Origin of the sequence: Pseudomonas sp. NFACC13-1 (genome assembly GCF_900104425.1) — a bacterium.
Lineage (GTDB): Bacteria > Pseudomonadota > Gammaproteobacteria > Pseudomonadales > Pseudomonadaceae > Aquipseudomonas > Aquipseudomonas fluorescens_AA.
The window spans coordinates 1-55297 of record NZ_FMXV01000033.1 but is presented as its reverse complement, the minus strand read 5'-3'; the positions used below and the strand labels follow the sequence as shown (position 1 = coordinate 55297).

The following is a 55297-nucleotide window of genomic DNA, read 5'->3' as shown; positions in this document are numbered from 1 at the left end:
TGCGCCATCGGGGTGCAGGTCGGCGGCCGAGCGGTTGAGCACATCCACCACCAACTCCACGCCACGGGCCTCGACCCGGTAGCGGATGACGTTGCCCAGCAGGCTGTGGCTGCGGATCAGCGCATCGGCCTGGCCGCTGCGGCTCAGCTCGATGGCCTCCGGGCGGATGGCGATGCGACTGTTCACCGGCCGCTGCAGCAGTTTGCTCGCGCTGTCGGCGTCCAGCAGGTTGTAGTTGCCGATGAAGCCGGCGGCAAAGACATCGACTGGCGCAGTGTAAAGGGTTTCGGCATCGCCGCTTTGTACGATCTTTCCCTGGTTCATCAGGAAAATCCGGTCAGACATGGTCAGGGCTTCTTCCTGGTCGTGTGTGACGAAGATCGTGGTCAGGCCCAACTCACGCTGGATCTGTCGGATCTGTTCACGCAAGTGCTTGCGAATCCGCGCATCCAGGGCTGACAGCGGTTCGTCCAGCAACAACAGGCGCGGCCGCGTGACCAGGGAGCGGGCGAGGGCGACACGCTGGCATTGGCCGCCGGAGAGTTGATGGGGATAGCGGGCGGCGAAATCGTGCAGCTCCACCAGGCGCAGGATCTCCAGCACGCGCTGGCGACTGTCCGAGGCGTCGACCTTTTGCATGCGCAGGCCGAAGGCGACGTTTTGCTCCACGGTCATGTTCGGGAACAGGGCGTAGCTCTGGAAGACCATGCCGATGCCGCGTTTCTGAGGACTCAGCGGGACGATGTCCTGTCCGTCGAGGATGATCTGGCCGGCATCCACCGCGGTCAGGCCGGCAATGCAGCGCAACAGCGTGGATTTGCCGCAACCGGAAGGGCCGAGCAGGGTGACGAATTCGCCCTTGGCGATCTCGCAGTTGATGTCGCTGAATACCGGGGTGCCGGCATAGCTTTTTTGCAGGTGTTGGACGCTGACGTAGCTCATTGGCTTTTGTCCTTGTTCAAGATATTGGCCGCCCAGGTCAGGACCAGTACGAAGAAGAAATAGGAGATCACCAGCGCACTGGTGAAGTGGCCGCTGCTGTTGCGCATGTTGTTCAGGTAAACCTGCAGGGTTTCATAGCGGGTGCCGACCAGGATGTTGGCAAACACGAATTCGCCGAACAGGAACGAGAAGGACAGCAGCAGCGCCACCATCAGCCCCTTGCGCAGGTTCGGCAGCACCACCAGGAATGCGGCCTGGAAGGTGCTGGCGCCAAGCAGTTGGGCGGCGTCCATCAGGTCGCGCAGGTTGATGGCTTGCAGGTTGTTGGTGATCGCCCGGTACATGAACGGCAGGGCGACAGTGAAGTAACAACCGATCAGGATCCAGGGTGTACCGACCATCGCCAGCGGCCCGGAGCCATAGAGTTGCAACAGCCCCACCGACGACACCACGGGCGGCACCGCGAACGGCAGCAGGATGAGGATGTTCATCAGCGCGTCGAGTTTGGGGAAGTGGTAGTGGACCACGAACAGCAACGGCAGGATCAACACCACCGAGAGCACCAGCGCCCCGACACAGACCAGCAACGATTGACCGAAGGCATGGAGAAAGCGCGGATCGCTCCACAACTGCACATACCATTTGAAAGTGAAGCCGCTGGGCAGCACGGTGGCCGACCAACTGCTGGCAATGGAGTAGACCAGCGTGCCGGCCAGGGGCAGCAGCAGGATGGCGAAGAGCAGGTACACCACTGTCCGATGATAGAGCCCGGCGGAGCCCGGTTCAGCGCGAGACATGGTAGCTCCTCCTGAGCAGCAACTGGTGGACGATGGTCACGATGGTCATCAACGCCACCAGCACCACGGCCAGGGCACTGGCCAGGTTCGGGTCGAGGGAAATATCGCCGGAGACCATGGCGGCGATGCGGATCGGCAGCACGTTGAAGTTACCGGTGGTCAACGCGTAGACCGTGGCATAGGCGCCGAGGGCATTGGCCAGCAGGATCACGAAGGTGCCCAGCAGCGCCGGGGTCAGCACCGGCAAGCCGATGTGCCGCCAGAACTGCCAGCCGCTGGCGCCGAGCAACTCGGCGGATTCGCGCCAGTCTTCGCGCAGGGCGTCGAAGGCCGGATAGAGCAGCAGCACGCCCAGGGGAATCTGGAAGTAGGTGTAGAGAATGATCAGCCCGGTTTTCGAATACAGGTTGAAATCCTCGATGATCCCCGCTTGCTTGAGCATGATCGTGATGCTGCCGTTGAACCCCAGCAAAATGATGAAGGCGAAGGCCAGGGGCACGCCGGCGAAGTTGCTGGTCATGTTGGCGAAGGCATTGACGAAGTTGCGCAGCCGCGAATCCACACGGCGCAATGAGTAGCTGCCGAGCACGGCGATGACGATGCCGAACACACTGGACCAGAAGCTGATTTCCAGGCTGTGCTGGATGGCTTGCAGGTAGAACTTGGAACTGAAGATCTTGCTGAAGTTGGCCAGGCCCCAGCCGAACTCTTCCGATTCCAGGCTGTTGACCAGCACCCAGAGCAGCGGGGCGATCTGGAACACGATGAAGAAAATCGCGAAGGGCACCAGGCACAACGCTGCCAGCCATTTGCCGCGCGTCATGGCGTTCACTTGAGTAACTCCTGGCAATAAGGTTTGTCGTGGTCGACGCCAAGCAATTGGCAAATGGTGCCGCACAGCTCGGTCTGCCTCGGCGTGGCAGCGGGATCGAAACTGAAGCTGTCCCCCAGGACGAACAACGGCACTTCCCGTTCTTCGGCCAGCAGGCCGTTGTGGGAGCGGTCGTTGTTCATGCCGTGGTCGGAGGTCACCAGCACCTGGTAACCGGCGTCGAGCCAGGCTTGCAGGTAGACCGCCAGGTTGATGTCGGCCGAGCGGGCACTGTTGCGGTATTGCGGGGTGTCGAGGCCGTGCTTGTGGCCGGCATCGTCGATGTTCATCGGGTGCACCAGCAGGAAGTTCGGCAAGTAGCGCTGGCGCAGGTGTTCGGCGTCGGCGAACAGATGGGAATCGGGGTAGTGGTCATTCCAGTAGAAATGCCCGTATTGAATCGGCAGGTCGGGGTTGTCGGTATGACGGTCGCGACCGGCCACGAAGGGCGAAGCGTTGTAGAGCTCGCTGACCCAGTGGTACGCCGCAGCCGCTGTGCTCAGGCCGGCCTGGGTGGCGTAGTGGAAAATGCTGCGCTGGTTCGACAGGCGCGTGACGTTGTTGTGCACGATCCCGCTGTCGATGGGCACGACGCCGGTGAGGATGCATTCGTAGAGTGGGCGGGACAGGGCGGGCAACTCACATTCCAATGTGTAGAGGGCCGCGCGTCCTGCGCCGACGTAAGCCTGCAAATGCCCCATGGCATGCCGGGCGACCTCATGGTTGAGGCCGTCGAGCACCACCAGGATGACGTTGTGCTTCATGGATACCAGGACTCCGGATGGACACCAGAAAACTCGGACTCACCGCAGGTCCAATGTGGGAGCGAGCTTCTGTGGGAGCGAGCTTGCTCGCGATGAAGGCGACACGGTTCAACAGCACTACCGTGTCATCGTTTATCGCGAGCAAGCTCGCTCCCACAGGGCCTGCCTCTACAATTGGATTGCCAGTGGATATCCGGGCGGGTGCTAGCGCCTTTACTTCATCTCGACGATGACTTGTTCATTCCACGTCTGCGGCAGTGCCTTGGACGTCTTCTCCCACGCATCCGCATCCTTGATCGGGGTCACGCCTTTGTACTGCTCGTTCGGCAGCAGCTTGGCCTGGACCTCTTCCGGCAGTTTCAGGTGCTCGGCGCGGATCGGACGGGCGTTGCCCTTGGCCAGGTTGATCTGGCCGGCGTCGCTGAAGATGTACTCGCGGGCCAGCTTGGCGGCGTTCGGGTGCTTGGCGTATTTGTTGATGATGGTGGTGTAGCCGGAGATGACCGAGCCGTCGGACGGAATCAGCACGACGTAGTCATCCGGGTTGGCCATCTTGGCCTTGTAGCTCAAGCCGTTGAAGTCCCAGACCACACCGACTTCGACTTCACCTTTTTCCATCGTGGCGATGGTCGGGTTGGCCATGGACAGGCGCCCTTGCTTGGCGATTTCGGCAAACATCAACAGGGCCGGCTGGAGGTTCTTCTCGTCGCCGCCGTTGGCCAGGGCCGCCGCCAGCACGCCGTTGGCGGCCTGGGCCGCGGTGCTCACGTCACCGATGGAGACTTTGTACTTGCCGGTCTTCAGGTCAGCCCATTTGGTCGGCACTTCGGAACCGTGCAGCAGCTTCTTGTTGACGATGAAGGCGATGGTGCCGGTGTAGGCCAATGCCCAGTTGCCGTCCTTGTCCTTGGCCCAGGCGGGCACTTGTTCCCAGGTGCTTGGCTTGTAGGGCTGGACCACGCCCTGCTTGACCGCGATCGGGCCGAACGCCGCCCCGACGTCGCCGATGTCGGCGCTGGCATTGTCTTTTTCGGCGGCGAACTTGGCGATTTCCTGGGCCGAGCTCATGTCGGTGTCGATGTGTTTCAAGCCGTAGACCTTGGCCAGGTCGTCCCAGGTGCCTTTCCAGTTTGCCCAGTCATCGGGCATGCCGACACTGTTGACGGCGCCTTCCGCTTTCGCAGCGGCTTCCAACGTTTTCAGATCGGTGTCAGCGGCCATGGCGGCGGTGCACATGGCAATGGTCGAGCCTAACAGTGATGCCAGGAAAAGCTGTTTCATCCGAAGCTCCTATGGGCGTTTTCAACGCTGCGATTGCGGTTGTGTTGGTCTAGGTCAGCAATACCTGAGCCAATGTAGGCGAGCCCTGTGACATTTTGATGTCGGTATCGGGGCCTCCCGGAAATACCCGGCTCGTGGAGGCTGGCTGCGAATTAAGCGTAGACCATGGTTAAACAGCTGATCTGAAAGGACTTGGCCGTTAATTTGCACACTGGCACAACGACCGTTCGGCGGCTCTGTCATCTGCCAGTCATGTGCAGTGCCTAGGCTTGCTGGACCCAGAAGCGGATCGATGAACCGTCGATCCTGCCCCGAAACAGTGCTGGTCTAGTCCAGATAGGTAACGTTGATGCGCATCGATGCAACCAAAGCGGTGACAGCCATCGGACAGGTCCTGCAAGAGCAGCTCGACCACGGGTTGCTGGCGCCCGGCAGCAAGTTGCCGGCCGAGCGCAAGCTCAGTGAATTGTTCGGGACCACGCGGATTACCGTGCGCGAGGCGTTGTTGCAGCTCGAAGCCCAGGGGCAGATCTATCGGGAGGAGCGCCGGGGCTGGTTCGTCTCGCCGCCGCGCCTGGCCTACAACCTGATGCAACGCAGCCATTTCCACGCCATGGTGGCGGCCCAGGGGCGTGTGCCTTCTACACAAGTGATCTCGGCGCGCCTGCAACCGGCTTCGGCGGCCGTGTGTGCCTGGTTGCAACTGCCGGCGCTGTCCAGCGTGATCCAGATCTGCCGCGTGCGCCGTATCGACCAGCGCCTGGTGCTGTACGTCGAACACTACCTGAACCCGCAGTATTTTCCGGACATCCTCGAGTTCGATCTCAACCAGTCCATCACCGAGTTGTACGCCCGCCATTACGACCTGCACTACGGCCGGGTGAAGTTCGACATCGTGCCCACTTCTTTACAGCCGGAAGCGGCAGCGGCGTTGAGGGTTTCGGTGGGCAGCCCCGGGCTTCGCATCGCACGGGTCAACTATGACCAGCACCAGCGGCTGATCGACTGCGACCTGGAGTTCTGGCGACACGACGCGATCCATGTCGGGGTGGATGTGCCCGAGCAACCGCCCGCTTGAGGTGAACTCAGGCTGACTCGTTGAGCTTGGCCAGGATCCTGAATAACACCGTGGCGAGGATCAGCAACATGCCGATCCACATGGCGAAGACCCCGACGTTCTTGTCACGGAAGTTGAAGCCGATGGCCAGCAGGATCATGCCGGCGATGATGGGGACCAGCATGCTGTTGAACGAAGACATGGAAACCATGGAGACGGCCTTGTCAGGGGGGATAAGGCCAGTCTAGTCGGGGTTTTTCCGGATTGGGATGATGTGTGTCAGCACACCCCTCAATCCCGAGGCGAACGCTGTGTGCGAGCAAGGCTTGCCCGCGATGAAGGCGACTCGATTTCTGGGAAAATCGCATCACCTTCATCGCGGGCAAGCCTTGCTCCCACAGGGTTCATCATGCCTTCGGGGCGGTTATGGCAACTCGCGAGAGGCGTAGAACGCGCTCAGCACCTTCACCAGATGCGCCAAGTCATGGCTGCCGCACAGTTCGCGGATCGAATGCATGGCGAAGGTCGGCAGGCCGATGTCCACGGTGCGCACGCCCAGCTGGCTGGCGGTGATCGGGCCGATGGTCGAGCCGCAGCCCATGTCGCTGCGCACCACGAAGCTCTGCACCGGCACTTCTTCGGCCATGCACAGGTGACGGAAGAACCCGGCGGTTTCGCTGTTGGTGGCGTAGCGCTGGTTGCTGTTGACCTTGATCACCGGACCGGCGTTGAGCTTGGGGCCGTGGTTGGCGTCGTGTTTGTCGGCATAGTTGGGGTGCACGCCGTGGGCGTTGTCCGCCGACACCAGCAGGGATTTCTGAATGGTGCGAACGAACTCTTCACCTTCAGGCAACAGGCGACGCAGGGTTTGTTCCAGCATCGGGCCGTCGGCGCCACAGGCCGAGCACGAGCCAACTTCCTCGTGATCGTTGCACACCAGTACGCACGTTTCTTCGGTATCGGCGTTCAGCAAAGCTTGCAGGCCCGCGTAGCACGACAACAGGTTGTCCAGGCGCGCGCCGGCAATGAAGTCGCCGTGCAGGCCAATGACCGCGGCGCTTTGGGTGTCGTAGAAACTCAACTCGTAATCGAGCACCACGTCGGCATTCAGGCCGTGTTCGCGGGCCAGTTGATCGGTGAGCACGGCACGGAAGTCGACGCGCTCGTCACCGGCGAACTGGGCGAGGATCGGCGGCAGTTCGTTCTGCGGGTTGATGGCCCAGCCCTGGTTGGCTTCGCGATTGAGGTGGATGGCCAGGTTCGGAATTGTGGCGATTGGCGCCTTGAAATCGATCAACTGGCTTTCGACCTTGCCATCGCGGCGGAAGGTCATGCGCCCGGCCAGGGACAGGTCGCGGTCGAACCACGGCGCCAGCAGCGCGCCGCCGTAGACTTCCACGCCCAACTGCCAGAACCCGTGGCGTTGCAGCTCCGGCTGTGGCTTGACCCGCAGGCAAGGGCTGTCGGTGTGGGCGCCGACCAGGCGAATGCCGTCGTGCAGCGGTGAGTTGCGGCCGAGCTTGAAGGCGATGATCGAGGAGTCGTTGCGCGTGACGTAGTAGCGACCGTTGGCCTCGGTGGCCCAGGTCTCGCGTTCGTCAAGACGCTGATAGCCGGCCGCCTCCAGGCGCTGGGCCAGGCTGGCGGTGGCATGGAACGGGGTAGGGGAGGCCTTGAGGAAGTCGATCAGGCCTTGGTTCAACTCTGCGCGCATAAGTCACTCCAGACAGCGATGGGCGGGAGTTTACCCCATCGACCGCCTGCGTTGCAGGCTCAATCCCCGTCGGGGGGTGTCCACGGGCCCGTCATCGATCAGCCCGACGGCCTGGGCCAGCAGCGCCCCGTCTTTGTCAGTCACACCGCATAACCCGCTGTTGTAGCGCTTGAAAGCGTTGTCCGGAGGATGCCGTGGGCGTGCAGGCGCGTGCCCAGCTTGAGGTCGTCCACGCGCTTGCAGACATGGTCCCAGTGGTATTCGAAGCTGTCCATCAGGTACCGTTTTTTCCACGGTTCTAAAACGGTGCCGGGCACTCGAAGCGCAAGCGCTCGCCGCTTTGCGGATGGGTGAAGCTCAACATGCTGGCGTGCAGGCACAGGCGTGGCCAGGCGGCGAGGGCCTGCGGGTGGGCGTAGAGCCCGTCGCCCAGCAGCGGGTGACCGATGGACAGCATGTGTACGCGCAATTGGTGCGAGCGCCCGGTGATCGGCGTCAGCTCGACCCGGCACCAGTCGCCGCAACGTTCCAGTACGCGCCAGAAGGTCAGGGCGTGTTTGCCCTGTTCATGGTCCACCACATGCCGGGGTTTGGTCGGCGGATCGTAGCGCAAGGGCAGGTCGATGCTGCCACTGTCCAGCTCCGGTTGGCCCCAGCACAATGCCGTGTAGGCTTTTTCGGTTTCGCGATCATGAAATTGCCGGGACAGTTCGCGATGGGTGTCCGGGTCACGGGCCAAGAGGATGATGCCGGAGGTTTCCCAGTCCAGTCGGTGCACGATTCGCGCTTCCGGGTAGCCGTTTTCCTGCAGGCGGGTGATCAGGCAATCTTTGTTGTCGTCGGCCCGGCCGGGCACGGAAAGCAACAGGGTCGGCTTGTCGACCACCAGGACAGCGGCGTCCTGATGAATGATGCGGATGTTGGACAGGGGCATTGAAAACAGTCTCGTTACAAACGCCAACGGCGGCTCGGGTCCTTCTCGAACCCAAGGGTGGGAGGAGAAGGACCCGAGCCGCCGTGGCTCCCGCCGGGGCGATCAGCGATCCGGCAGGGTGATATTGAGTTCCAGGATCGAGCAGCTGCCCTGGCTTTCCAGCGCCACATGCACGTCATCGCTACCGATGTTGACGTACTTGCGGATCACTTCCACCAGTTCCTTCTGCAAGGCCGGCAGGTAGTCAGGGGTGCTGCGTTGGCCGCGTTCGTGCGCCACGATGATCTGTAGACGCTCTTTCGCGACCGAGGCGGTACTGGGCTTTTTGTTGGCACGAAAGAAGTCAAAAAGGTTCATTACCTACCTCCAAACAGGCGCTCGAAGAAACCTTTCTTCGTTACATCGAGGAAACGATGCTCCACGGTCTTGCCCAGCAGGCGATCGACGGCATCGCTGTATGCCTGGCCGGCATCGCTCTGGTCGTCGAGAATCACCGGCACGCCGGAGTTGGAAGCCTTGAGTACCGCTTGGGATTCCGGAATGACACCCAGCAGGGTGACCGCGAGGATTTCCTTGACGTCTTCGACGCCCAGCATCTCGCCATCGCTGACCCGTTGCGGGTTGTAGCGAGTCAGCAGCAGGTGTTCCTTGATCGGCTCTTCGCCCTTTTCGGCGCGGCGGGATTTGCTCGCCAGCAGGCCCAGCATGCGGTCGGAGTCACGGACCGACGACACTTCCGGGTTGGTCACGACAATCGCTTCGTCGGCGAAGTACATGGCCAGGTGGGCGCCTTTCTCGATACCGGCCGGGGAGTCGCAGACCACGAACTCGAAGTCTTCCTTGAGTTGCATCAGCACTTTTTCCACGCCTTCCTGGGTCAGCGCGTCTTTGTCGCGGGTCTGGCTGGCGGCCAGCACGTAGAGGTTCTCAAGGCGCTTGTCCTTGATCAGGGCCTGTTGCAGGTTCGCTTCGCCGTTGACCACGTTGACGAAGTCGTAGACCACGCGGCGCTCGCAACCCATGATCAGGTCCAGGTTACGCAAACCGACGTCGAAGTCGACGATGACTGTCTTGTGGCCGCGCAGAGCGAGGCCGGTACCGATAGCGGCGCTGGTGGTGGTCTTACCCACACCACCCTTGCCGGATGTAACCACGAGAATCTTGGCCAAGGTGTTTCACCCCTAAGGAAAAAGGGACTTTGTCAGCCCCTGAAAAACATCTCTGGAAAACCGTTGCAATTGGACAGGCTTGGCTGGAATCGGCTGTCGGGCGGGGTCTACCTCCGGTAAACACTGCCAGATCCTTTTTCCTGCGTCGTTTTAAGCCGTTTTCGCTCGTTTTAGAGATGCTTGGAAAATGCGGCAGTATCCGTTAAAGCCGAATGATGTTCAACACGTCGCCCGACAGGCTGATCTGAACGCCGGCCCCCCACAACGGGTCGCGACGCAAATCCTCGGAGACCTTGTACTGCCCGGCGATGGAAACCAGCTCAGCGCTCAATTGCTGACAGAAGATCCTGGCTTTGGTATCACCCTTGACGCCGGCCAGCGCTCGACCGCGCATCGGGCCGTATACATGGATGTTGCCATCGGCCAGAAGTTCCGCCCCCGGGCTGACCGACGACACGATGACCAGATCGCCACCTTGGGCATAAATCTGTTGCCCGCCGCGCACTGGCGTGGTGATGACCCGCGTCGGCTTGATGGTGGGCTCCGGTGGTTTTTCCGGGGCTTTCTTCGCTTCGGCCGGGCTCAGTTCCAGCACACGTTCCCGGGCGCCGGACGGCGGTAGCACGGGAATGTCCACGGCGATGGCGGCGGCGATGTCTTCGATGCGGCTGGCGCGGATCGCCAGGGTGCGCAGACCGTGCTGGCGGCAAATGCGCATCAGGCCTGGCAGATCCACTGAGCCTTCGCCAGCCGGCAGCTTGTCCAGGGCCAGCACCAGGGGGGCATTGCTGAAGAAGTTCGGGGCCTGGGCGACTTTCGCCGCCAGTTGCCGGTCAAGGCTCTCCAGGTCGTTGCGGGCCAGTTCCAGCACCGTAATGGCGAGCATGCTGCCCTTCAGCTGGAACACGGGATCTTGGTCTAGCGGTTCGGTTTGGCTCATGGTCGGCGTACAACGGCTTGTCACTAAAAGTGCCGAGACTTATAACGAGATCGTCCGCCAGCCGCAACCCGGGTCGAACAATGTAGAATGCGCGGCCCATGTCTTAATGGAAGTTGTAATGGATCGCCCGCGTTTTCGAGCTGCTTTTTTTCATCCGCGTTTCTGGCTGCTGTGGTGTGGCCTGGGGCTGTTGTGGCTGATCGTGCAATTGCCTTATCCGTTATTGCTGCGGGTCGGTCGTGCCTTGGGGGCGCTGATGTACCGAGTGGCCGGCGACCGACGGCGCATTGCCCGTCGCAACCTGGAACTGTGTTTCCCGCAAAAGTCCGCTGCCGAACGCAAGCGTCTGCTCAAGGAGAACTTTGCCTCCACCGGCATCGCCTTTTTCGAAATGGCCATGAGTTGGTGGTGGTCGCGCTCGCGGCTGGCGAAACTGGCCCATGTCGAAGGGTTGGAACATCTCAAGCAGGCCCAGCGCGAGGGCAAGGGCGTGATCCTGATGGCGCTGCATTTCACCACGCTGGAAATCGGCGCGGCCTTGCTCGGCCAGCAGCACACCATCGATGGCATGTACCGCGAGCACAATAACCCGTTGTTCGACTACATTCAGCGTCGGGGCCGCGAGCGGCACAACCTCGATTCCCTGGCGGTGGAGCGTGACGACGTGCGCGGCATGCTCAAGCTGCTGCGGGCCGGGCGGGCGATCTGGTATGCGCCGGACCAGGACTACGGCGCCAAGCAAAGCGTGTTCGTGCCGCTGTTCGGCATCCAGGCCGCGACGGTCACCGCCACCACCAAGTTCGCCCGCCTGGGCAAGGCGCTGGTGGTGCCTTTCACTCAGGAGCGCCTGGCCGATGGCAGCGGTTATCGCCTGGTGATCCAGGCTCCGCTGGCGGATTTCCCGGGGGAGACCGAGGAAGCCGATTGCATCCGCATCAATCAATGGGTCGAGCAGTCGGTGCGCGATTGTCCCGAGCAGTACCTGTGGACCCACCGGCGTTTCAAAAGCCGTCCACCGGGCGAGCCCAAGCTGTACGACAAACGCGGTTGAGTTGTTTGATATCACCTTGAGCACGGAGCATTGCGATGACCCCAGCTGAACCGGTTACAGGTTTGATTCTTTCCGGCGGTGGGGCTCGGGCGGCGTATCAAGTGGGGGTATTGGCGGCGATTGCCGAATTGTTACCCGACGGGGCGGATAACCCGTTTCCGGTGATCGTCGGCACTTCGGCCGGGGCGATCAACGCAGTCAGCCTGGCGAGCGGGGCGATGGACTTCAAGACCGCCATCGAACGGCTGACGGCGTTCTGGCAAGCGGTGCGCAGCCATCAGGTCATGCGCAGCGACTGGCGCGGCGTGCTGGTCCAGGCGACGCGCTTCATCACTCACAGCCTGCTGGGCCTGGGAGCCAAGTTGCCGGTGGCGCTGATCGACAGTTCGCCATTGCGGGAACTGCTCCAGGCCCAGTTCCACGCCTCGGGTATCGAACTGGCCATCGCCGAGCAGCAACTGCGGGCGGTGGCGGTGACGGCATTCGGTTATGAAACCGGCCAGGCCGTCACTTTCTACCAGGGCCGCGGCACCATCGATGCCTGGCTGCGCCACCGGCGTATCGGTGTGCCGACGCTGCTGTCGGTGGAGCATCTGCTGGCCAGCTCGGCGATTCCGCTGTTGTTCGCGCCGGTCAAGATCGGCCCGCAATACTTTGGCGACGGCGCGGTGCGGCAATCGGCGCCCATCAGCCCGGCCTTGCACCTGGGGGCCAATCGCGTGCTGGTGATCGGCGTCAGCGGCAACCCCCGTGGCGCCGGTGGCCAGGATCCTTCCGAGCGCAGCTACACCGGCCTGCAACCGTCCCTGGCGCAGATCGGCGGCCATATGCTCAACAGCACCTTCATCGACAGCCTGGAAAGTGACATCGAGTTGCTTCAACGCTTGAACGGTTTCAGCCACCTGCTGCCCGATGATGTGCCGGCCCATGCCCTGGGCGCGGCGCCAGTGGAGGTATTGGTGATTTCGCCAAGCCAGCCGATCGATGAAATCGCCGCTCGTCATCGTCAGGAACTGCCCCGTGCGTTGCGGGTTTTCTTGCGTGGGCCGGGCGCGACCAAGACCAGTGGCGCGGGGGTGCTGAGCTACCTGTTGTTCGAGGCGGGGTATTGCAGCGAGCTGATCGAGTTGGGACGCCAGGATGCACTGGCGCAGCGCGAGGCGTTGAGCCGGTTTTTGGGGTTGTCCTGACTGATGCAAGCCGGTCCACCGCTATCGCGAGCAAGCTCGCTCCCACAAGGGATTTGCGGTGGGCGCTGAATCCTGGCTTTCACGAAACCAATGTGGGAGCGAGCTTGCTCGCGATGACGGCGGCACATCCAACACCTGTTTAGCCTGACCCACCGCCATCGCGAGCAAGCTCGCTCCCACCTGGGTGGCGCGGTTAGAAGTGATACTTGAGCAAGAAGCTGGTGTTGCTCTGGTTGGTCTTGAACCCTTCGCTGTCTTCGATCCCGTATTTGTTCTTCCAGTAGTCATACTCCACGCCCACATACAGCTGCTTGGCGCCAAGCTTCAAGGCCTTGCCCAGGTCATATTTGATCTGCGGGTTGATGTGCAGGTTGGCGTGGTAGGTGCCCTTGTCGTTGGTGTCGTTGTCCACCACCCAGTCGATGAAGCCGTCGATCAGGATGTCGGAAGAACCCACCGGTATGGTGTAGGCCCAGGCCGGGGTGATCTGCCAGACATTGTCGCCGGCGCGCGGGCCTTCGGTCTGGCGGTTGTAGAAGTTCAGCTGGAAGTAGTCGAAGCCGGGAATGGCCAGGTCGAAGCCCGGGCCGATCAGGTAGGACTCGTTGTCACCTTCCCCGAACTCATAGGTCATGGCCAGCAGCACATCCTTGATCGGGCCCAGTTCCAGCTTCTGGTCGAAGATCTTGCCGAACGACAGGCGCGGGCTGAACTCGCCATAGTAGGTATTCGGGCCGGACTGGCTGTCGTCCTGGCCGTTGTAGAAGATCCGGTCGAGGAAGAAGAAGTTGTCCCCGTATTTCCAGGCATCGGCGTGTTCGAAGGTCACGGTCTGCTGGATACGCGGGTTGACCTGGAAATCCTTGCCATACAGGTAGGTCAGGCTGTTGTTCTGCCATTGGAACAGATCGTCGGCCATCGCCTGGCCTGCGACCAGCAAGGATCCTGCGAGTATCAGGCTGGTGCACGTACGTTTCATTCGGTTTGCTCCCAAAGGTAAGTGGTACTGCTTTTTTCAGTCAGCGCTCTGGTGTGGCGCCTTTTTCCATGGATTAAAAACATCCGTTCGGTCAGCTTTTTGAGCGTGGCGAATGCTGATAGCAAGCGCTGAGCCAAGTCCGGAAAAAACCGGAAATGGCGTGCCTTGCGGTTTTTTGATCAGTCGGAAAAGCTGTTTTCAGAGGCGCGTCATGTCCGCCAACGCCGCAACAAGTTGGCGGTCCGGTCAGGATCGGAAGGGATTTTGTTGTAGGCCTGCTTCAAACGGCCGCGCAGGATACGGGCTTGCCTCGAAGGGCTCAAGTGCCCTGCAACAGCGCATGCGCGGCGAATTTGGGGCGTGATGGCGGGGCTTGGTCATCGGGTGCTTTCCTCTTGTTTTTATTGTTGAGGCGCAGGCAGTCGCTGACGGGGGACCGGTGGTGTGCCGGTCGACCTGTCAGCGGTATGACGATTAACGGTGTTGGCGCGCGTGGCTCAGTTGGCGCGCGCGCCCTGGTTGATCCACGCGCCGATCAGGTCGCGTTCCTGCTGGGTCATCTGAGTGATGTTGCCCAACGGCATGATCTGGCTGGTCACGGCTTGGGCCTGGATGCGCGCGGCCTGTTGCTGGATCTGCTGCGGCGTGTCGAACATCACTCCGCCCGGCGCGGTACTGAACAGCGGGCTGGTGGGCTTGGCCGAGTGGCAGACCGAGCAGCGTTCCTGGATCACGCTGTGGACCTTCTCGAACGAGGGGCCCTGGGCGTTGGCGGCCTGAGCAGGCGCCGAGGCCGGTGCGGCGGGGGCGGTCGCCGGTTTCGCGCCGCCGCCCACTGCCGTTTCCGGCAACGGTTGGTATTCGATCACGTCGGGTGCCTTGGCCACGTCCGGTGCGCTGGGCATGGGTTTGGGGCCGGTGACATAAGCCAGGCAGATCATCGCCAGGGCGCCGACCGGCAGCGTCCAGGCAAATCGGTTGCTGTCATGGCGCGTGTTGAAGTAATGCCGCACCAACACCGCCGCCACGGCGATACCGGCCAGGATCAGCCAGTTGTATGGGCTGCCGTAGGTGCTCGGGAAATGGTTGCTGATCATGATGAACAGCACCGGCAAGGTGAAGTAGTTGTTGTGGCGCGAACGCAACAAGCCCTTGGCCGGCAACGCCGGATCGGGTGTGCGGTTCTCGGCGATCGCCGCCACCAGGGCGCGTTGTGCCGGCATGATGATGCGGAACACGTTGCCCACCATGATCGTGCCGATGACCGCCCCGACATGCAGGTAGGCACCGCGACCGCTGAACACTTTGCTGAACCCGTAGGCCGCGGCGATCAACAGCACGAACAGGATCAGGCCGAGCAAGGCTGGGCGCTTGCCCAGGGCCGAGTCGCACAGGAAGGAATAGACGAACCAGCCGACGAACAGCGAGCCGATACCCAAGGCGACGCCTTCGGGGCCGCTCAGGCCGCTGCCGGGGGCCAGCAGGTAGACGGTCGGGTTCCAATAGAACACCACGCACAGCAGGGCGATACCCGACATCCAGGTGAAATAGGCTTCCCATTTGAACCAGTGCAGGTTGTCCGGCATGGACGGTGGTGCGAGCTTGTATTTTTCCAGGTGGTAGATGCCGCCACCGTGGATGGCCCACAGGTCGCCGGCCAGGCCACTCCTGGGGTTGACGCGGTTGAGGTTGTTTTCCAGCCAGACGAAGTAGAACGACGCGCCGATCCAGGCCACGCCAGTGATCATATGAACCCAGCGCACGCTCAGGTTCAGCCATTCCAGCATATGTGCTTCCACAGTCTTTACCTCTCGCCCGTCACGCTTGTCTGCGCGTGATCGGACCTTCTCTTATTGGTGGGGGGCGAGGACCAAACACTCGTCCTCTTTGAAGAAATGCTCATCGCAGTTATTGCCTGTGCCACTGCGATCAACCACCAGGAAGTCATCCCGCTTTTCGATCGTCAGCACCGGGTGGTGCCAGACGCCGCGATGGTAATTAATGCCCTGCCTGCCGTTGGTGACGAAGGCGCGGACCAAGCCTGATACAGGTGCATCGCCAAGTGGCGCGACCACGATCAGAAAGGGGTTGCCGAGCAGCGGAATGAAGGCCTGGCTGCCCAGCGGATGGCGCTCCAGCATGCGTACGGTCAACGGCATGTCCAGCGCGTCGGCGCGGAAGATGCTGATGATCGCCTGATCGTCCGGCGTGGCGGTTTGCACCGTCGCCAGGCGATGGAAGCGCATGGTCGAACCGTTGTTGATCATGAAGTGATCGCTGCCGTCGGTTTCGATCACGTCACCGAACGGGGCGAAGGCTTCTTTGGTCAACGGTTCGATCTTGAGTGTGCGCATGCTGGTCTTCTTATCCAAAAAAATCTGTGTTGTTGGTTCGATTGCTATCGCGAGCAGGCTCGCTCCCACATTTGACCGCGTACCCCCTGTGGGAGCGAGCCTGCTCGCGATTGGCCTCACCGCTTATTTAGCGACCTTGCCCAAAACCCGCAGACGACTCACGCCACCATCCGGGAATACATTGAGGCGGATGTGGGTGATGGGCCCCAGGGCCTTGATCTGCTCGGCGAAGGTGTGTTCGGCGTGCATCTCCAGCTTCTGGCTCGGCAGCAGTTCGCGCCAGAACAGCGACTGGGTTTCGATTTGGCTGTCGGTGCCGCCCTTGACGAACGCGCCCTGGATCGAGCAGCTGTCGGGGTAGTTGCCCTTGAAGTGCAGGGTGTCGACGATGACTTTCTCCACCTCGCCGGCATGGCCCAGGGCGACGATGACCCAGTCATTGCCCGGGGTACGACGACGGGCGGTTTCCCAGCCATCGCCCATGTTCACGCCACGACCCGGGTTGAGGATATTGCTCATGCGGCCGAAGTGCTCGTCGGAGCAGGCCAGGGCGCGGCCACCGTTGAGGGCGGCGGCCAGGTCGATCTGTTCGTTGTCGCCCACGGCCGACCAGTCGCGGTACGGAATGCCGTAGACCCGCAAGCGGGCCACGCCGCCATCGGGGTAGATGTTGAAACGCAGGTGGCTGAAGGCCTGGTCGTTGCTGATCTCGTGGTAGTGGTGGCTGTTGCCTTGCAACTCCACGGCTGACAGCACTTCAGTCCACTGGGTGTTATCGTCCGGCTCGCCTTCGGTCAGGAAGCAGGCTTCGAGGGAGGCCGACGGTGGGTAGTTGCCGGTGAAGAATGAAGTGTCGATGTCCACGCCCTTGATCGAGCCCGCCACACCCAGGCGGATCACCGCGCTGTCGTAGCCTTCGAAGCGCTTGCGCCGCGATTCCCAGCCGTCCATCCACTTGCCGTTATCATCGAACACGCCCTCCTTCCACACGGCCGGGGTCGGCTGGAACAGGCGGTTGGCGTCGGCGAACCAGTCATCGGTGACCGAGATGATCTTGGTGCCCAGGCGGGCGTCGGCCAGGTTGACGAACTTCTCGAAAGGTACGGCGTAAGCTTTCATTCTTCTTGTCTGCCTTTAAATAAGTTGGCTGGGGATGCTTGCAGGTTCCAGGGTTCAGGACTGCTCGCTAAAGGGTCAGTAATCGGAACAACGCGATCTTGTTGATCTCTGCCAGCGCGCATTTGAATTCGGCGTCTGCCGAGTGATGGATGCGCGTTTCGAATGCCGCGAGGATCTGGTGCCGGTTGCTGCCTTTTACCGCCATGATGAAGGGAAACTTGAACTTGGCCTTGTAGGCGTCGTTCAGCTCGGTGAAGCGTTGAAACTCTTCGGCCGTGCATTGGTGAATACCGGCGCCGGCCTGTTCGTTCGTGCTGGCTTCGGTCAGTTGGCCCTGGACGGCGGCTTTGCCGGCCAGGTCCGGGTGGGCGTTGATCAGCGCCAGTTGGCTGGCGTGATCGGCGCTCAACAGGATGTCGCTCATGCGCTGGTGCAGGGTCTCGATCTCGTCGATCGAGGGATCCTGGCCCAGGTCAAACGCCTTTTCGGCGACCCAGGGCGAATGTTCGTAGATGTCGGCGAAAGCCCGGACGAAGGCTTCGCGGCTCAAGGTGGAAGGCTTGAGGGTCTGGAAGGCGGTCATTTCGAGGCTCCTGGATTCGATGCCCCTTGGTACGGGTGGACCTGCTGCCAGTGGCGGGCGATGTCGACACGACGGCTGAACCAGACGTGTTCATGGCCTTTGACGTATTCGAGGAAGCGCTTGAGGGATGCCAGGCGCGCGGGGCGACCGATCAGCCGGCAATGCAGCCCGATGGACAGCATCTTCGGCGCCTCGGCGCCTTCGGCATACAGCACGTCGAAAGCGTCCTTGAGGTATTGGAAAAAATCGTCACCCTTGTTGAAGCCCTGCACCTGGGTGAAGCGCATGTCGTTGGTGTCGAGGGTGTAGGGAATCACCAGGTGCGGCTTGCCGTTCGGGGTGTTCGGTTCCCAGTAGGGCAGGTCGTCGTCGTAGGTGTCGCTGTCGTAGAGAAAACCGCCTTCTTCCATCACCAGCCGGCGGGTGTTCGGGCCGGTGCGGCCGGTGTACCAGCCCAGCGGACGCTCGCCAGTGATTTCGGTGAGGATGCGGATCGCTTCGAGCATGTGGTCGCGCTCCTGGGCCTCATCCATGTATTGGTAGTCGATCCAGCGATAGCCGTGGCTGCAGATTTCGTGACCGGCGGCGACCATGGCGCGAATCACGTCCGGATGACGCTGGGCGGCCATGGCCACGGCGAAAATGGTCAGTGGGATATCGAACTCCTTGAACAGCTTGAGGACCCGCCAGACACCGGCGCGGCTGCCATACTCGTACAGCGACTCCATGCTCATGTTGCGCTCGCCCTGCAGCGGTTGCGCGGCGACCATCTCCGAAAGGAACGCTTCGGATTCCTTGTCGCCATGCAGGACGTTGCGTTCGCCACCTTCTTCGTAGTTGAGCACGAAGGACAACGCGATGCGGGCATTGCCCGGCCATTGGGGATGGGGAGGGTTATTGCCGTAACCGATCAGGTCGCGTGGGTAGTCAGCGCTCACTGCAGTCTTCCTTCTTGTTCGAACCATGTGGGTGGCGCCCTGATGATGAAATATAGGCTGGCGTCACGACGATGGAGTGATTGTATACAACTTTATGCGCAATTTGTAAGCCTGATTTTTTGCATTTTTCATGGCGGGTCCTGGCGTTTCTCCATTGCAAGAAACGTTGCAAGAAACCTGCCCACTTGGTCAATTAATCCCTGGAGGAATCATGTAGGTGTTGGTTCGGCTCGAATCTTGGGCGGGCGCGCCGTGAAGGATCATATAGGGGAAATTCTTGTTTTTTATTGTGTACAATTTTCTATTAAAGTGTCTTAATTCGCTCATCGCCGTGGCGTTTCGTGCTCCGAAACGGTGCGGTCTGTCTTTCAACTGATCAGGAGGCGTCGTGCCGGGCTGCCCGCAGCGAGGCGCGCACAAGCAATGGGACGTTTGACTACTCACGTTTTGGATGCTGCACATGGCTGCCCGGGCAGCGCGATCAAGATCGAGTTGTACCGTGTGGAGGGCTCGCAATTGCAGCTGGTCGCCAGCGCGCAGACCAACAGCGATGGTCGCTGCGACGCACCGCTGTTGCAAGGGGAGGACTACCGTTCGGGCGTCTATCAGCTGCAATTTCATGCCGGCGATTATTACCGCGCCCGTGGCGTCCAACTGCCCGATCCGGCGTTCCTGGATGTGGTGGTGCTGCGCTTCGGTATTTCGGCCGAGCAGGAGCATTATCACGTGCCCCTGCTGATTTCGCCCTACGCCTATTCCACCTATCGAGGCAGTTGATCCCCCAAGCAGCTGCCTCTCCTGGAAGCGACTGCGCATGGCGCTTCTTTGGTTTTTCGCCCGCTCACACTGCGGGCTTTTTTTTTGCCGCCAGCCTACAGCCTGGCGTTGTCATCCCGAATGATAAAGACAGTGTCCGCGTAACCAGGCCGGATCTGTGAACCGCCCTTTAGCCAGATGATTTTGCCGGCCTGATGGGCGTCCTTGACCGCTTGTGCGGCAGCGTCGCCGACCTGGGTCTCCAGGTTGATGCCGGTGGTGTTGGGATTCATGTGGGTGGGCAGGGAGAGTTTCGGCATGCGAGTGCGATGCAGGCTCATGAAAAATACATATTCATGCCCGGTGCGCCGAAACACCAGCGCCGGAAAGCTATTGAAACTGTTGGGCTCCATGACCGTGTAGCCATTGCGCGTCAGGATGCCGGCCATGAAGCGTTTGAGGTCCATCGGCGAGTAGGTCGACATGAAGAAATTCCACTCTCGCGGGAACCGTAGGGGGTCGAAGTCCAGCCGATCCAGTCTCCCCGTCGAGGTGGAAATGGGCAGGTCTATCGAACGCGAAGCGCTCGTAATCCCTGAAGAGGTCGGGAGCACGGGCAGCATCAGCAAGGGGTCGGTCCATTGCGGATGGGGCGAGGGAACGGCGTTTTTCCAGCTATGGAAAATCTGCCTCAGTGCGGTCAGGCCCGCAGCGTCGGCGATCGAGGAGCTGTTGGCGAGTTCGAACTGCCTTCTGGCGATATTTTCCAGGGTGACGGTGGTGACCTCGGGAAACACTTCCCTGACATAAGCCGTCAGCGGTTTCTCGAAGGGAAGCCTGGCATCGATCTCCCAATGGTTGTCCGGCGGCACGCGGATTACGCTTCGGGGCTGCTCGTCCGGGGTATGCCTGAGGATGGCCTCCAGCAGGTCAAAATCATAGGCGGGATGGCCAGGTTGCTGAATATAGGCAATGGGGTAGTCCCGTGCGTCGACACGTGTCACCCGCTTATAGTGAACGTCGCCGATGGTGATGAAGGCCGGCAGGGTGAGCTTTGGCTCGACCCCCCATTCCTTGCGAAAAACCGGGGTGGTTTCCACTGCGACTTCACTGGAGGGTGGCGCCGTGCGCTGGCGCTTGGGCGCGGGCCCTTCCAGAGGATCATCGTCCGGCACGTTGTAGCGGGTAATGGTGAGCGTGGAGTCGCTGCCGTGGGAAACCTGTCGCCACAGCAGGCTGCCTTCGACTTGTTCCAGGCGGGGGCCGGACGCAACGAGCTCAGCGCTTGAGCGCGCCCGGTAGTTTTGGTCGGCATCGCGCCCCAATAGCACCGTCCCACCTTCGGCAAGTTTGACGTAAGTCCGGGTCCTGAATGTCTGGATCCCGGAGGTCGGGTCCGGGTCCGACAGCATGGGGATCAGCTCGGGGGAAAGGTAATAATTGTCCAGCGATAGCGAGGCGGGCACATGGGCGATGGCGGCTTGGGAGGTGAGTTCCGCTACCTGGACCACCGTGGCCTGGGCGTCAGCGGCTTCGGTTTGTCGCCCAGGCGACGAGCCGGGCGACGAATCGTTGCCATCGACCCTGATAGGGCTCCTGGGCAAGCTTTCGGGGGTGGTATCGCGACTGCCGTGGGGCGTATCGGGAGGCGAAGTTGGAACGTTGGGGCGGGTGTTTTTTCTGGGGCTCATTGACGTTTGCGCTCTTGAATTTGAAAAGTATGGACAATGAATACGTCATCGCCCGTCGTGTGGATTGACGGGCAACGCGCTGGAAGATGTTCTTGGAAAATCAACGGGCGGGTGCAGTACATATGTATTGCGTCTGCAAGAGACGTTCGCAGTCGCTCGTCAGGGCTAGGTCTGTCTGGAGGCGATCTCGCCTGGGGAGAGCAGCCAACGCCAATGAGGAAGTTCCAGGCCAAAAGTCGGGCTCAGCGCGATGGCCTGCGCAAGCATCAGTGACTTGTTCAACGTCGTGCCTTCGGCCCATTTCACGCACTGTTCGCGCAACAAGCGCAGCGCCTCGTCGTCCAGGGGGGGATTCTGGCTGAGCCCTTCGCGAGCCAGGTCCTGATAAAGGCTGAGATGGTGATCGCACAAGTTGGTTTTTCTTAGCCTCGTTGCGGCGATGACCCGGGATTCATCGCTATCGAGGGTCCACTGGCGCGCCTTGAGGTGATAACTCAGTGAGCCAGGCGAGCCATCTTTGAGCGCCACGTTGGAGACTCTCAGTTGTGCCGATGCTAACCGTGACAATTCTGGGGGCAGGGCGGCTTCGGGATCGACCGGGGGCGAAAAATACCGGCCGTCCAGTGCCGTTACATAGACGCGCTCGAACAGGCTGTCGACTGCATGGACGACCCCCTGGGCCGTGATGACGCGTATCTGGTCGACGAGGTCGTCCTCTGCATAGGCGGGTAGATGAAGGATCGTCGTGCCTACCTGCAGCAGGTTATTGGCCAGTTTGATCTCGACCTCTCCGAGGCGGGTGGCGTCGAGTTCCCAGGTGGATGCCTGGGGCAGTCGTGGATTGGCGCCGGCCAGTGCGCCTGGCGTGGTCAGCCGTAGTGTCATGCCCGGGCTCAGGTGGACAAGGTACGTGGAGCCTTGGCCTGTCAGCACTTCGATACCGGTCTGCTCAACGGCTGGCGTGAGCATCGCGCAGGTGGCCTGGCTGCCCATGGGATGGGGCTTCTTATCCAGGGGCTGGAGAAACGCGTAGTGCTTTCTGGTCGGCGTGAGTGAAAGGGGGGCTTGTGCCTTCCATTGCACCGGATCCTTGTCGATGAATCCTTTATCCAGCAACCGCGCGGGGTTGGGGGTGGGGATGGCCAGGCGGTAGGAGGCGCCGTCGCGCATGATCAGGATAAACGTGTGCTGCGAATCCAATGCGGAAAACGCACGTCGCCCGGTGGTCTTTGTCCGTGCGCTGTAGCGCTCGTCGGAACGGGCCAGGTTGTTCAGGACGACACGGCGACTGCCAAAATCCAGGGTGAGACCGCACTCACCATATTTCACCGTGTCCCCTCCGTCCTCCTGGATGACATAGGCGTTGTAGTGAGCTTCGACCCGGGTCAGTTCGCGATGGGCATAGTCCAGGTGAAGCGTGGTGCAATACTCACTTTTCTGTCTCACCTTGAGCGTGGTGAATTCAATCAACCGGGAAACGTAGTAGCTCGTGTCCTTATCGTGGGCCACCCAGCGCTCGCTTCGGTCATTGAGGATGGCCGGGTTCCGGGGGATGCCGTGTTGCACCATGACCGCTTCAATGACGAGGGGGCTGTCGTGCTCCAGCGTCTCCGGCAGGTCTGGCACCCAGTGGAAGCCGTCCTTTGTCGTGAAGGTCAGGCGGTTGTTCTGTAATGCTCTTGGATAGTCCGTATCGGCATAGACATTGTTGAGGGTGACTTTGCGTGACTCCCTGTCGTTGCCATCGAAGCACGACGTGATCACCAGGTTGCCCTGCTCGATCACCCAGCTTTCAATCAGGTCGGCGCGCCAGTCCAGGGAAATGACGCTGCTGCCCATGCCGTCCTCGGTGATCGATACGTGGCCGGGTTTGTGGGCGATGACGTAGGCATCGTCCCCAGGCCCGCCGTCGGCGTTGCGGTTGTTGCCACCGAGAATGAAGATCCGGTCGTCTCCCGCGCCAGCCTCGATGAGATCGTTGCCCCGGGACTTGATGATGTTCGCGTCGGCGCTGCCCTTGATGACATGGGTGCCGCCCTCAAGGATTTCCACATGTTCGATGCCTTCAAGAAGCGCGTGGCGATACTGTCCGCTTTCGCTCCTGGGAACTTCCTGAGTGATGATGGACGCTTGCCCAGCCTCCAGGTCGATGTGATAACCCAGTCGCAGCACCTGGCCATGGCCGGGATTGCCGGCCAGTATCAACGTGTCGTTACCCGAGCCACCGACCAGCCGGTTCGGCGCAGGCACTTCGTCTCCCGGGGTAATGGATGTCGAGCCTTCGAAAACGAATACATCGTCTTTCGCGCCGCCCCTCAGCCGCTTGACGCCTGATCCGTAGTGGAAAACGTTCGGCTTGTTTTCAACCCCGAAAACCGTGTCATTGCCGCCGCCGATGTACCAACGGATGCCTTTGTGCTCCGCCGCCGCTTCGATGACTGCGCCAGGCGTTTCGAGCGTGACGCCTTGGCGGGCATCAATCCAGTCATCGCTGTCCTTGATTTTCGGGCGCGTGTTCGTTGCCTGATACTTTTCGCCGGTCCACCAGTTCCAGGTGTTGTAGGTCACTCGCTCGAGTTCTACGGTGAATCGACCGTTCACGATCGCCTCGGTACTGTCTTTCAACGGGCCCTTGAGCAAGGTCAAGGCGTTGGCCCGCAGTTGCCTGGTGTGTTCGGCGGTCGCCTTGGCGAGGGTGTAGCGCTCCTGGATATCGTCGTCAGGGCTGATTGTCCAGAAGGCGAACCAACCCGTTCGCAGGCGCTCGTGGGCACTGAGGGTTATGTAGTCGTCGATCTCATCGACCTGGCGAATCGCCCCCCAGACCTGTGACCCGACCACCAGGATAAGCCCGGCGGCAAGGCCCACCGGACCGGCTGAACTGAAGCCCGCCAGCGCGGCCAAGCCGATGGTCAGGGTCATGGCGGCGCTGGTGACGCTCAAGGCGGCGCTGACGTAATGATCGGTGGCCGCTTTGCCACTCGCGTTGGCGGCGGCCTTGAAAGCGTCAACCGCGGAGACGATATCGAAAGGCAGGGTCAACACGCTGGCAATCAGCCCACTCCCCCGAGCCAGTCGAGTCGCGAAGGTGGTTTTCGCGAAATCCCCCAGGGAGCGCTGACCGGCCCGGATCATTTGCGTGGCTTGTCGGGTCACCAGCGCTTCGACGCCCAAGGAAGCCACTTCGGCGGCCACGCTGGCGCCGTTGAACAGGGTCTGGTAGTCGTCCTTGTTGCGGATGGCGTCTTGCAGGCCGCGCAGGCCGCTGTAGATTCCGAAGGCCTGGAGTCCCAGGCCGGTGGGGATGAGGATCTGGCTCTTGGTCTTGTTTACCCAGTTCAGTGAAGTCTGGGCAAACTGATGAGGGTCGAGGCCCTGTGCAGACTTCAGGAGTTTTTCCAGGATATTGTGATAACTGCCCGCTTCAGTCTGTACTGCAAGGTTGGCTCTTAATAATGGGCGCGCAGAGCGTGAGCGTTGGCTGGCTATTTCAAAAAGCAATGTCGGCAGGCGGTAGTCGTTTGCATCGGCGGTCAGTTTTATATGAGTTTCGACATCCGCTGCATTGAACTGCAGTGAGTCCAGGAAAAAACGACTGGCGATGCGAAAGAAACTGTTTTCACCGTTTAATACCTGACCGTCAGTGGTTGCACCCAGTGCATTCAGGGCGGAGCGGGTCACGGCTACGGAGCCGATCTGGAGCGGGCCGTAAAGTTTGTCGACGACTTCGAGTTGGGCTTGCCGGTGCTTGTGTTCCGGATTGAGTCGCGATTGATCGGCGACTTTGAAGTCGAGCGTCTCGATCGTATGCTCATTGGCCTGAAAGACAATATCGCTAATGACGACACCCCGGTCGTCAGTAGCGCAAGAGGGCGCTATAAGTTGGGCCATTGTGAACTTCCTTGTTCAACGATGTTTGAATTGGCCCTCTATGTAAGGTGTTTTCCCGAGTGCTGTATATCGATGGGTTGTTGCGATGTTTTGCGAATGCCGCACACAAAGGCATTCGCAAAGCCGAGGGTTCAGTGGGCGGACATTAAGGAGGCTGCACCCGCGCCGCCAAACAGGCCCGCGCTGATGCGATTGAACCAGCTCTGGCCCTTGCCGGTACGCAGATAGCGCGCCGCGCCGTGGGCGCCGAGGCCGTAGGCCAGTTTGCAGAGCAGGTCGAGTACGGTCCAGGTGGCGATCATGATCAGCAGCTGCGGCAGGAAGGGTTGTTCGGCGCTCAGGAACTGCGGCAGGAACGCGGCAAAGAACAGGATGTCCTTCGGATTGCTGGCGCCCAGCACGAACGCCCGGCCGAACAACGCGCGGAAACGTGGCACCGCGGCGGCCTGGGGCACTTCGGCGCCTTGGGCAGGTTGCCGCGATTGTTGCCAGCTCTGCCAGGCCAGGTAGAACAGGTACAGGGCACCGACGATTTTCAGGGCGCTGAACAATTGCTCCGACGCCAGCAGCAACGCACCGAGCCCCAGCGCCGAAGCGCTCAGCAGGCAGATCGACGCGATCACCCCGCCGAGGAATGCCGGGTACGAGCGGCGCAGGCCGTAGTTCAGGCTGTTGCCGATCATCAACAGCGACAGCGGGCCGGGGATGAGGATCACCACCAAGGCGGCGCCACTGAACAACAGCCAGGTTTCCAGATTCATTGCTTTGCTCCTGATGGACAAAAGCCTCACCCAAGGGGTGAGGCGGGGTGGATACGGTATCGCTTACAAGAAGATGAACTTGGCGATGAAGATCGCGCAGAGCACCCACAGGCTGACGGAGATTTCCTTGTGTTTACCGGTGCCGGCCTTGAGCACCACGTAGGTGATGAACCCCAGGGCGATACCGTCGGCGACCGAGAACGTCAGGGGCATCATGATGGCCGTGACGATGGCTGGAATGCTGTCGGTCGGTTCGTCCCATTCGATGTGGGCCATGCCGCCCATCATCAGCATGGCCACGTAGATCAGCGCGCCGGCGGTGGCATAGGCCGGGATCATCCCGGCCAGCGGCGCGAAGAACATGGCGGCAATAAATAGCACACCGACGGTCACGGCGGTAAGCCCCGTGCGGCCACCGGCGGCCACACCGGCGGCACTTTCGACGTAGCTGGTCACCGGCGGCACACCGACCATGGCGCCGAATACGCTGGAGGCGCTGTCGGCTTTCAAGGCGCGGGACAGGTTCTCGATCTTGCCATCGGCTTTCACCAGCCCGGCGCGCTGGGCAACGCCCATCAAGGTGCCGGCGGTGTCGAACATGTGCACGAACAGGAAGGCCAGCACCACGCTGATCATGCTGACGTTGAACACACCGGCCACGTCCATCGCCATCCAGGTCGGGGCCAGGCTGGGTGGGGTCGACATGACGCCGTTGTACTGCACCAACCCCAGCCCCCAACCGGCCAGGGTCACGGCGATGATGCTGATCAGGATCGCCCCGAACACGCGGTGGTAACTGAGCACGGCGATCATCAGGAAGCACACCGCGGCCAACAGCGGACCGGGCTCACGCAACGAACCGAGCTTGATCAGGGTGGCGGGGCTGTCGACGATGATCCCGGCGGTTTTCAGGCCGATCAGCCCGAGGAACAACCCGACCCCCGCGCCCATGGCGAACCGCAGGCTCACGGGAATGCTGTTGAGCAGCCATTCGCGCACCCGTGACAGGGTCAGGATCATGAACAGCACACCGGAAACGAACACCGCGCCCAACGCGGTTTCCCAGTTGTAGCCCATGGTCCCGACCACGGTGTAGGTGAAGAAGGCGTTCAGGCCCATGCCCGGTGCCAGGCCCACCGGCCAGTTGGCGTACAGGCCCATCAACAGGCAGCCCAGGGCGGCGGCGATGCAGGTGGCGACGAACGCGGCACCGTGGTCGATGCCGGCATCGGCCATGATATTGGGGTTGACGAAGATGATGTAGGCCATGGTGATGAAGGTCGTCAGGCCGGCAATCAGTTCGGTCTTCACCGTGGTGCCATGCAAGCTGAGTTTGAAGAGGCGTTCCAGCCAGCCACTGCGCAGTGGCGGCGAGAGGTCCAGCGTCCGGGCTTCGGGTTTGCGGCTTTCCACAGCGAGTACTCCTCAAGAGTCTTATTGTTATTTCCGGCACCGCAAGCGCCCTGGGGAGGCTGCGATGCGCTGAGGCAGGTAAGGCTGGCGAAGTATGTTGACCTTTTGGTCAGGAACTCGCACGAAGCGAATTATGCTTTTGTATACAAATAATGCAAATAATGTTTTCTGTGTTGTCGACGAAATGTCTGGCGATAGGGATATATCGCCCTTGCGGGCGCTATCGCGAGCGAGCTCGCTCCCACAATGGGCTGTGGTGAATGCAAGATTTGTGTCTGGCGACGTCTCCTGTGGGAGCGAGCTTGCTCGCGATAGCGTCGGATCAGACGCCCTCAGTCGCCAGACTTGCCCAGTGCCAGGTTCACCGCCAACCATCCAGTCACCGCCGTCTCCCCAGCCTCGGCAAACACCCGCTCCAGCAATTTCACCTGCTCACGCCGCAACGCCTGTTCGAACCGCTCGCCCTCGGCCGTCAGCTCCAACAGCCGCTTACGCTTGTCGGTCTCGGACGCGACGCTGTTCACCAGGTGCATTTCCATCAACTGCCGCAACGGCATGTTCAGCGCCTGCTTGCTCACCCCGAGCAGGGCCAGCAATTCCTTCACGCTCAAGGACGGGTAGCGGGCGATGAAAAAAACGATGCGCTGGTGGACCCGACTCAACCCACGACGCTCGAGCATTTCATCGGCCTTGGCAGTGAACGCCTGGTAACCGAAGAAAAACGCTTCCATGGCCATTTGTTGGGAGGTCGGGTTTTTAAGGTCAATCATATTGACGTATCCAGAGAGGTCGGAGTAATTTCGGTCAATCAGTTTGACTCATTCTTCCAGCGACCCGCTACAGGTGACCCCCATGGCTTTTTCCGAACGTGTCTCGCGCCTCAAAAGTTCTTTGATTCGAGAAATCCTCGCGGCGGCGCAGCGCCCTGAAGTGATGTCGTTCGCCGGCGGCCTGCCGGCCGAAGCCATGCTGCCGAAGGTGGAATGGACGGCCATGCCGTTGTCCATGGGCCAGTACGGCATGAGCGAAGGCGAACCGGCCCTGCGTGAAGCCCTGGCGGCCCAGGCGCGGGGGCTGGGTTTGGCCTGTGAGGCGAGTCAGGTGTTGGTGGTCAGCGGCTCCCAGCAAACCCTCGACCTGGCGGCCAAGCTGCATATCGACGTGGGCACTGAAGTGATGCTCGAAGCGCCGACCTACCTGGCGGCGTTGCAGATTTTCCAACTGTTCGGCGCCGACTGCATCACCGTGCCCCTGGAGGCCGACGGCCCAGACCTGCACCAGTTGCGGACCCGCCTGGAGCGGCATCGGCCAGCGTTCATTTACCTGATTCCGACGTTCCAGAACCCCTCGGCGGTGCGCTACAGCGAAGCCAAGCGCGATGCCGTGGCGGCGCTGCTGGACGAGTTTGGCGTCACCCTGATCGAGGACGAACCTTATCGCGAGTTGACGTTCGATGGCGGCAGTGCCACGCCGATCGTCAGTCGCTTGAAGAAGGCCAGTTGGATCTACACCGGTACCGTGTCGAAAACCCTGTTGCCGGGGCTACGGGTGGGCTACCTGATCGCCAGTCCGGATTTGTTCCCGCACCTGCTGCGGCTCAAGCAGTCGGCGGACCTGCACACCAACCGCATCGGTCAATGGCAGGCACTGCAATGGATCGGTACCGAGCAGTACCGCGGCCATTTGAGTGAATTGAGGGACTTCTACCGGGACCGTCGCGATCGGTTCCAGGCGGCGTTGCAAAAGCATTTCTCTGATATCGCGGACTGGAACGTGCCCCAGGGCGGGTTGTTTTTCTGGCTGACCCTCAGGCAACCGCTGGACACCCGCACCTTGCTCGCCGCGGCGCTGGCGGCCGACGTCGCGTTCATGCCGGGGGAGCCGTTCTTCCCGGAGCCGGACCAGCATCCGGGGCACTTGCGCTTGAACTTCAGCCACATCGACCCGGCGCGGCTGGATGAAGGGCTCAGGCGGTTGGCGGGGGTGGTGCGGGAGGCGTTGGCGGCTAAAGCGGCTTGATGTCAGGGGCTTTGTGGTGGCTGTCCGGGCCCCATCGCGAGCAAGCTCGACTCCCACAGAGGACCTTGGTGAACGCTGAATTTGTATTCAGCACCTTCCCCTGTGGGAGCCGAGCTTGCTCGCGATGAGGCCAGTAGTCACAGTAGAAAATGGTCAGGCCGCAGAGAACCGCTTATCCAGATACTCAATGATTACCTTGGACTCATACATCCAGGTGGTCTCGCCATTCTCTTCAATACGCAGGCACGGCACTTTGACCTTGCCGCCTTGTTCCAGCAGCGTCTGGCGATCCTGCGCGTTGTTCTTCGCATCGCGCAGCGCCACCGGTACGTTGAGGCGGCGCAAGGTGCGGCGGGTCTTCACGCAGAACGGGCAGGCGTGGAATTGATACAGCGTCAGGCTGCGGGCGGCCTGGTCGACCTGCGCCTGGGCCTCGGCCGGGCGCTGTTTCTTGCTTGGGCGGGTGATGAAGTCGATGAAGATGATGAGCTGGCCCAGGCCAACTCGAAGCGCTTTGACGATCACGGTATTCAGCCTCGCGGCGGGGAAGAAGAGGGCGCGCAGCTTACCTGATTTTTCACCGGCGAAAAAAAACCGGCGATGCAGGCCGGTTTTCTTCTGGCGACGGGTTACTTGATGAGGCTGAGGAATTCGCTGCGAGTGGCGGCGTTTTCCCGGAACTCGCCGAGCATCACCGAAGTGATCATCGAGGAATTCTGCTTTTCCACACCGCGCATCATCATGCACATGTGCTTGGCCTCGATCACCACCGCCACACCCAGGGCGCCGGTCACTTGCTGGACCGCGTCGGCGATCTGGCGGCTGAGGTTTTCCTGGATCTGCAGGCGCCGCGCATACATGTCGACGATGCGCGCGACTTTCGACAACCCCAGCACCTTGCCGCTCGGGATGTAGGCCACGTGGGCCTTGCCGATGAAAGGCAGCAGGTGGTGTTCGCACAACGAGTACAACTCGATGTCCTTGACCAGCACCATCTCGCTGTTATCGGAGCTGAACAAGGCACCGTTGGTGACTTCTTCCAGCGTTTGTTCATAACCGCGGCAGAGGTACTGCATGGCCTTGGCAGCGCGCTTGGGCGTGTCGAGCAGGCCCTCGCGGGAAACGTCCTCGCCCAGTTGGCCGAGAATCGCGGTGTAATTCTGTTCCAGAGACATGAAGCTACCTGTGGGATTTTTCGCAAAGGGCAAGGGTACGGTGGCGGACACGGCGCTGCAAGCTCGGCAAGCGAAGGCTATTCGTCGCGGCCTTCCATCATGGTGCGCTTGAGCATCACGTAGACCGCCCCGGCGCCACCGTGTTTCGCCTGGCAGGAGGTGAAGCCCAGCACTTGCGGGTGCTGGCGCAACCAGGTGTTGACGTGGCTCTTGATCATCGGTCGCTTGCCGTCCAGGCGTACGGCTTTGCCATGGGTGACGCGCACGCAGCGGATTTCGAATCGGGTGGCTTCGGCCAGGAACGCCCAAAGGGTTTCCCGGGCTTTTTCGACGCTCATGCCGTGCAGGTCGAGGCTGCCTTCGAAGGGGATCTGGCCGACCTTCAGCTTGCGCATCTGGCTTTCCTGGACACCGTCGCGGGCCCACATCAGCTCGTCTTCCGGCCCGACGTCGATCACGAACTGATCGGACAAGCCGTCCACGGTCGTGGCGTCGGTGCGCACGGTGGCGGCCTGGCGCAGCTTGGCGATTTGTGCGCGATCGGCCTTGGGCTTGCCGGTCTCGGCACGGTCGTGCTTGATCGGTTTTACGCCCTGGATCGCACTTTTGAACAGGGAAAAGTCGTCGTCTTGCATGTCAGCCTCCGCGAAGCCGACCAGTTTACCCAACTCTGGCGGGATCAGGCGCGACAAAACGTCGGGTGGCGGATCAGTCGTGCTTTTTCATCAGGTGCGGAGCCATGGCCAGCTCCAGGGATTGGCGGGCGCGACGGCGGCAGCGGCGCCAGAGCCAGACGCCCAATAGCAGTACGACAAGACCGGCAGCCAGGATGATCGCCGAACCCAGCGGGGTGGCATTCAACTCGCCCAGTGCGGGTGGACGGCCCAGCAGGCTGGCCGCACCGGCCATGGCCAGCAGGACACCGAGTGTTGCCAGGAGCGCAGCGATCGCCGCGCCAAAACGAAAACGCCAGTTGCTCGGGCCCTTGGGCCGCAAGCGACGTGCGTCAAAACCATCGGATAACTTCATTCCGACCTTCCTCAATGGGTATCGGCCCTTCGACCGGAAGATATTCGGGTTGTTCCTGAAGGTAGGGCAATTGCGGCAAATGAGAGGCTTTTGCGGATGAGCGGCAGGACGGGCCGCTCATCAAGGCGCATCAGGTGAAGTCGCGGGTCAAGGCCAGGGTGGCGAAGTTGTCGGCCATGATCGCCATTTCGGTCTGCTGCACGTGTTCGGCGCTGAGGACACCGCCCTTGTAAGGCAGGTCGCGCGTGGCGCAGGCGTCTTCCACCAGGGTGCAGCGAAAGCCCAGGTTCTTGGCGGCGCGCACGGTGGTGCTGACACTGGAGTGGCTCATGAATCCACACACGATCAGGTCCAGGGGGCCGAAATCTTCCAGGCGCTTTTTCAGCTCGGTGCCGTGGAAGGCGCTGGGTAGCAACTTTTCGACCACGGTTTCGTCGCCCTGGGGTTCGAGGCCGGGAATGAATTCCCCGCGTTCGCCTTGTGGATCGAACAGCCCGCCATGGGTGCCCAGGTGGCGCACATGCACGATCGGGCGACCGGCTGCACGGGCCGCGCCGAGCAGTTGCTTGATGTTCGCGACGGCTGCATCCATGCCGCTCAGGGCCAGGGGCCCTGCGAGGTATTCCTTCTGGGCATCGATGATGATCAAGGTCGCTTGACTCAGATTGGCCGCTGCATAACCACGGCCGCTGAGTTGAAACATCGTTTTTGGAACGGACATTCTGGGGCTCCTTCGAGTGGGGCTTTTGCGACATTGTCCTCTGGCTGAGCGGTTCTGTGAATCGCTTCCATCGCAAGGGCCGCCGTTGCTGGCCTACAGCCTTGTCAAGATGCTCGTCCTGTTCAATAGATGGTGCAAAAAACGGATAAATCCTACGATTGGTCCGGCCCTTTTCGTTCGTCATCATGGCGCGTTTGGGTGGGGCCGCGTTTGGCTGGTAGACTCGCCCGTCGATTTTTCTGGAGTTTGCCGCCGTGATCACTTCCCGTCTCCGTACCCTGCGCGACCATATCCGTTGGGCCGTCAGCCGTTTCCATGGGGAGGATCTGTTTTTCGGCCATGGCACCGACAATGCGTGGGACGAAGCCCGGCAACTGGTGTTGGGCGCGTTGCACCTGCCGTGGGAAATCGCCGATAGCTACCTGGACTGCCGTCTTGAAGACGAAGAGTTGGTCCATGTGCAGCGTCTGCTGCGTCGGCGTATTGCCGAGCGCATCCCGGCGGCTTACCTGTTGGGCGAGGCCTGGTTCTGCGGCATGTCGTTCATCGTCGATGAACGGGTGCTCATTCCACGCTCGCCCATTGGTGAACTGATCGATAAGCGTTTTGAGCCTTGGCTGGGCCAGGCGCCGGCACGGATTCTCGACCTGTGCACCGGTTCCGGCTGCATCGGCATTGCCTGCGCCTATGAATTCCCGGAGGCCGAGGTGGTGCTGGCCGACCTGTCGTTCGAAGCACTGGAAGTGGCCAACCAGAACATCGAGCGCCATGGCGTCGATGAGCGCGTGTTCACCGTCCAGGGCGATGGTTTCGACGGTTTGCCGGGGCAGCGTTTCGACCTGATCGTGTCGAACCCGCCTTACGTCGATGCGCAAGACTTCGCCGACATGCCGCCGGAATACCAGCACGAACCGGAGCTGGGCCTGGCCTGTGGCGATGATGGCTTGAACCTGGTTCGCCGGATGCTGGCCGAGGCGGCCGATCATCTGACCGAGAAGGGATTGTTGATTGTCGAGGTTGGCAACAGCCAGGTGCATGTCGAGGCGCTGTACCCGGAAGTCGATTTCGCCTGGCTCGACTTCGAGCGCGGCGGCCATGGCGTGTTCATGCTCAGCGCCGAGCAGTGCCGCCAGCACCAGGGGTTGTTCGCTTCGCGGGTTTGATCCCCTCTTAGTCCATCCGGATACACCCACTGTGGGAGCGAGCTTGCTCGCGATGGCGTCGGATCAGCCACATTGCAGTTGACTGATCCATCGCTATCGCGAGCAAGCTCGCTCCCACAGGGTTACTCACGCGCTATTGAGTTCAATGGCGCGTCGCAATCCAGATCAGCAATCCCGCCTGGAACATGGCAAAGGCCACCAGGCAGGTGATGGTGAAGCGCAGGCCGGCGTCTTCGCGCTTGAACTTGGTGACCTTATCTTCCTGCTGCTTGAGTTTGACTTCCTGTTCCGCCAGGTTCTGCTCGGCTTGTTGCAGCATCTGCGCGGCTTCAAGGATGGTCACGAACTGCAGCTTCTCGGTGTTCCAGTCCCCGACCAAATCGCCCACCTGGGCCGGCTTGATGCTGCCCTTGAGGTGCTGGGCGTCGGCGTAGGCCACCTCGAAACCCTGGGCCTTGAGAAAGCGGTCGCGGCGCAGGCGAGTGTCTTCGTTCAGGGCGTCCTTGTTATCCAGGTCGGAACCCTCGACCTGGTAGGCCGACCAGCGTTTCTTGGCCCAGGTAATGCCTTGGGCCGCGAGGAAACGGCCGATGCCCCGATTCAACGGCTCGATTTGCAGGTTTTCCGGCGAAAAGAACAGGCGTTTTTCGACGTGGTCGGCCCAGACATCCAGGTGATTCTGTTCCTTGCGCACCCGCTGGTTCGGCAACTGGATGCTCATGCGCAGCAGGCTGCGTTCCTTGCTGTGGCGCTCGACATAGCTGAACTCGACAAACCGCAGCGGCCGCACACCGGTGGCGCGGTCGGTCTTGAGCGGCGCCAGGCGGAGCATTTTGTGATGCTCGGTATGCACATCGGCCCACGGCAGCTCCACCGCAGACGAGGCGGGGGCTTCGGCAGCGGTGTCGGGGGAAGCTTGAGTTTCAGTCATAACGGCAAAATCCTGTCCAGGCCGGCGGGTCGGTAGCCAATGCGCTATCCGACACCGGGTTATCGGCTGTTTTTGCCAGTACTGAAGCTAAATCGACTAAAACCGCCTAACGCGCGGCTAACGAGTCAATAAAACGCAGAATCCGCGTACCCAGTTCGGCCGCCAAGGGCAGGTTGGGGTCCTTGTAGGAGGCCAATTGTCGTTTCACGTCGTTGGGCACGATGCGCATCACGTGGTTCATGCCCTCGATCAGCGCCAGTTCGGCGTCGGGCTTGGCGGCTTTCAACTGCCGGGCATCATCGGCGCCGACCTGGATATCGTTGCTGCCCTGAATGATCAAGGCTGGCATCTTCAGCGCGGCGAAGGCCCGGGCCGGGTCCTGGCGGAACAGCGAGATCAGGTAGGGCTGTACGCTGGGGCGGAAAATGACCTGCAGTTGCGCCGGCACGTTGCTGTCGAGCCGACCGGCCTTGAGACTGTCGAGCAGCTCATTGCTGCGCAGCATCAACGGCGGCGGCAGGCGGTTGCTCAGTTGTTGGCGCAATACCTGATCGATCGGCCGGGCACTGCCGGACAGCGAAATCACCGCTGCCGCGTTGGCCTGGGGCGCGGCGAGGCTGGCGATCAGCGCGCCTTCACTGTGGCCCAGCAGGATCAACGGGCCCAGGCGTGGATCGGCGGCGAGCTTGTGGCTCCAGGCCACGGCATCGGCCACATAGGCCTCGACGCTCAGATTGCGCTCGTCCGGGGTCGCCGCGAGGCTGGCGGCCACGCCTCGTTTGTCATAGCGCACGCTGGCGATGTTGTGCCTGGCCAGCACCCAGGCCAGGCGCTTGAGGCTGTCGTTGCGCCCGCCCTCGGGGTTGTTGCCGTCGCGATCCGTAGGACCGGACCCGGAAATGATCAGGACAACCGGCACCGGCGTGTCGGACTTGGGCAGCAACAACGAGCCGAAAAGCTCACCGCTGCCGGTGTCGAGGCTGATGGGGCGTTGCAGCACCGTGGCCTGTGCCAGGCAGGAAAACAGGCCGGTAAACAAGGTAAGGCTTAGGGCAAGCAGCTTTAACATCATCACGCCATTAGTTGCGAAGGTGCCGGTTGGACTGGTGGCCGCCGATAAGGTTCGAGGATGAACTACGCGGGGAGCCTGCGTATACTGGCGCCCACTACGAATCCAAGGTTGAGTCTCTCAGCGTTTTTCACGGAGCACCCTGCATGTCCGGCAATACCTACGGCAAGCTGTTCACTGTCACCACCGCGGGCGAAAGCCATGGCCCGGCGTTGGTCGCCATTGTCGACGGCTGCCCGCCGGGGCTGGAGATTTCCCTGGACGACCTGCAGCGTGACCTGGACCGTCGCAAGCCCGGTACCAGCCGCCACACCACCCAGCGCCAGGAAGCCGATGAAGTCGAAATCCTCTCCGGGGTATTCGAAGGGCGCACCACCGGCTGCGCCATCGGCCTGCTGATCCGCAACACCGACCAGAAGTCCAAGGATTACTCGGCCATCAAGGACCTGTTCCGCCCGGCCCACGCCGACTACACCTACCACCACAAATACGGCGAGCGCGACTACCGCGGCGGCGGCCGCAGCTCGGCCCGGGAAACCGCCATGCGCGTGGCGGCCGGGGCGATCGCCAAGAAGTACCTGGCCAGCCAGGGCATTGTCATTCGTGGCTACATGAGCCAGTTGGGGCCCATCGAAATCCCGTTCAAGACCTGGGATTCGGTAGAGCAGAACGCTTTCTTCTGCCCCGACCCGGACAAGGTGCCGGAACTCGAGGCCTACATGGACCAACTGCGCCGTGACCAGGATTCGGTCGGTGCGAAGATCACCGTGGTGGCCGAGGGCGTGATGCCGGGCCTGGGCGAGCCGATCTTCGACCGCCTCGACGCCGAGCTGGCCCACGCGCTGATGAGCATCAACGCGGTGAAGGGCGTGGAGATCGGCGCCGGTTTCGCCTGTGTCGCCCAGCGTGGCACCGAGCACCGTGACGAACTGACCCCGGACGGTTTTCTCAGCAACAATGCCGGCGGTATCCTCGGCGGCATTTCCTCGGGGCAGCCAATCGTGGCGCACCTGGCCTTGAAACCGACGTCCAGCATCACCACGCCGGGACGCTCCATCGACATCCATGGCAACCCTGTCGATGTGATCACCAAGGGCCGTCACGACCCGTGCGTCGGCATTCGTGCCACGCCCATCGCTGAAGCCATGATGGCCATCGTGCTGATGGATCACTTGCTGCGTCATCGCGGCCAGAACGCCGACGTCCGCGTCAGCACCCCGGTGCTGGGGCAACTTTGATGGCCGGCCTGCCAGCCGCCGTGGCCTGACGACCATGGTGGCACTGCCGTACTGGCGGCTCTCCAGCTTCTATCTGTTCTATTTCGCCCTGCTCGGTTCGACGGCGCCGTTCCTGGCGCTGTATTTCGATCACCTGGGCTTCAACGCGGCGCGCATCGGCGAGCTGGTGGCGATCCCGATGTTGATGCGCTGCGTGGCGCCGAACATCTGGGGCTGGCTGGGGGATTACACCGGCCGACGCCTGGCGATCGTGCGGTTTGGCGCGATCTGCACGCTGCTGACCTTCTCGCTGATCTTCATCGATAAAAGCTACGCCTGGCTGGCGATGGTCATGGCCTTGCATGCGTTTTTCTGGCACGCGGTGTTGCCGCAGTTCGAAGTCATCACCCTGGCCCACTTGAGCGGGCAGGCCTCGCGCTACAGTCAGGTCCGCCTGTGGGGCTCCATCGGTTTCATCATCACCGTGGTGGTGCTCGGCCGCTTGTTCGAATGGCTGAGCCTGGACATCTACCCGGTGGCGCTGGTGTTGATCATGGCCGGCATCGTCCTTGCCAGCTTCTGGGTGCCCAACGCCCAGCCCTTGCAGGGGCCGCGAGTCGTGGGGGAGGGCTTCCTGCGGCAACTGCGCAACCCCGGCGTGCTGGCGTTCTACACCTGCGTGGGCCTGATGCAGGTGAGCCACGGGCCGTATTACACCTTCCTGACGTTGCACCTCGAACGCCTGGGCTACAGCCGTGGGTTGATCGGGCTGCTCTGGGCGGTCGGTGTGGTGGCGGAAGTCTTGGTCTTCCTGCTGATGAGCCGGATCCTGGCACGGTTTTCCGTGCGTCGGGTACTGCTGGCCAGTTTCCTGTTGGCGGCGTTGCGCTGGCTGTTGCTGGGCTCGCTGGCCGAATTTCTCTGGGTGTTGTTGTTCGCCCAGGTGCTGCATGCGGCGACCTTCGGCAGCTTCCACGCCGCGGCCATCCATTTCGTGCAACGCAGCTTCGGTCCTCGCCAGCAAGGCCAGGGGCAGGCGCTGTATGCCGCGCTGGCCGGTACCGGCGGGGCCTTGGGCGCGTTGTACGCCGGCTACAGCTGGAACGCCCTGGGCGCCAGTTGGACGTTCAGCCTCGCCAGCCTCGCCGCGTTCGCGGCAGCCGTTATCATTGCGACACGCATGCAAGAGGACCGGCCATGAGCCTTCGAACCATTAATTTGCTGGAGCCATTGTCATGAGCAGCCTGTCCGTTTATCACGTCTCGAGCCCTGACCTTCCGAACAAGGTGTTGACTCATTTCGAGGACATTGCCGCGACCCTGGCCGAACAAGGTGTTCGCTTCGATCGCTGGGAAGCGGCGGCGAAAATTCAGCCGGGGGCCAGTGAGGAGGACATCATCGCGGCTTACCAGGCTCAGATCGATGCGTTGATGACTGAGCGGGGTTACGTTGCGGTCGATGTGGTCAGCGTGAGCAGCGATCACACCGAACAGGTGGAGCCGCAGGCTGAGTGGCTTGATGAATATCGCCATGGCCAGGACGAGGTACGATTTTTCGTCAGCGGTCGAGGGTTGTTTAACCTGCACATTGGCGATTATGTCTATGCGGTGCTGTGTGAAAGGAACGATCTGATAACGGTGCCTGCCGGTACGCCGCATTGGTTTGACAGGGGGGAGCGGCCGCATTTTGTTTCGATCCGTTTGTCCGGTGACGCCCAGGGGGTGGTCGCGGAGTTCACAGGCGATGATATCGCTCGCCGGTTTCCTCGCCTGGAAGACTGACCTGCGTTCAAAAGTGAGCGGCCGTTACCGTCGAACGGATAGGCCCACCCATCGCCCGGAACACGGCGGGCTTTTGCAGGACGCAAAAAAACGGCGCTTCCCATTTCTGAAAGAGGCGCCGTTTTCCAGTCAACAGCAACGCGAGTTTCCGGCAGACTCAAGCGCTGTGGTAAGTCGGCAGCGCAAACCGATGCTGGCTCTGCAACAGCGTGATCTGGGGCAACTCGCTGGCCTGTTCGGCCAAGTCGCGACGGATCGCGCTGATCGCCCAGGACAACTGATCCCCCGCGTGCAGTTGCGCATAGGAAATCGTGCGTTTGAACAGCTTGCCGTCGCTATTACGCAAGGTCAGCAGAATGCCGCCATCCGGGCGGGGTTGAGTGGTCACTTCGTAGTTGGAAAACAGGGATGCAAACTTTTCTTGAATCATGTTCATAGTTGACTGCTCCATGGTGTGGCAAACCGTGGAGGGGTAGTTGCACTGTCTGTGCCAGCATTTATCACCTTAAAATTACTTTAAAAAACAATGTGTTACGTTTTTGCTCGATTTTCGCTTTCGTGCATCTTGCATGAACGGCCATCGTGCATCCTGCATTTTGCGTGGTTGGGCAACGATATTTGGAACCAAATCGTTTTCCGGCGCTCACGCTTCGCCTGCCTCGGGCAGCAGATACAAAACATTGCAAAAACCGCATGTACAGTGCCGCGACCGGCGGCGTACTTTCGAGCCAAAATCACCGCCAGCCCGATAACAAGAACCGAGACCCACGAGGTCGAACGGGGAAGATCACATGAGTCGTACACCCAGCGACGCCATTACCTGGGGCATGATGCTGCGCAAGCTGCCAGCCATCGCCAGAGCCGTTCCCCGGATCGTCAAAGGCAGGAAGCTGGCCAATGTCCAGGATCCGACCCAACCGTGTGGCCTGGGCTGGTGTTTCGAACAGGCCACCCGACGCAATCCCGAGGGCCCGGCGCTGCTGTGTGGCGATACGGTGTTGAGTTATGCACAGGTCAACGGGCAGGCCAATCGCATCGCCCATTACCTGTTGGCCCAAGGCATCGGCAAGGGCGACTGTGTGGCGATATTCGTCGAGAACCGGCCGCAGTTGTTGATCAGCGTGCTGGCGATGGCCAAGGTGGGCGCGGTCAGTGCCATGCTCAACACCTCGCAAACCGGCGATGCGCTGGTGCACAGCCTGGCCCTGGTCAACCCGATCGCGGTGCTGGTCGGGGATGAGCGGGTCGCGGCTTTCAACGATGTGCGAGCGCGCACCGCACTGCCGGTCAACAGGACCTGGTGGCTGGCGGATCAGGACGGCGTCGATGTGCCGTCCGGTTTCGTCGACCTGATGGCCGGTTGCGAGGATTACCCGGACGATAACCCGGCGTGCAGCCGGGAGGTTTTCTGCAACGATCCGTGTTTTTACCTCTACACTTCGGGCACCACCGGGCTGCCCAAGGCCGGGGTGTTTCGCCATGGTCGCTGGATGCGCACCTCCACCAGCTTCGGCCTGATCGCCCTGGACATGCGGCCCGATGATGTCGTCTATTGCACCTTGCCGCTGTACCACGCCACCGGCCTGTGCGTGTGTTGGGGCGCGGCGATCTGTGGCGCGTCGGGGTTTGCGATTCGACGCAAGTTCAGCGCCAGCCAGTTCTGGAGCGATGTGCGCCGTTACCGGGCGACCACATTGGGGTATGTCGGTGAGTTGTGCCGGTACCTGATCGACCAGCCCGTCGTTGCCGATGACCGCCACCACGGTGCGAAGAAAATGATCGGCAACGGCCTGCGGCCCGGGGCCTGGTCGGCCTTCAAGACGCGGTTCGGCATCGATCATATCTGCGAGCTGTATGCGGCCAGCGACGGCAATATCGGGTTCACCAACGTCCTGAATTTCGACAACACTGTCGGGTTCTCCCTGATGGGCTGGGAATTGGTGCAGTACGACCATGCCAGTGGCCTGCCGCTGCGCAACCTGCAGGGTCGCATGCAAAAAGTGCCCAAGGGCCAACCGGGCCTGCTGCTGGCGCGGATCGACGAGAAGGCGCCGCTGGATGGCTACACCGAGCAAGCCTTGACCGAAAAAACCATCTGCCGGGATGTCTTCGTGCCGGGGGACCGTTACTTCAACACCGGAGACCTGCTGCGCAACATCGGCTTCGGGCATGGGCAGTTCGTCGATCGCCTCGGCGACACCTATCGCTGGAAAGGCGAGAACGTCTCCACCACGGAAGTCGAAAACGTCTTGCTGCAACACCCGCAGGTGGCCGAGGCGGTGGCTTATGGCGTGGAGATCAATGGCACCAATGGCCGTGCCGGCATGGCGGCAATCACCCCGTCCGAATCCCTGGCGATCCTGGACTTCAGCGAGCTGTTGCAATTCTTGCAATGCAAGTTGCCCGCCTATGCCGTGCCGCTGTTCCTGCGCATCAAGGTGAAGATGGACACCACCGGCACCTTCAAGTATCGGAAGACGCGCCTGAAGGCTGAAGGGTTCGACCCGTGCGTCGCCGGGGATGAGCCGGTCTATGCCTGGCTGCCGGGTACCGATACGTACGTGCGGGTGGACCGGCAACTCGCGGTGCGGATCCAGGATGGACAATTGCGTTATTGATCCTGGCTATGGCGGGCACAGTGAAAAAAGGGATGACAGCGCCCGGGTCCCTCGGGAAACTAGCCACTTTGCGAAGAGCCGAGTGGAGTTTCCCATGTCCGATACAAGCCGCCAGATGACCCCGGAAGAGGCTGCCGAGTTTGCCGAGCAGGTGTTCAACGTCGCACGCCAGGGCGACGCGGCCATGATGGCCGCGCTCCTGAGCAAGGGCCTGCCGCCCAACCTGCGTAATCACAAAGGCGACACCCTGTTGATGCTGGCCGCTTACCACGGGCATGTGGAAACGGTGAAAGTGCTGCTGGAGCACAAGGCCGATCCGGAAATCCGCAACGACAACGGCCAGAGCCCGATTGCCGGCGCGGCGTTCAAGGGCGACCTGGCAGTGGTCTCGGCGTTGGTGGACGGTGGCGCGCAAGTGGAGGGCGCCTCCTTCGATGGCCGTACCGCCTTGATGATGGCGGCGATGTTCAACCGGGTGGAAATCGTCGACTACCTGATCGGCAAAGGCGCCGACCCGAAAGCCAAGGACGCCAACGGCGTCTCGGCCCTCGATGCCGCCAGGACCATGGGCGCGGTGGACACCACGGCGCAGTTGGAAAAGATGTTGGCCCTGTAAGAGCTGACGAGCGAAGCGAGGCTGCGATCTTTCACCTGACAGTTGAATCTCAAGCGAGCGATCAAGATCAAAAGATCGCAGCCTCGCTTCGCTCGGCAGCTCCTGCGGACCGATGTGATGCGCTATCCTGCCCGCCCTCAAGCCACCCTTCGCCACAGGATTCACCCCCATGAAAGCCGCTCTCATCGAACTCGTCGGTAAAATCAGCTCCGGCTGCCTCGGCGAGGCGGACATCGCGAAAATCGCTGACGAAGCGGCCCAGGCCTACGCCGATCCGACGGCTTTCCTGGCCGCCAACCCCGATATCAACTACGACGACACGTTCCCGATCCCGTTGGGTGAGTGGGTGGTGGTGGGCAGCCTGCCGGACACCGTGCTGTTCCAGGCCGACACCTACGTGGACCTGTTCGAACAGATCGTCGCCTCGTTCGGCCCTGGCGTGGCGTTCAATCTCAAGCCCAAGCAGCTGGCGAAAACCGAAGCCCTGACCGCGCTCAACCGCATCCAGATCCAGATGAGCAGCCTGAACAAGGAAAACGGCGGCTACGTGCTGATGAACTTCAGCCAGTTGCTCGACGATGAATTGCAAATGGTGCTGGTGTACGGCAACGACGTGCCGCGGGTGCTGGAACTGTGTGCCGAAGTCGGCATCGCCGCCGCGCCGGCCTTGGAAGCTCTCAAGGTCGCGGTCCACGTCTGAAGCAATAAAACGGAACCCTTGCCTGGGGCCCGCTATCCTAAGGGTGCCTATCACCATTTGGGAGCGACACCATGGGTTCCACCTTCAACGGCCTGGTCGGCCTGATTATCCTGGCGCTCGATATCTGGGCGATCATCAATGTGCTCAAGAGTGGCGCGGAAACCGGGATGAAAATTCTCTGGGTGCTGCTGATCCTGCTGCTGCCGGTCCTGGGCCTGATCATCTGGGCGATTGCCGGGCCGCGTGGCAACGTGCGGATTTGACCGCTCCATGAAAATGCCCGGTCGCCTCGAGCGACCGGGCATTTTTTATGCGTGGGGTTTCAGGCCGTGGCCAGGGACGGCTTGCGCGAGGCACTCAAGAAGCGCAGCAAGGCCAACAGCGGAAAGGCGCTGCCGACGATCACCACCCACAACCAGCCGCCGTGCTCGTATACCGCGCTGGCAATCGATGAGCCAAAGGCGCCGCCGACGAAGATGCTGGTCATGTACAGCGCATTCAGCCGGCTGCGACTCTTGGCATCGAGGGCGTAGATGGTGCGCTGGCCCAGGACCATGTTCATCTGCACGCAGAAGTCCAGGACCACGCCGGTCACCGCCAGGCCGATCACGCTGTAGAGCGGATGGATGAACGCCGGCAGGAAACTCAGGCTGGCGAACAGCATCGCCAGCAGCGAGGCGTTGCGGGTATGGCCGGCATCCGCCAGGCGACCGGCGATGGGCGCGGCGATGGCACCGATGGCACCGACCAGGGCGAACAGGGCGATTTCAGTCTGGGACAGGCCATGGTTGCGTGACAGCTCCAGCGGCACGGCGGTCCAGAACAGGCTGAACGTGGCGAACATGCAGGCTTGATAGAACGCCCGTTGGCGCAACAGCGGTTGTTGGCGCAGCAGGGTGCCGAGCGAACCCAGCAGTTGACCATAGGAGGCGCTATGGTCGGGCTGGCGCTTGGGCACGGTCAGCGCCAGGACGATGCTGATCGCGACCATCAACGCGGCGGCGATGATGAACATGGCCCTCCAGCCGAAGTGATCGGCCACGACGCTGGAGACCGGCCGCGCCAGCAGGATCCCGAGCAGCAGGCCGCCCATGATCCCACCGACGACCCGCCCCCGGGACTCCTCCGGCGCCAGGTGCGCGGCCAGCGGAATCAGGACTTGCACCGACACCGAACTGAATCCCACCAGCAGCGAGACCAGCAGGAACACATTCGGCTGGTCAGTGAACGCCGCCCCCAGCAAGCTGGCAATCGCCACCAGCGTGGTGAGAATCATCAGCCGACGGTTTTCCAGCAAGTCACCCAACGGCACCAGGAAAAACAGGCCCAGGGCATAACCGATCTGGGTCAGCGAGACGATCAGGCTGGCCATGGTGCTGCTCAGGCCGACATCGGGTGCGATCAGTTCGATGATGGGTTGGGCGTAGTAGATGTTGGCGACAATGGCGCCGCAGCAGAAGGCGAAGAGCAGGACCATGCCGCGGGTCAGGGTGCTGCCGGGCGAGGTGGGTGAATGCGCACTCATGGCAATCTCATCGATCGATTGAAAGGATGGCGTGAGGCTAAAGACTTGCGGGGCTCAGGAACAGGGCTTGTGGCTGATATCAGTCATGCCGGGAATTAATGGCAACGATCAGATCCTGTGGGAGCGAGCTTGCTCGCGATAACGGTCTGTTCTACATCAATGATGTTGGAATGAAGCCGCAATCGCGAGCAAGCTCGCTCCCACAGGTTTGCACTTGGCTGACAGCGTGGTTTTGAGGCGAGTCGAGCCTCACTGCCCGCTATAGATCTGGTCGAAAATCCCACCGTCATTGAAGTGAGTCTTCTGCACCGTGCGCCAGTCGCCGAAGGTTTTTTCCACGGACAGGAAGTCCACTTTCGGGAAGCGGTCGGTGTATTTGGCCAGTACTGCCGGGTCCCGTGGGCGCAGGTAGTTGGCGGCAGCGATTTCTTGGCCTTCGGGCGACCACAGGTATTTGAGGTAGGCCTCGGCGGCTTCGCGGGAGCCTTTTTTCTCGACGACTTTGTCGACCACGCTCACCGGTGGCTCGGCCTCGGCGGAAACGCTTGGGTAGATCACTTCGAACTGGTCGCGGCCGAACTCGCGGGCGATCATTTCCGCCTCGTTTTCAAAGGTCACCAGCACGTCGCCGATCTGGTTGGTCATGAAGGTGGTCGTCGCGGCGCGACCGCCAGTGTCCAGGACCGGCGCCTGCTTGAACAGTTTGCCGACGAAGGCCTTGGCCTTGTTCTCGTCACCGCCATTTTTCAGCACATAACCCCAGGCCGACAGGTAGGTGTAGCGACCGTTGCCGGAGGTTTTCGGGTTGGGCACGATCACCTGCACACCGTCCTTGAGCAGGTCGGGCCAGTCCTTCAGCGCTTTGGGGTTGCCTTTGCGCACGATGAATACCGTGGCCGAGGTGAACGGCGCGCTGTTGTTCGGCAGGCGGGTGACCCAGTTCTCGGGCACCAGCTTGCCATTGTCCGCCAGGGCGTTGATGTCGGTGGCCATGTTCATGGTGATGACATCCGCCGGCAGCCCGTCGATCACCGAGCGCGCCTGTTTGCTGGAGCCGCCGAACGACATTTGCACGGTGATGTTTTCGTTGTGCTCGGCCTGCCAGTGCTTCTGGAAGGCTGCGTTGTAGTCCTTGTAGAAGTCGCGCATGACGTCGTAGGAAACGTTAAGCAGGGTCGGGGCGGCGTGGGCCAGGCTGCCGAAGGTCAGGCCAACGGCGAGAAGGGAGGCGCCAAAGAAGTTCTTCACTTACGAATTCCTTTTTATTTGAACGGGGATTCCGGGCAATTAGCCAGCACACTAGCCGCATGCCTATAGACCTTCAAGCATCAAAAAGTGCTTTGCTTATTCCAATTTCTTAAACAGTGCATTGCCACAACGGGAGCAGAAAGCGGCGCCGTGTTCGTGGTTGTTTTTGCTGCACACCGGGCAATCGTGCCTGAGCTGGTCACCGCGCATGGCCGTGGCCAGTTCAGCCGTGAAAATACCCGTTGGCACGGCGATGATCGAGTAACCGGTGATCATCACCAGGGACGACACCACTTGGCCCAGGGGCGTCTTGGGCACGATGTCGCCGAAGCCTACGGTGGTCAGTGTCACGATAGCCCAATAGATACCCTTGGGGATGCTGGTGAAACCGTGCTCGGGGCCTTCGATGACGTACATCAGCGTGCCGAAGACGGTCACCAGGGTCGAGACGCTGACCAGGAACACGATGATTTTCTGCTTGCTCCCGCGCAGCGCCGCCATCAGGTAGTTGGCTTGCTTGAGGTAAGGGCTGAGCTTGAGCACGCGGAAAATCCGCAGCATGCGGATGATCCGAATGATCAGCAGGTATTGGGCATCGCTGTAGTACAGCGCCAGGATCCCCGGCACGATCGCCAGCAGATCCACCAGGCCGTAGAAACTGAAGGCATAGCGCAGCGGCTTGGGCGAGCAGTACAGGCGCAGGCCGTATTCGACGATGAAGATGAACGTGAAACCCCACTCGATAGCCGCCAGCAGGGCCGCATAGTGCTTGTGCACGCTGTCGATGCTGTCGAGCATCACGATCACCAGGCTGGCGAGGATGATCAACAGCAAGGTGCTGTCGAAGCGCCGGCCGGCCACGGTGTCGGTCTGGAAAATGATCACGTAGAGGCGTTCACGCCAGTTGTCGCTGCTTTGCATAATCTTCGCCTGAACCGGAATCAGCGAAGCCTAGGGGGATTGCCCTGTACAGCGCAAGGCGCGATGTCGAGGCTGGCCTGACGCCACGCCCGGCCGGTGGCCTGGATCAGCCAGCAGGCGAGGATGAACGGTGCTGTCAGGGGAGGCAGGCCGAGGGCGGTAAAGCCTGGCGTGAGCATGATTGCCAGGACGATGCCCATCAGCGGCAGCCATGGGCGGCGCTGTTGGCTGAGGGCCAGCGCCACCAACACCGGGTTGTAGCCGCCCAGCCCGGACAGGGCGGTTGCGTTTTCATGCTGCGACAAGGCGAAGGCCAGGCCGAAGGCGGAAGCGAACAATGCCCACGCGCCGGCGCGCCGGTTGGCCAGCAGCAGACCGGCGGCGATCAGCGCACCGGCCGCTGGATGGTCGAGAAACATGACCTGGCCCAGTCCGCTCAGAAGCGCGGCCAGCAGGTTGGGCAGGGTCATTTCAATCGAGGTGACGGCGGGCTGCGGCAGGGTGAACCCCATCAGCAGCCAAGCCAGCCCGACAAAGGGCGCGGTATAGGCGGGCAGGCAACGAGGGCCTCGGGTGCGCTTGAGCCATTGCTGGGTCAGCATCGCGCTGAGGCCACCCGCGGCGATGATCAACGGTGGCAACAGGGCGGACCAGGGCAACGCCAGGCTCAGCAGCAAGCCCAGCAGGATGCCGTTGTAGCTGAACAGTCCGGCTTGCCGGTCGGCCTTGGTGTAACCGCGTCGCTGGGCCGTCAGCAACCCGGCCACCCCGCCGAGCAATGCGCCGCCGAACAGGGCGGGCGCCGTGAGCAGGATCGCCAACAGGCACAGCAGGCCGCACAGCGGATGGCGCTGGAGAAAAACCTGGCTGAAGCCGTTGAGCAGGGCGGTGGCCCAGTCGGGGCAGTGGGTGTTGGGCATGGTAGGTGTGTGCCAGAGGGACCGAGTCGACTTCATCGCGAGCAAGCTCGCTCCCACAAGGGCACCGCAGCCCCTGTGGGAGCGAGCTTGCTCGCGATGAGGCCAGTACAGACGCTAGATCAACGTCTCGATGCGCAGCGAATTGGTCGACCCCGGCTGCCCGAACGGCACGCCCGCGGTGATCAGCAAGGTATCGCCACGCTGGGCCATGCCTTGGGCCTGGGCGATTTCCAGGGCGGTGGAACAGACTTCGTCCACCTGCTTCAACCGATCATTGACCACCGAGTGCACGCCCCAGGCCACCGTCAGGCGGCGGGCGGCCTGCAGGTTCGGCGTGAGGTTGAGGATCGGCACCGCCGGCCGTTCCCGCGCCGCGCGCAGGCTGGAGCTGCCGGATTCGCTGTAGTTCACCAGCACCGCCACCGGCAGGATGCTGCTGATGCGCCGGATCGCGCAGCTGATGGCATCCGACACCGTGGCCTCGGCTTTCGGTCGGCTGACGTCCAGCTGCGCCTGGTAGTCGGGTCCGTTTTCCATCTGGCGGATGATCTTGCTCATCATTTGCACGGCTTCGAGGGGGTAATCCCCTGACGCGGTTTCCGCCGACAGCATGACCGCATCGGCTCCTTCGGCCACGGCGTTGGCAACGTCAGTGACTTCGGCGCGGGTGGGCGCCGGGGAAAAGCGCATCGACTCGAGCATCTGGGTGGCCACCACCACCGGTTTGCCCAGGGCGCGGCAGGTGCCAATGATGTTTTTCTGAATCTGCGGCACGCTTTCGGCCGGGACTTCGACCCCCAGGTCGCCGCGGGCGACCATGATCGCATCGCTCAATTCGGCGATTTCCCGCAGTTGGGTCACCGCCGACGGCTTCTCGATCTTCGCCATCAGGAACGCCTTGTCGCCGATCAGCGCGCGAGCTTCGCGGATGTCCTCGGGCCGCTGCACGAACGACAATGCCACCCAGTCCACGCCCAGCTCCAGGCCGAAACTCAAGTCGCGCCGGTCCTTGGCGGTCAACGGGCTCAGGTCGAGCACGGCCTGGGGCACGTTCACGCCTTTGCGGTCCGACAGCTCGCCGCCGTTGAGCACTTCGGTGTCGATGGCGTCGCGGTGCCTGGCGGTCACGCGCAGGCGCAACTTGCCGTCGTCCAGCAGCAGGTCCATGCCCGGCTCCAGGGCCGCGATGATTTCCGGGTGGGGCAGGTTGACCCGGCGTTGATCACCCGGCGTCGGGTCCAGATCCAGGCGCAGGGCCTGGCCCCGTTGCAGCAGGACCTTGCCGTCGGCGAATTGGCCAACCCGCAGCTTCGGACCTTGCAGGTCCATCAGGATGCCCAGGGGGTAATTGAGCTGCTGCTCGACGTCACGAATCCACTGGTAGCGCTGGGCGTGGTCCGTATGGTCGCCGTGGCTGAAGTTCAGGCGGAAGATGTTCACGCCGGCCTGTACCAGCTCGCGGATGTCATCGATCCCACGGGTGGCGGGGCCGAGGGTCGCGAGGATCTTGACCTTTTTATCAGGCGTCATGTTGGGGGTTCTCGAGGATCAGGATGGCGCGAAAGTCGTTGACGTTGGTGCGGGTCGGTTCGGTGACGATCAGCGCATCCAGGGCGGCGAAGTAGCCGTAGCCATTGTTGTTGTCCAACTCGTCGCTGGCGCACAGGCCCAGTTTGGCGGCGCGGCGATAGCTGTCCGGGGTCATGAGGGCGCCGGCGTTGTCTTCGGAACCGTCGATGCCGTCGGTGTCGCCGGCCAGCGCATAGATGCCGGGATGGCCCTTGAGGCTGTCGGTCAGGCTCAGCAGGAATTCGGCATTGCGCCCGCCACGGCCATCGCCGCGCACGGTAACGGTGGTTTCGCCGCCGGAGAGAATCACGCACGGCGCCGCCAGCGGCTGGCCGTGCAAGGCGATTTGCCGGGCAATGCCGGCATGGACTTTCGCCACCTCCCGGGATTCGCCTTCCAGGTCGCCGAGGATCAACGGGCTGAAACCGGCCTGGCGAGCCTTCACCGCTGCGGCTTCCAGGGATTGCTGGGGACGGGCGATCAATTGGAAGTGGCTGCGGGCCAGGCTCGGGTCGCCGGGCTTGACGGTTTCCGACGCTGGGCTGTGCAGCCAGTCGCGCACCGACGCCGGCACATCGATGTGGTAGCGCTGGAGAATCGCCAGGGCTTCGGCCGATGTACTGGGGTCGGCCACCGTGGGGCCGGATGCGATGACCGTGGCCAGGTCACCCGGCACATCGGAAATCGCGTAGGTGTACACCGTCGCCGGCCAACAGGCCTTGCCCAGGCGCCCGCCCTTGATCGCCGAGAGGTGCTTGCGCACGCAATTCATCTCGCCGATGGTCGCACCGGACTTGAGCAAGGCTTTGTTGATCGACTGCTTGTCGGCCAGGGTGATGCCTTCGGCGGGCAAGGCGAGCAGGGCGGAGCCGCCGCCGGACAACAGAAAGATCACCCGGTCGTCTTCGCTGAGATTGCTCACCAGCTCCAGGACTCGCTGGGCCACGGCCAGGCCCGCGGCGTCAGGCACCGGGTGGGCGGCTTCCACCACTTCGATTTTCTGGCAGGGCGCGCCATGGCCGTAGCGGGTCACAACCAGGCCGGACACTTCACCCTGCCAGCAGCGTTCGACCACTTGTGCCATGGCCGCCGCGGCCTTGCCGGCGCCAATGACGATCACCCGGCCGCTGCGGTCGCTGGGCAGGTAGTGTTCAAGGACGTGGTGCGGATGGGCCGCGTCGATGGCTGTGGTAAACAGCTCGCGCAGCAGTTGTTGCGGATCGACCGACATGGCGGACTCCCGGTTTTTTATTATGGGTGTTGATGCGGACCCTGTGGGAGCGAGCTTGCTCGCGATAGCGGTTTTACATTCAGCAACGATGTTGGCTGGGCTACCGTTATCGCGAGCAAGCTCGCTCCCACAGGGGGGCAGGGTTTATTTGTCGCGAATCGAGAAATTGGCCATGTGCTCCAACCCCTTGATCAGCGCCGAGTGATCCCAGTGGCTGCCGCCAATGGCCGCGCAGGTGCTGAACACCTGTTGGGCGTTGGCGGTGTTGGGCAGGTTGATGTTCAGTTCCTTGGCGCCTTGCAGGGCCAGGTTCAGGTCCTTCTGGTGCAGGCTGATGCGGAAGCCCGGGTCGAAGGTGCCCTTGATCATGCGTTCGCCGTGCACTTCGAGGATCTTCGACGACGCGAAACCGCCCATCAGTGCTTCACGGACCTTGGCCGGGTCGGCACCGTTTTTCGCGGCGAACAACAACGCTTCGGCCACCGCCTGGATGTTCAGGGCGACGATGATCTGGTTCGCCACCTTGGCGGTCTGGCCATCGCCATTGCCGCCCACCAGGGTGATGTTCTTGCCCATGGCCTGGAACAGCGGCAGGGCGCGCTCGAAGGCGGCGTTGTCGCCACCGACCATGATGCTCAGGGTCGCGGCCTTGGCACCGACTTCACCACCTGAGACCGGGGCATCGAGGTACTGTGCGCCTTTTTCATTGATCTTCGCCGCGAACGCCTTGGTGGCGGTGGGGGAGATCGAACTCATGTCGATCACCACCTTGCCCGCGCCCACGCCCGCCGCCACGCCGTCGGCGCGGAACAGCACGTCCTCGACCTGCGGCGTGTCCGGGACCATGACGATGATGAACTCGGCTTCCTGGGCCACTTCCTTCGGGTTGGCCAACGCCACCGCGCCACCGGACAGCAGGTCGGCCGGAGCCGCGTCGTGGTGCAGGGACAGGAACAGGCTGTGACCGGCGTTTTGCAGGTTCAGTGCCATGGGGTGGCCCATGATGCCGGTGCCGATGAATCCGATTTTAGCCATGGGGAAATCCTCTTGTTTTTGTATTGCTTCAAGCAAATGGGAGACGGCTTTTTGTGGGAGCGAGCCTGCTCGCGATGGCGGCTCTACATTCAATAAAGATGTTGGCTGGACTACCGCTATCGCGAGCAGGCTCGCTCCCACAAGGTTTTCAGCCAGCCCAGGCCGGCTTCGGTGGTGGTCAGCGGCTTGTATTCACAGCCGACCCAACCCTGGTAGCCGATGCGGTCCAGGTGTTGGAACAGGAAGCGGTAGTTGATTTCCCCCGTGCCCGGCTCGTTGCGGCCCGGGTTGTCCGCCAGTTGCACATGGTTGATCTCGCCCAGGTGCGCCGACAGGGTCCGGGCCAGGTCACCTTCCATGATCTGCATGTGGTAGATGTCGTATTGCAGGAACAGGTTGGCGCTGCCCACCTGCTCGCGGATCGACAAGGCCTGGGCGGTGTTGTTCAGGTAGAAGCCAGGAATGTCGCGGGTATTGATGGCTTCCATCACCAGCTTGATGCCTTTGGCCTGCAACTTTTCGGCGGCGTATTTCAGGTTGGCGACGAAGGTTTTCTCCACCAGGGTTTCACTGCAGTTCTGCGGACGAATCCCCGACAGGCAGTTGACCTGCGTGTTGCCCAGCACCTGGGCGTAGGCGATGGCCAGGTCGACACCGGCGCGGAATTCCTCGACCCGGTCCGGCAGGCAGGCAATGCCGCGCTCGCCCTTGGCCCAGTCGCCGGCCGGCAGGTTGAACAGCACTTGGGTCAGGCCGTGGGTGTCGAGCAAGGCCTTGAGTTCGGCGGAGCTGTAGTCATAGGGGAACAGGTATTCGACACCACTGAAGCCGGCCTTGGCGGCGGCTTCGAAACGGGCGAGGAAATCCTGCTCGGTAAACAGCATGGACAGGTTGGCGGCGAAACGCGGCATGGTGGTCTCCTGTGAATATTTATCAGGCCCCCTGGGGGAGCGGGCTTGCTCGCGATAGCGGTGTGTCTGCTTGCATCCAGGTTTGAATGTAGCGCCGTCATCGCGAGCAAGCTCGCTCCCGCAGGGACGCCGGTCGGTCAGTCGAGCAACGAAATGGCGGTCGGTGCATCGTTGCCCACAAGCGCCAAGTCTTCAAACTCATTGACGGCATTGATCTCGGTGCCCATGGAGATGTTGGTCACCCGCTCCAGGATGATCTCGACGATCACCGGCACCTTGAACTCCTCGATCATCGCTTGGGCCTGGCGCAGCGCCGGTTGGATACCCGCCGGTTCGAACACCCGCAGCGCCTTGCACCCCAGGCCCTCGGCCACGGCAACGTGGTCCACGCCATAGCCGTTGAGTTCCGGGGCGTTGAGGTTGTCGAAGGACAGCTGCACGCAATAGTCCATGTCGAACCCGCGCTGGGCCTGGCGAATCAGACCCAGGTAGGAATTGTTCACCACCACATGGATGTAGGGCAGTTTGAACTGCGCACCCACCGCCAGCTCTTCGATCATGAACTGGAAATCATAGTCGCCCGACAGCGCCACGACCTTGCGGCTCGGATCGGCCTTGACCACCCCCAGCGCCGCCGGAATGGTCCAGCCCAAGGGACCGGCCTGGCCGCAGTTGATCCAGTGGCGTGGCTTGTAGACGTGGAGGAACTGCGCCCCGGCGATCTGCGACAGGCCGATGGTGCTGACGTAGCAGGTGTCCTTGCCGAACACCTGGTTCATTTCTTCGTACACCCGCTGTGGCTTGACCGGCACGTTGTCGAAGTGGGTCTTGCGCTGCAGGCTGGCCTTGCGTTGCTGGCAGTCCTGCAGCCAGGCGCTGCGGTTTTTCAGTTTGCCGGCGGCTTGCCATTCGCGGGCCACTTCGATGAACACGGTCAGGGCCGAGGCGGCGTCGGAAACGATGCCCAGGTCAGGGGTGAAGACGCGGCCGATCTGGGTCGGCTCGATGTCCACATGAATGAACGTGCGGCCTTCGGTGTAGACGTCCACCGAACCGGTGTGACGGTTGGCCCAGCGGTTACCGACGCCCAGCACCACGTCCGACTTGAGCAAGGTCGCATTGCCGTAGCGGTGGGACGTTTGCAGGCCGACCATGCCGACCATCTGCGGGTGATCGTCTGGGATGGTGCCCCAGCCCATCAAGGTGGGGATGACCGGGATACCGGTCAGCTCGGCGAACTCCACCAGCAGGTCGCTGGCATCGGCGTTGATGATGCCGCCGCCGGCCACCAGCAATGGACGTTCAGCCTGATTGAGCATGGCCAGGGCTTTCTCGATCTGCACGCGGTTGGCCGCGGGTTTGGCCAGCGGAAGCGGTTGATAGGCGTCGATGTCGAACTCGATCTCGGCCATCTGCACGTCGAACGGCAGGTCGATCAGCACCGGGCCCGGGCGGCCGGAGCGCATCTCGAAGAACGCCTTCTGGAAGGCATACGGCACCTGGCCCGGCTCCAGCACGGTGGTTGCCCACTTGGTCACGGGTTTGACGATGCTGGTGATATCCACAGCCTGAAAGTCTTCCTTGTGCATACGGGCGCGGGGGGCTTGTCCGGTGATGCACAGAATCGGGATGGAATCGGCCGAAGCGCTGTAGAGCCCGGTCACCATATCGGTGCCGGCCGGGCCCGAAGTGCCGATGCACACACCGATATTGCCGGCCTTGGTCCGGGTGTAGCCCTCGGCCATGTGCGAGGCGCCTTCAACGTGGCGAGCGAGGACGTGATCGATGCCACCCACCTTCTGCAGGGCGGAGTACAGCGGGTTGATCGCGGCACCCGGGATGCCGAAGGCCGTGTCCACGCCTTCACGGCGCATCACCAGAACGGCAGCTTCGATTGCTCTCATTTTGCTCATTGTTTTGTGCCTCTTACGTTTTGTAATTGTATACAAGTGGCTTTGTGCAGAGTGTATTCATGGCGAACGACGCAGGTCAATCCCTTTCCTCAAGCACCTGTTTCATTCGTCGGAAGGTCAGGTTTTGCTGCTTTCTTCTATCAGTTAAGGTGATTTGTGAAAATTATTGTATACAAAAATATTCTATGTTGTGTTCTATTTATGGGGTTCGGTTTTGCTGAAAGTGAAGCCCTCAAGGCTTTTCCATAACAAAAGAAGGACAGCACCCATGAGCGTTCTAACTTTGAAAATCGCCGTCAATCTGGCCGGGCAAGCCCTTGCCGCCGGTCATGAAATCAGCGCTGCGCCCTTGACCGTCGCGGTCCTGGACAGTGGCGGGCACCTGATTGCCTTGCAGCGCGAAGACGGCGCCAGCCTGCTTCGCCCGCAGATCGCCATCGGCAAGGCCTGGGGCGCCATCGCCCTGGGCAAAGGCTCGCGCCTGCTCGCCCAGGACGCCCAACAACGCCCGGCGTTCTTTGCCGCTTTGAATGGGTTGGGACAGGGCAACGTCGTACCGGCCCCGGGTGGGGTATTGATCAGGGATCAGAACGGCAGGGTGCTGGGGGCGATTGGTGTCAGTGGCGATGTTTCGGATGTGGATGAGCAGGTGGCGGTCAGGGCGGTGGAGGCGTTGCAGTTGAGGGCGGATGTGGGGGTGGTCGCTTGATTTTGGGGTGAATGGACTGACGCCATCGCGAGCAAGCTCGCTCCCACCAGATGGGCTGCGGCGAACACAATATGTATGAGATTTTGCAAATCTCCTGTGGGAGCGAGCCTGCTCGCGATAGCAATCGATCAGACACATCCGGGTAAAAAGTTGGCCCGCATCCAAGTGTCTTCAGGTCTAGGCTTGCTCAGGATTCGATCATCTAAGGGGCACGGAATGCCTGGTTCACCAGCGTCACATCGGCTGCGCCTTGGCCGTAGTGCTGAGTCCAACCGGACTTATTTATTGACCACTAATACATTTGGCCGAGAGCCAATCTTCAATGACTTTATCCTAGGCAGATTGGTTGTTGAACAGTTTCGGAAGGCGGAGGATCAAGGCTTCGCCAACTCATTGGCATGGGTCGTTATGCCTGATCACTTCCATTGGTTGATCGAATTGCGCAAAGGGTCATTGGGTGACTTGATGCAGAGGACAAAATCACTGAGCACCAAATCAGTGAAGCTGCGTCTCGATCGCAAGCTCAGCATTTGGCAGGCAGGCTTTCATGACCGCGCGCTACGACGGGAAGAGGACTTGGTAAAGCTTGCTCGATATGTTGTCGCCAACCCGTTACGGGCAGGTTTAGTGAAGAAACTTGGCGATTATCCATTGTGGGACGCCATTTGGGTTTGACTCATAACCGAGTCGCCGTCATCGCGAGCAGGCTCGCTCCCACAGTGATTTGTGTGTGCCTGTGAGTTTTGCGGCTGTTGAGGACCGAAGTGTGGGAGATTCTATGTTGCAGGGCAACCCTGCAACATAGGCGTTGGCTGGTATTCGCTCTGATTTTTCATCAAGGCAAATGCCACTCGGCAGAGCTTGCGGGCTAGCACCACCAAGGCCTGGGTTTTTGAAAAGCCTCTCGCTAGGTACGACTCGTAAAATGGTTTCCATCTAGGCGAGCGGCACGCCGTCATTGCGGCGATATGAGCTAGTCGGCGTATTTCTGGATCCCCCTTCTTGGACAGGTATCGGGCGCCATTCTTTTTTCCAGAATCATCGACCCGCAAGTCCATCCCTAAAAAAGCGATAAACGCAT

56 protein-coding genes (1 of these 56 cut by a window edge) are annotated in these 55297 nt (G+C 61.5%); 15 read left to right on the top strand and 41 right to left on the bottom strand.

The window, feature by feature from the left end:
- The 5 genes from BLQ55_RS27760 to BLQ55_RS27740 all read right to left on the bottom strand — a co-directional run.
- Positions 1-942 carry the 5' portion of an ABC transporter ATP-binding protein gene (locus BLQ55_RS27760; RefSeq protein ID WP_092201690.1) on the bottom strand. The gene continues 48 nt to the left of window position 1, outside the view, so only the first 942 of its 990 coding nucleotides appear in the window; the start codon lies at positions 940-942; its stop codon lies off the left edge, out of view.
- On the bottom strand, positions 939-1739 hold the full coding sequence (locus BLQ55_RS27755) for an ABC transporter permease (RefSeq protein WP_092258641.1): 801 nt from the start codon (positions 1737-1739) through the stop codon (positions 939-941). Before BLQ55_RS27755 ends, BLQ55_RS27760 begins: the two co-directional genes overlap by 4 nt.
- On the bottom strand, positions 1726-2562 hold the full coding sequence (locus BLQ55_RS27750; RefSeq protein ID WP_170847600.1) for an ABC transporter permease: 837 nt from the start codon (positions 2560-2562) through the stop codon (positions 1726-1728). The genes BLQ55_RS27755 and BLQ55_RS27750 overlap by 14 nt, the downstream gene beginning before the upstream one ends.
- Before the next feature lie 5 nt (positions 2563-2567).
- The gene (locus BLQ55_RS27745; protein WP_092201697.1) at positions 2568-3374 is read right to left on the bottom strand and encodes an alkaline phosphatase family protein; all 807 of its coding nucleotides are present in this window, start codon (positions 3372-3374) and stop codon (positions 2568-2570) included.
- A gap of 213 nt (positions 3375-3587) precedes the next feature.
- Positions 3588-4655, bottom strand: coding sequence for an ABC transporter substrate-binding protein (locus BLQ55_RS27740; protein WP_092201699.1), 1068 nt, complete (start codon positions 4653-4655; stop codon positions 3588-3590).
- Positions 4656-5004: 349 nt separating this feature from the next.
- On the opposite strand from BLQ55_RS27740, the gene BLQ55_RS27735 reads away from it, so the two are divergent.
- On the top strand, positions 5005-5733 hold the full coding sequence (locus tag BLQ55_RS27735) for a UTRA domain-containing protein (RefSeq protein ID WP_092258638.1): 729 nt from the start codon (positions 5005-5007) through the stop codon (positions 5731-5733).
- A gap of 7 nt (positions 5734-5740) precedes the next feature.
- Here the strand turns inward: BLQ55_RS27735 and BLQ55_RS27730 are convergent, their stop codons facing one another.
- The 7 genes from BLQ55_RS27730 to minC all read right to left on the bottom strand — a co-directional run bounded on the left by BLQ55_RS27730 (position 5741) and on the right by minC (position 10469).
- The gene (locus BLQ55_RS27730) at positions 5741-5923 is read right to left on the bottom strand and encodes a hypothetical protein (RefSeq protein ID WP_060741113.1); all 183 of its coding nucleotides are present in this window, start codon (positions 5921-5923) and stop codon (positions 5741-5743) included.
- A gap of 213 nt (positions 5924-6136) precedes the next feature.
- A complete protein-coding gene (locus BLQ55_RS27725) occupies positions 6137-7426 on the bottom strand; it encodes a M18 family aminopeptidase (protein ID WP_092258635.1) in 1290 nt (429 codons plus the stop codon).
- A 140-nt stretch (positions 7427-7566) separates the two neighbouring features.
- Positions 7567-7701, bottom strand: a complete 135-nt coding sequence (locus BLQ55_RS32630; RefSeq protein ID WP_256326658.1) for a hypothetical protein — start codon at positions 7699-7701, stop codon at positions 7567-7569.
- Positions 7702-7724: 23 nt separating this feature from the next.
- On the bottom strand, positions 7725-8360 hold the full coding sequence (locus tag BLQ55_RS27720; protein ID WP_018612476.1) for an RluA family pseudouridine synthase: 636 nt from the start codon (positions 8358-8360) through the stop codon (positions 7725-7727).
- 102 nt (positions 8361-8462) lie between these two features.
- Positions 8463-8717: a cell division topological specificity factor MinE gene (gene minE, locus BLQ55_RS27715; RefSeq protein WP_003179111.1), complete on the bottom strand. Its 255-nt coding sequence runs from the start codon at positions 8715-8717 to the stop codon at positions 8463-8465.
- Positions 8717-9529, bottom strand: coding sequence for a septum site-determining protein MinD (gene minD, locus BLQ55_RS27710; protein ID WP_003179114.1), 813 nt, complete (start codon positions 9527-9529; stop codon positions 8717-8719). The genes minE and minD overlap by 1 nt, the downstream gene beginning before the upstream one ends.
- 202 nt (positions 9530-9731) lie before the next feature.
- Positions 9732-10469: a septum site-determining protein MinC gene (gene minC, locus BLQ55_RS27705; RefSeq protein WP_092201709.1), complete on the bottom strand. Its 738-nt coding sequence runs from the start codon at positions 10467-10469 to the stop codon at positions 9732-9734.
- 118 nt (positions 10470-10587) lie between these two features.
- On the opposite strand from minC, the gene BLQ55_RS27700 reads away from it, so the two are divergent.
- Both BLQ55_RS27700 and BLQ55_RS27695 read left to right on the top strand, forming a co-directional pair.
- Positions 10588-11520 carry a lipid A biosynthesis lauroyl acyltransferase gene (locus BLQ55_RS27700; protein WP_092201711.1) on the top strand — a complete coding sequence of 311 codons (933 nt, stop codon included), beginning with the start codon at positions 10588-10590 and terminating at the stop codon, positions 11518-11520.
- 35 nt (positions 11521-11555) lie between these two features.
- Complete coding sequence (locus tag BLQ55_RS27695; protein ID WP_092258632.1) at positions 11556-12710, top strand: patatin-like phospholipase family protein; 1155 nt, start codon at positions 11556-11558, stop codon at positions 12708-12710.
- 193 nt (positions 12711-12903) lie between these two features.
- On the opposite strand, the gene BLQ55_RS27690 is transcribed toward BLQ55_RS27695, so the two are convergent.
- The 6 genes from BLQ55_RS27690 to puuE all read right to left on the bottom strand — a co-directional run bounded on the left by BLQ55_RS27690 (position 12904) and on the right by puuE (position 18683).
- Entirely contained in the window at positions 12904-13689 is a 786-nt protein-coding gene (locus tag BLQ55_RS27690; RefSeq protein ID WP_092201715.1) for an outer membrane protein OmpK, read from the bottom strand.
- A 497-nt stretch (positions 13690-14186) separates the two neighbouring features.
- Complete coding sequence (locus BLQ55_RS27685) at positions 14187-15488, bottom strand: urate hydroxylase PuuD (RefSeq protein WP_092258629.1); 1302 nt, start codon at positions 15486-15488, stop codon at positions 14187-14189.
- Between the two features lie 51 nt (positions 15489-15539).
- Positions 15540-16043: an ureidoglycolate lyase gene (locus BLQ55_RS27680; RefSeq protein WP_092201719.1), complete on the bottom strand. Its 504-nt coding sequence runs from the start codon at positions 16041-16043 to the stop codon at positions 15540-15542.
- Between the two features lie 123 nt (positions 16044-16166).
- Entirely contained in the window at positions 16167-17162 is a 996-nt protein-coding gene (gene alc / locus BLQ55_RS27675; protein WP_092258626.1) for an allantoicase, read from the bottom strand.
- Positions 17163-17229: 67 nt separating this feature from the next.
- Positions 17230-17745 carry a 2-oxo-4-hydroxy-4-carboxy-5-ureidoimidazoline decarboxylase gene (gene uraD, locus BLQ55_RS27670; RefSeq protein WP_072406513.1) on the bottom strand — a complete coding sequence of 172 codons (516 nt, stop codon included), beginning with the start codon at positions 17743-17745 and terminating at the stop codon, positions 17230-17232.
- Positions 17742-18683 carry an allantoinase PuuE gene (puuE, locus tag BLQ55_RS27665; protein ID WP_092201725.1) on the bottom strand — a complete coding sequence of 314 codons (942 nt, stop codon included), beginning with the start codon at positions 18681-18683 and terminating at the stop codon, positions 17742-17744. Before puuE ends, uraD begins: the two co-directional genes overlap by 4 nt.
- Before the next feature lie 423 nt (positions 18684-19106).
- On the opposite strand from puuE, the gene uraH reads away from it, so the two are divergent.
- Positions 19107-19460: a hydroxyisourate hydrolase gene (uraH, locus tag BLQ55_RS27655; RefSeq protein ID WP_092201729.1), complete on the top strand. Its 354-nt coding sequence runs from the start codon at positions 19107-19109 to the stop codon at positions 19458-19460.
- A gap of 95 nt (positions 19461-19555) precedes the next feature.
- Here the strand turns inward: uraH and BLQ55_RS27650 are convergent, their stop codons facing one another.
- The 5 genes from BLQ55_RS27650 to BLQ55_RS27630 all read right to left on the bottom strand — a co-directional run bounded on the left by BLQ55_RS27650 (position 19556) and on the right by BLQ55_RS27630 (position 27965).
- On the bottom strand, positions 19556-21130 hold the full coding sequence (locus BLQ55_RS27650) for a hypothetical protein (protein ID WP_092258623.1): 1575 nt from the start codon (positions 21128-21130) through the stop codon (positions 19556-19558).
- A gap of 165 nt (positions 21131-21295) precedes the next feature.
- Positions 21296-25021 (bottom strand): calcium-binding protein, encoded by a 3726-nt coding sequence (locus BLQ55_RS27645; protein WP_092258620.1) that lies wholly within the window; start codon positions 25019-25021, stop codon positions 21296-21298.
- A gap of 131 nt (positions 25022-25152) precedes the next feature.
- Positions 25153-25782, bottom strand: a complete 630-nt coding sequence (locus BLQ55_RS27640; protein ID WP_072406504.1) for a LysE family translocator — start codon at positions 25780-25782, stop codon at positions 25153-25155.
- A gap of 63 nt (positions 25783-25845) precedes the next feature.
- Positions 25846-27195, bottom strand: coding sequence for an NCS2 family permease (locus BLQ55_RS27635; RefSeq protein WP_092201735.1), 1350 nt, complete (start codon positions 27193-27195; stop codon positions 25846-25848).
- Positions 27196-27527: 332 nt separating this feature from the next.
- Positions 27528-27965: a MarR family winged helix-turn-helix transcriptional regulator gene (locus BLQ55_RS27630; RefSeq protein ID WP_092201737.1), complete on the bottom strand. Its 438-nt coding sequence runs from the start codon at positions 27963-27965 to the stop codon at positions 27528-27530.
- A gap of 82 nt (positions 27966-28047) precedes the next feature.
- Here BLQ55_RS27630 and BLQ55_RS27625 point away from each other — a divergent pair, with 82 nt between their 5' ends.
- The gene (locus BLQ55_RS27625; protein ID WP_092258617.1) at positions 28048-29214 is read left to right on the top strand and encodes an aminotransferase-like domain-containing protein; all 1167 of its coding nucleotides are present in this window, start codon (positions 28048-28050) and stop codon (positions 29212-29214) included.
- Positions 29215-29367: 153 nt separating this feature from the next.
- Here the strand turns inward: BLQ55_RS27625 and BLQ55_RS27620 are convergent, their stop codons facing one another.
- The 5 genes from BLQ55_RS27620 to BLQ55_RS27600 form a co-directional block, all read right to left on the bottom strand.
- Entirely contained in the window at positions 29368-29739 is a 372-nt protein-coding gene (locus BLQ55_RS27620; protein ID WP_092201741.1) for a glutathione S-transferase N-terminal domain-containing protein, read from the bottom strand.
- Between the two features lie 104 nt (positions 29740-29843).
- Entirely contained in the window at positions 29844-30389 is a 546-nt protein-coding gene (gene folE / locus BLQ55_RS27615; protein WP_003204506.1) for a GTP cyclohydrolase I FolE, read from the bottom strand.
- Between the two features lie 77 nt (positions 30390-30466).
- Entirely contained in the window at positions 30467-31024 is a 558-nt protein-coding gene (locus tag BLQ55_RS27610; protein WP_053146321.1) for a Smr/MutS family protein, read from the bottom strand.
- Positions 31025-31097: 73 nt separating this feature from the next.
- A complete protein-coding gene (locus tag BLQ55_RS27605) occupies positions 31098-31418 on the bottom strand; it encodes a hypothetical protein (protein ID WP_060741130.1) in 321 nt (106 codons plus the stop codon).
- Positions 31419-31548: 130 nt separating this feature from the next.
- Positions 31549-32139, bottom strand: coding sequence for a cysteine hydrolase family protein (locus BLQ55_RS27600; protein ID WP_024618514.1), 591 nt, complete (start codon positions 32137-32139; stop codon positions 31549-31551).
- Positions 32140-32393: 254 nt separating this feature from the next.
- Here BLQ55_RS27600 and prmB point away from each other — a divergent pair, with 254 nt between their 5' ends.
- On the top strand, positions 32394-33302 hold the full coding sequence (gene prmB, locus BLQ55_RS27595; protein ID WP_092258614.1) for a 50S ribosomal protein L3 N(5)-glutamine methyltransferase: 909 nt from the start codon (positions 32394-32396) through the stop codon (positions 33300-33302).
- A 142-nt stretch (positions 33303-33444) separates the two neighbouring features.
- Here prmB and BLQ55_RS27590 read toward each other — a convergent pair whose 3' ends face one another.
- Together BLQ55_RS27590 and BLQ55_RS27585 are read right to left on the bottom strand one after the other, a co-directional pair.
- Positions 33445-34233 (bottom strand): hypothetical protein, encoded by a 789-nt coding sequence (locus BLQ55_RS27590; RefSeq protein WP_092201745.1) that lies wholly within the window; start codon positions 34231-34233, stop codon positions 33445-33447.
- Positions 34234-34339: 106 nt separating this feature from the next.
- Complete coding sequence (locus tag BLQ55_RS27585; protein ID WP_092201747.1) at positions 34340-35305, bottom strand: alpha/beta hydrolase; 966 nt, start codon at positions 35303-35305, stop codon at positions 34340-34342.
- A gap of 143 nt (positions 35306-35448) precedes the next feature.
- Between BLQ55_RS27585 and aroC the strand changes: the two genes are divergently transcribed.
- From aroC to BLQ55_RS27570, 3 genes are read left to right on the top strand one after another with little or no spacing between them, the layout of a single operon-like run.
- Positions 35449-36540, top strand: coding sequence for a chorismate synthase (gene aroC / locus BLQ55_RS27580; RefSeq protein WP_060741135.1), 1092 nt, complete (start codon positions 35449-35451; stop codon positions 36538-36540).
- Between the two features lie 34 nt (positions 36541-36574).
- Complete coding sequence (locus BLQ55_RS27575; protein ID WP_092258611.1) at positions 36575-37720, top strand: MFS transporter; 1146 nt, start codon at positions 36575-36577, stop codon at positions 37718-37720.
- A 34-nt stretch (positions 37721-37754) separates the two neighbouring features.
- Positions 37755-38300, top strand: a complete 546-nt coding sequence (locus BLQ55_RS27570; RefSeq protein WP_092201751.1) for a 1,2-dihydroxy-3-keto-5-methylthiopentene dioxygenase — start codon at positions 37755-37757, stop codon at positions 38298-38300.
- Positions 38301-38457: 157 nt separating this feature from the next.
- Here BLQ55_RS27570 and BLQ55_RS27565 read toward each other — a convergent pair whose 3' ends face one another.
- Complete coding sequence (locus tag BLQ55_RS27565; RefSeq protein ID WP_003204481.1) at positions 38458-38736, bottom strand: DUF3509 domain-containing protein; 279 nt, start codon at positions 38734-38736, stop codon at positions 38458-38460.
- A 355-nt stretch (positions 38737-39091) separates the two neighbouring features.
- On the opposite strand from BLQ55_RS27565, the gene BLQ55_RS27560 reads away from it, so the two are divergent.
- The 4 genes from BLQ55_RS27560 to BLQ55_RS27545 all read left to right on the top strand — a co-directional run bounded on the left by BLQ55_RS27560 (position 39092) and on the right by BLQ55_RS27545 (position 42497).
- Entirely contained in the window at positions 39092-40918 is a 1827-nt protein-coding gene (locus BLQ55_RS27560) for a long-chain-acyl-CoA synthetase (RefSeq protein ID WP_092258608.1), read from the top strand.
- Between the two features lie 94 nt (positions 40919-41012).
- A complete protein-coding gene (locus BLQ55_RS27555) occupies positions 41013-41534 on the top strand; it encodes an ankyrin repeat domain-containing protein (protein WP_092201755.1) in 522 nt (173 codons plus the stop codon).
- Positions 41535-41703: 169 nt separating this feature from the next.
- Complete coding sequence (locus BLQ55_RS27550; protein WP_092258605.1) at positions 41704-42234, top strand: hypothetical protein; 531 nt, start codon at positions 41704-41706, stop codon at positions 42232-42234.
- 71 nt (positions 42235-42305) lie between these two features.
- Positions 42306-42497: a PLDc N-terminal domain-containing protein gene (locus tag BLQ55_RS27545; RefSeq protein WP_003204476.1), complete on the top strand. Its 192-nt coding sequence runs from the start codon at positions 42306-42308 to the stop codon at positions 42495-42497.
- A 59-nt stretch (positions 42498-42556) separates the two neighbouring features.
- On the opposite strand, the gene BLQ55_RS27540 is transcribed toward BLQ55_RS27545, so the two are convergent.
- The 9 genes from BLQ55_RS27540 to gcl all read right to left on the bottom strand — a co-directional run bounded on the left by BLQ55_RS27540 (position 42557) and on the right by gcl (position 53507).
- A complete protein-coding gene (locus BLQ55_RS27540) occupies positions 42557-43759 on the bottom strand; it encodes an MFS transporter (protein ID WP_092201759.1) in 1203 nt (400 codons plus the stop codon).
- A gap of 249 nt (positions 43760-44008) precedes the next feature.
- A complete protein-coding gene (locus BLQ55_RS27535; RefSeq protein ID WP_092258602.1) occupies positions 44009-45007 on the bottom strand; it encodes a sulfate ABC transporter substrate-binding protein in 999 nt (332 codons plus the stop codon).
- A gap of 96 nt (positions 45008-45103) precedes the next feature.
- Entirely contained in the window at positions 45104-45928 is an 825-nt protein-coding gene (locus tag BLQ55_RS27530; RefSeq protein WP_092201763.1) for an ion transporter, read from the bottom strand.
- Between the two features lie 20 nt (positions 45929-45948).
- A complete protein-coding gene (locus BLQ55_RS27525) occupies positions 45949-46848 on the bottom strand; it encodes an urea transporter (RefSeq protein WP_092258600.1) in 900 nt (299 codons plus the stop codon).
- 114 nt (positions 46849-46962) lie between these two features.
- Positions 46963-48378 carry a pyruvate kinase gene (pyk, locus tag BLQ55_RS27520; RefSeq protein WP_092258597.1) on the bottom strand — a complete coding sequence of 472 codons (1416 nt, stop codon included), beginning with the start codon at positions 48376-48378 and terminating at the stop codon, positions 46963-46965.
- Positions 48368-49648 carry a glycerate kinase type-2 family protein gene (locus tag BLQ55_RS27515; protein ID WP_092258594.1) on the bottom strand — a complete coding sequence of 427 codons (1281 nt, stop codon included), beginning with the start codon at positions 49646-49648 and terminating at the stop codon, positions 48368-48370. The genes pyk and BLQ55_RS27515 overlap by 11 nt, the downstream gene beginning before the upstream one ends.
- Positions 49649-49792: 144 nt before the next feature.
- Positions 49793-50683, bottom strand: coding sequence for a 2-hydroxy-3-oxopropionate reductase (locus tag BLQ55_RS27510; RefSeq protein ID WP_092258591.1), 891 nt, complete (start codon positions 50681-50683; stop codon positions 49793-49795).
- Positions 50684-50799: 116 nt separating this feature from the next.
- Positions 50800-51594 (bottom strand): hydroxypyruvate isomerase, encoded by a 795-nt coding sequence (gene hyi, locus BLQ55_RS27505; protein ID WP_092201774.1) that lies wholly within the window; start codon positions 51592-51594, stop codon positions 50800-50802.
- Positions 51595-51731: 137 nt separating this feature from the next.
- Complete coding sequence (gene gcl / locus BLQ55_RS27500) at positions 51732-53507, bottom strand: glyoxylate carboligase (protein WP_060741149.1); 1776 nt, start codon at positions 53505-53507, stop codon at positions 51732-51734.
- A 268-nt stretch (positions 53508-53775) separates the two neighbouring features.
- Between gcl and BLQ55_RS27495 the strand changes: the two genes are divergently transcribed.
- Both BLQ55_RS27495 and BLQ55_RS27490 read left to right on the top strand, forming a co-directional pair.
- Positions 53776-54216, top strand: a complete 441-nt coding sequence (locus BLQ55_RS27495) for a GlcG/HbpS family heme-binding protein (protein ID WP_092201777.1) — start codon at positions 53776-53778, stop codon at positions 54214-54216.
- Positions 54217-54432: 216 nt separating this feature from the next.
- A complete protein-coding gene (locus BLQ55_RS27490; RefSeq protein ID WP_092201780.1) occupies positions 54433-54891 on the top strand; it encodes an REP-associated tyrosine transposase in 459 nt (152 codons plus the stop codon).
- Positions 54892-54992: 101 nt separating this feature from the next.
- On the opposite strand, the gene BLQ55_RS27485 is transcribed toward BLQ55_RS27490, so the two are convergent.
- Positions 54993-55297, bottom strand: a 305-nt coding sequence (locus tag BLQ55_RS27485; RefSeq protein ID WP_143011795.1) for a transposase, incomplete at its 5' end; no start/stop codon positions are given.

Excerpts from the sequence above, each read along its gene's own strand:
- BLQ55_RS27680 (WP_092201719.1), bottom strand. The coding sequence starts at position 16,043 with ATGCGCACACTCAAGATCGAACCGTTGACCAAAGAAGCCTTCGCCCCG.
- BLQ55_RS27610 (WP_053146321.1), bottom strand. The coding sequence starts at position 31,024 with ATGCAAGACGACGACTTTTCCCTGTTCAAAAGTGCGATCCAGGGCGTA.
- BLQ55_RS27540 (WP_092201759.1), bottom strand. The coding sequence starts at position 43,759 with ATGAGTGCGCATTCACCCACCTCGCCCGGCAGCACCCTGACCCGCGGC.
- BLQ55_RS27720 (WP_018612476.1), bottom strand. The coding sequence starts at position 8,360 with ATGCCCCTGTCCAACATCCGCATCATTCATCAGGACGCCGCTGTCCTG.
- hyi (WP_092201774.1), bottom strand. The coding sequence starts at position 51,594 with ATGCCGCGTTTCGCCGCCAACCTGTCCATGCTGTTTACCGAGCAGGAT.
- BLQ55_RS27570 (WP_092201751.1), top strand. The coding sequence starts at position 37,755 with ATGAGCAGCCTGTCCGTTTATCACGTCTCGAGCCCTGACCTTCCGAAC.
- BLQ55_RS27605 (WP_060741130.1), bottom strand. The coding sequence starts at position 31,418 with ATGAAGTTATCCGATGGTTTTGACGCACGTCGCTTGCGGCCCAAGGGC.
- BLQ55_RS27625 (WP_092258617.1), top strand. The coding sequence starts at position 28,048 with ATGGCTTTTTCCGAACGTGTCTCGCGCCTCAAAAGTTCTTTGATTCGA.
- BLQ55_RS27575 (WP_092258611.1), top strand. The coding sequence starts at position 36,575 with ATGGTGGCACTGCCGTACTGGCGGCTCTCCAGCTTCTATCTGTTCTAT.
- minC (WP_092201709.1), bottom strand. The coding sequence starts at position 10,469 with ATGAGCCAAACCGAACCGCTAGACCAAGATCCCGTGTTCCAGCTGAAG.
- BLQ55_RS27515 (WP_092258594.1), bottom strand. The coding sequence starts at position 49,648 with ATGTCGGTCGATCCGCAACAACTGCTGCGCGAGCTGTTTACCACAGCC.
- BLQ55_RS27590 (WP_092201745.1), bottom strand. The coding sequence starts at position 34,233 with ATGACTGAAACTCAAGCTTCCCCCGACACCGCTGCCGAAGCCCCCGCC.
- BLQ55_RS27565 (WP_003204481.1), bottom strand. The coding sequence starts at position 38,736 with ATGAACATGATTCAAGAAAAGTTTGCATCCCTGTTTTCCAACTACGAA.
- uraD (WP_072406513.1), bottom strand. The coding sequence starts at position 17,745 with ATGACCGCCTTCCAGACCCTCAAGCCTTCCACCTTGAGCCGCGAAGCC.
- BLQ55_RS27750 (WP_170847600.1), bottom strand. The coding sequence starts at position 2,562 with ATGACGCGCGGCAAATGGCTGGCAGCGTTGTGCCTGGTGCCCTTCGCG.
- BLQ55_RS27740 (WP_092201699.1), bottom strand. The coding sequence starts at position 4,655 with ATGAAACAGCTTTTCCTGGCATCACTGTTAGGCTCGACCATTGCCATG.
- minE (WP_003179111.1), bottom strand. The coding sequence starts at position 8,717 with ATGAACCTTTTTGACTTCTTTCGTGCCAACAAAAAGCCCAGTACCGCC.
- folE (WP_003204506.1), bottom strand. The coding sequence starts at position 30,389 with ATGTCTCTGGAACAGAATTACACCGCGATTCTCGGCCAACTGGGCGAG.
- BLQ55_RS27630 (WP_092201737.1), bottom strand. The coding sequence starts at position 27,965 with ATGATTGACCTTAAAAACCCGACCTCCCAACAAATGGCCATGGAAGCG.
- alc (WP_092258626.1), bottom strand. The coding sequence starts at position 17,162 with ATGAAAGCTTACGCCGTACCTTTCGAGAAGTTCGTCAACCTGGCCGAC.
- BLQ55_RS27530 (WP_092201763.1), bottom strand. The coding sequence starts at position 45,928 with ATGCAAAGCAGCGACAACTGGCGTGAACGCCTCTACGTGATCATTTTC.
- BLQ55_RS27555 (WP_092201755.1), top strand. The coding sequence starts at position 41,013 with ATGTCCGATACAAGCCGCCAGATGACCCCGGAAGAGGCTGCCGAGTTT.
- uraH (WP_092201729.1), top strand. The coding sequence starts at position 19,107 with ATGGGACGTTTGACTACTCACGTTTTGGATGCTGCACATGGCTGCCCG.
- BLQ55_RS27490 (WP_092201780.1), top strand. The coding sequence starts at position 54,433 with ATGCCTGGTTCACCAGCGTCACATCGGCTGCGCCTTGGCCGTAGTGCT.
- BLQ55_RS27700 (WP_092201711.1), top strand. The coding sequence starts at position 10,588 with ATGGATCGCCCGCGTTTTCGAGCTGCTTTTTTTCATCCGCGTTTCTGG.
- BLQ55_RS27560 (WP_092258608.1), top strand. The coding sequence starts at position 39,092 with ATGAGTCGTACACCCAGCGACGCCATTACCTGGGGCATGATGCTGCGC.
- BLQ55_RS27525 (WP_092258600.1), bottom strand. The coding sequence starts at position 46,848 with ATGCCCAACACCCACTGCCCCGACTGGGCCACCGCCCTGCTCAACGGC.
- BLQ55_RS27495 (WP_092201777.1), top strand. The coding sequence starts at position 53,776 with ATGAGCGTTCTAACTTTGAAAATCGCCGTCAATCTGGCCGGGCAAGCC.
- BLQ55_RS27745 (WP_092201697.1), bottom strand. The coding sequence starts at position 3,374 with ATGAAGCACAACGTCATCCTGGTGGTGCTCGACGGCCTCAACCATGAG.
- BLQ55_RS27650 (WP_092258623.1), bottom strand. The coding sequence starts at position 21,130 with ATGAGCCCCAGAAAAAACACCCGCCCCAACGTTCCAACTTCGCCTCCC.
- BLQ55_RS27690 (WP_092201715.1), bottom strand. The coding sequence starts at position 13,689 with ATGAAACGTACGTGCACCAGCCTGATACTCGCAGGATCCTTGCTGGTC.
- BLQ55_RS27640 (WP_072406504.1), bottom strand. The coding sequence starts at position 25,782 with ATGAATCTGGAAACCTGGCTGTTGTTCAGTGGCGCCGCCTTGGTGGTG.
- pyk (WP_092258597.1), bottom strand. The coding sequence starts at position 48,378 with ATGACGCCTGATAAAAAGGTCAAGATCCTCGCGACCCTCGGCCCCGCC.
- BLQ55_RS27755 (WP_092258641.1), bottom strand. The coding sequence starts at position 1,739 with ATGTCTCGCGCTGAACCGGGCTCCGCCGGGCTCTATCATCGGACAGTG.
- BLQ55_RS27725 (WP_092258635.1), bottom strand. The coding sequence starts at position 7,426 with ATGCGCGCAGAGTTGAACCAAGGCCTGATCGACTTCCTCAAGGCCTCC.
- gcl (WP_060741149.1), bottom strand. The coding sequence starts at position 53,507 with ATGAGCAAAATGAGAGCAATCGAAGCTGCCGTTCTGGTGATGCGCCGT.
- BLQ55_RS27585 (WP_092201747.1), bottom strand. The coding sequence starts at position 35,305 with ATGATGTTAAAGCTGCTTGCCCTAAGCCTTACCTTGTTTACCGGCCTG.
- BLQ55_RS27695 (WP_092258632.1), top strand. The coding sequence starts at position 11,556 with ATGACCCCAGCTGAACCGGTTACAGGTTTGATTCTTTCCGGCGGTGGG.
- aroC (WP_060741135.1), top strand. The coding sequence starts at position 35,449 with ATGTCCGGCAATACCTACGGCAAGCTGTTCACTGTCACCACCGCGGGC.
- BLQ55_RS27735 (WP_092258638.1), top strand. The coding sequence starts at position 5,005 with ATGCGCATCGATGCAACCAAAGCGGTGACAGCCATCGGACAGGTCCTG.
- BLQ55_RS27645 (WP_092258620.1), bottom strand. The coding sequence starts at position 25,021 with ATGGCCCAACTTATAGCGCCCTCTTGCGCTACTGACGACCGGGGTGTC.
- BLQ55_RS27545 (WP_003204476.1), top strand. The coding sequence starts at position 42,306 with ATGGGTTCCACCTTCAACGGCCTGGTCGGCCTGATTATCCTGGCGCTC.
- BLQ55_RS27510 (WP_092258591.1), bottom strand. The coding sequence starts at position 50,683 with ATGGCTAAAATCGGATTCATCGGCACCGGCATCATGGGCCACCCCATG.
- BLQ55_RS27730 (WP_060741113.1), bottom strand. The coding sequence starts at position 5,923 with ATGGTTTCCATGTCTTCGTTCAACAGCATGCTGGTCCCCATCATCGCC.
- BLQ55_RS27550 (WP_092258605.1), top strand. The coding sequence starts at position 41,704 with ATGAAAGCCGCTCTCATCGAACTCGTCGGTAAAATCAGCTCCGGCTGC.
- BLQ55_RS32630 (WP_256326658.1), bottom strand. The coding sequence starts at position 7,701 with ATGGACAGCTTCGAATACCACTGGGACCATGTCTGCAAGCGCGTGGAC.
- BLQ55_RS27600 (WP_024618514.1), bottom strand. The coding sequence starts at position 32,139 with ATGTCCGTTCCAAAAACGATGTTTCAACTCAGCGGCCGTGGTTATGCA.